The sequence below is a fragment of the Streptomyces sp. NPDC034670 genome (assembly GCF_055574875.1).
In genome coordinates this window covers 106,493-150,934 of record NZ_JBVITR010000005.1, presented here as the reverse complement: position 1 = coordinate 150,934, position 44,442 = coordinate 106,493, and the positions used below count along the sequence as shown (strand labels likewise).

Genomic DNA, 44,442 nt, shown 5'->3' with positions numbered 1-44,442 from the left:
GTGTTATTGCGTTTGCTGCGCCTCCTAAATCGGCGCGTTGCCCCTGCCCCGCCCCACACACCAACAACCCCCGGGGCGCCTGTCCCCCTACGAGGGCCCCCCCGCCTTCGGGCGTTCCCGGGACAGCACCCCTAGCGCGACGGCGGCGACGGCAGCCGGGCGCCGTCCTTCCGCAACGGCACCGGCTCGCCGTCCGTGCCGACGACCTCGCGGTCGCCGAGGGGCCGGTCGAGCCGCACCGTCAGCCGGTACTCCTTGGCGATCAGGATGCACACCTTGTCCCGCCAGGGCGTCTCCGTGACGGCGACCGTCACCCGGCCGTCCTTCTCGCTCGCCCTCGCCTCGTAGTCGGCGCACACCCCGCCCGTGAAGGTCACGGTCAGCTCCCTGCCCTCGGCGGTGTAGCCCTGCACCTCGACGTCCCGGGCGGACGGCGCCGACGTCGGCTCGTCCCCCGGTCCGGTCGGCCGCGGGCCGGTCTGCCCGGACCGCGGGGCCAGGTACTCCGGGTCCACCGCCGGGTGGGTCACCGTCAGGGTGTCCTCCGCGCCCGCCGGCCGCACCTCGAACAGCCAGGACGGCACGAGGGCCTGCTGTCCGTCCACGGCGTGCGCGGCCAGCCCGAACACCGCCCCCTCCACGGTCAGCGTGTCCTTCTCCGGCGGGGTGGCCGCGTCACCGCACGGCTCCTGCCCGTCCCCCTCCTCCAGCGGGACGGGGGTGGCGCAGCCGCCGACGCCCGCGCGGTGGCCGGCGCCCGGGGCCGCGTTCATCAGCTCCAGCGCCTTCTCGGCGTCCACCACCGGGTAGGTGTCGCCCTTCACCGGCGCCGCGAGCCGGCCGCTGCCGCCGACGACCTCGCCCCCGGCGCCGACGACCACCCCGGTCGTCCAGCCGTGCGTCGGCAGCCCGCCGATCCCGGGATCGGCGTTGACCACCCGGGAGCCGCCCAGGACCTGGCGCGCGTCGAGCTTCGCGTCGTCCTGGCCCACCGCCTTCAGCACCGGCGCGGCGGCCTTCCGCGCGGCCTCCTCGCTGACCACCGGGGCGTCGCCGGAGGGCGCCCCGCACACCTCGCCCTTGCAGTCGTCGGTGCCCGGGGCGTACCGGTGGAAGGTCCAGGAGCCGGGGGCGGCCCGGTCCACCCGCAGGGCGGGCCCGGAACCGTCCTTCCCGCCGATCCGCCAGCTCTCCCCCTCCGCCACCGGCTTCCCGTCGACCCCGAGCGCCCTCGCCAGCCCGGCGACCTGCTCCCGCGTGACCTCGCCGCGGGCGCGGTACACCGGCGCCGAGCCGGGTCCGTCCGGGAGGGCGCCGCCGGCGCGGTAGGTGACGCCGTAGGGGTTGGGCTCGCCGGGGGCGATCCCCGCGCCGTCGCCCTCGGGGAGGCGGTCGAGCGCGAGGGGCGGGGGAGTGGCGTCCCCGTCGGCCCCCGGCGCCGTACCGCCGCCGGAACCGCCGAAGGCGCCCGAGGCGAGGTAGGCCCCGCCCCCGCCGACGAGCAGGACGGCGGCGACGGCGGCGACCAGCGCGGGCGACCTCCGCCGGCGCGACGGCGGGGCGTCCCGGTCCCCGGCGCCGCCGGTCCCGGCGTCCCGGTCCCCGCCGGCGCCGGTGGCCGCCTCGGCGTCCGAGTCCCCCGCGGTACCGGTGCCGGTCGGGGTCTTCCGGTCCCCGCCGGCGCCGGTGGCCGCCTCGGCGTCCGGGTCTCCCGCGGTGCCGGTGCCGGTCGGGGTGTCCCGGTCCTCGGCGGCGCCGGTGCTCGTCCCGGTGCCCGGGGCGCCCGTGGCCGCTGCGGCGTCCCCGGCGTCCTCGGCGTTCCCGGCGTCCTCCGGGCCGGCGGTGTTCCCGGCGTCCCCGGGGCCGGCGGCGTCACCGCCGGTCCCGGTGTCCGGGGCCTCGTCGTCCGCGGCCCCGGTGTCCGGGGTCCCCTCCGCCGAGGTCTCCGCGGACTCCGCGTCCGATGGCTCCCCGGTGTCCGATGGCTCCCCGGTGCCGGCGCCGGAGGACGCGGGGGTCCGCCGTTCCGGGCGGGGCCGCTGCCGGGGAGTGCTCCTCGCCTCGTCGCCGCCCGGAGCGCCCCCGGTGTCGCGCGCGCTGCCAGGGGCGGTCCGCGCCTCGGCGTCGTCGTCGTGGTCGGGTCGCTCGGTGTCCACCGCATCGCTCCTTCGGCTGCACAGCGGTCCCGCAAGACCCTGCCCGGTCGGACCGGGACCGCTGGTGGGTCGTATCCCGCATCCCCCTCATGGGGGACAGCGATGGGACGCAGCGGGGGAGCGCACGGTTCCCCGGGACCACCGTCGCGGTCGCGGCGGTTCCGGGGCGGCCCGGCCCCGTGTGCCTCAGTCGCCGTACTCCGACATCGCGTCCAGGAGCCGGGCCGACGCCGGCGGCACGGTCACGCCGTGGATCAGGGACGGGGGGACGGGCCGGGCGGCGCCCCGGTCCGGGACCGTCCAGTGGGGAGCCATCCGGGCGCAGTCGCCGCGCAGCGACGCCAGGTCGCCTTCGAGGTCGGCCGGGGAGGGGGCGTGGCCCCTGAGGTTCGTCATGCCGGCACCGTACGCACGCCCGGAGTCGTGAAGAAAGATCTACTATCGGGTAGTTTTCCCCGCTTCTGCGGGTGGCCCCCACCCGGTAGCGTGAAGTGTCAGTCCGCCTCCCCCAGGAGAATCCACGCCGTGCGCATCGCAGTCACCGGCTCCATCGCCACCGACCACCTCATGACCTTCCCCGGGCGCTTCGCCGACCAGTTCGTCGCGGACCAGCTGCACACGGTCTCGCTGTCCTTCCTGGTCGACAACCTCGACGTGCGCCGGGGAGGGGTCGGCGCGAACATCGCCTTCGGGATGGGCCAGCTCGGCACCCGGCCGATCCTGGTCGGCGCCGCCGGCTTCGACTTCGACGAGTACCGGGCCTGGCTGGACCGGCACGGCGTCGACACCGAGTCCGTCCGCATCTCCGAGACCCTGCACACCGCCCGCTTCGTGTGCACCACGGACGCCGACCACAACCAGATCGGCTCCTTCTACACGGGCGCGATGAGCGAGGCCCGCCTGATCGAGCTGAAGACCGTCGCCGACCGCGTGGGCGGCCTCGACCTGGTCTCCATCGGGGCCGACGACCCGGAGGCGATGCTCCGGCACACCGAGGAGTGCCGCGCCCGGAACATCCCGTTCGCCGCCGACTTCTCCCAGCAGATCGCCCGGATGGACGGCGAGGAGATCCGGATCCTGCTGGACGGGTCGACCTACCTCTTCTCCAACGAGTACGAGAAGGGGCTCATCGAGACCAAGACCGGCTGGACCGACGCCGAGATCCTCGCCCGGGTCGGCCACCGCGTCACCACCCTCGGCTCGCGCGGCGTGCGCATCGAGCGCGCCGGCGAGGACCCGATCGAGGTCGGCTGCCCCGAGGAGGAGCTCAAGGCCGACCCGACCGGCGTCGGCGACGCCTTCCGGGCCGGCTTCCTGTCGGGCCTCGCCTGGGGCGTCTGCCTGGAGCGCGCCGCACAGGTCGGCTGCATGCTCGCCACGCTGGTCATCGAGACCGTCGGCACCCAGGAGTACCGGCTGCGCCGCGCCCACTTCATGGAGCGCTTCACCAAGGCCTACGGCGACGAGGCCGCGGCCGAGGTGCAGGAGCACCTGGCCTGACCGGAGGGTTCAGGAGACCCGGCGGACCACGTAGGCCGAGCCGCGGTCCGCCGGCTCCTCACCCACGTACTCCTGCCCGCGCATCTCGCACCACGCCGGGATGTCCAGCCGGGCCGCCTCGTCGTCCGCGAGGACCCGCACCGTGCCGCCCACCGGCACCTCCCCGATCACCTTGGCCAGCTCGATCACCGGGATCGGGCAGCGCCGCCCCACCGCGTCCACGACCAGGGCGCCGCCCCGGTCGTCCACCGCGGCGGCCCCGGCGGCGGGCGGCGGCGCGCCCAGCTTCTCCCGCACCCCCGCCACCACCCCGGGCAGGACGGACAGGAACCGCTCGACGTCCTCCTCCGCCGCCCCCGGCGGCAGCGAGACGCGGACGTTGCCCTCGCTCAGCACCCCCATCGCCCGCAGCACGTGGCTGGGCGTCAGCGTGCTGCTGGTGCAGGACGAGCCGGAGGAGACGGAGAAGCCGGCGCGGTCCAGCTCGTGCAGCAGCGTCTCCCCGTCGACGTAGAGGCAGGAGAAGGTGACGACCCCCGGCAGCCGCCGCTGCGGATCGCCGACCACCTCCGCGTCCGGCACCAGCCGGGGCACCCGCGCGCGGACCCGCTCCGTCAGTTCCCGCAGCCGCGCCGCCTCCTCGGCCGCTTCGGCCCGCACCGCCCGCAGCGACGCCGCCGCGGCCACGATCGCCGGGAGGTTCTCGAACCCGGCCGCCCGTCCCGACTCCCGTTCGTCCACCGGCCCCTGGGGCGCGAACCGCACCCCCTTGCGCACGACGAGCAGCCCGACCCCCGACGGCCCGCCCCACTTGTGGGCGCTCGCCGTCAGCAGCGACCAGTCGCCCTCCACCGGTCCCCAGCCCAGCGACTGGGCCGCGTCCACCAGCAGCGGCACCCCCGCCGCCCGGCAGACCCCGGCCACCTCGGCCACCGGCTGCGCGGTCCCCACCTCGTGGTTGGCCGACTGCAGACAGGCGAGCGCGGTGTCCGGCCGCAGGGCCTCGGCGTAGGAGGAGGGGGACGCGGCTCCCGTGCGGTCCACCGCCACCTCGGTGACCGATCCGCCGTCGGCCCGGTGAACTTCCGCCGAATGGAGCACCGAAGAGTGTTCGACCGCCGACACGATCAGGTGACGCCCGACGCGCCGCCGCCCGGCCAGCGCCCCCGCGATGCCGGAGTGCACCGCCCGGGTGCCGGAGGAGGTGAACACCAGCTCGTCCGGACGGCACCCCACCGCCTCCGCCGCCGCCTCGCGCGCCGCGTCCAGCAGCATCCGGGCGCGCCGCCCCTCCCGGTACAGGCGCGCGGGGTCGGCCCACCCCTCGTCCAGCGAAGCCAACAGGGCCTGCCGGGCGACGGGGTGGAGGGGAGCGGCGGAGGCGGCGTCGAAGTAGGCCATGCGGCAACGTTAAGGCGTGCCCCGGCGGACCGGGGGCGCGGGGAACCGCCCGGCGGGCGCCGGGCCGTCCGCCGCGTCACGCGGTGGACGCCGCCGGGCTCTTGGGCGCCCCCTCCCACCTCGCACGAGTGACCCGCGGCGCGTATGCCACCCTCCCCGCGACCCCCCGAAGGGCGTCGGCTAGGGTTTGGTCCGCATAAACATCCAAACCCCTGCCCGACGCAGGGCGGCGACCGACCAGCGAGAAGGCCAGGCCGCAGCCGTACAGCGCGGGCGAGACTCTCGGGAAGGCGCTACGTGAGTCCCAACGGCTCCGACCGCTCGCCGCGGCGCCCGATGCGGCGGAAGCTGCTGCAGGCACTGACCGCGGGCCTGGTCCTGGCAACCGCCACCGGTTGCACATGGGAGGACTTCCCCCGCCTTGGCATGCCCACCCCCATCACGGAAGAGGCTCCGCGGATCCTCTCCCTGTGGCAGGGGTCCTGGGCCGCCGCGCTCGCCGTGGGCGCGCTGGTGTGGGGTCTGATCCTGTGGAGTGCTTTCTTCCACCGGCGCAGCCGCACCAAGGTCGAGGTTCCTCCGCAGACCCGGTACAACATGCCCATCGAGGCGCTGTACACGATCGTCCCCCTCCTCATCGTCTCGGTGTTCTTCTACTTCACCGCCCGCGACGAATCCGAGCTGCTGAAGCTCGAGAAGCAGCCCGACGTCACGGTCAACGTGGTCGGGTTCCAGTGGAGCTGGTGCTTCAACTACGTCGAGAACGTCGACGGTTCCACGGGCGACGCCAAGACGTCCAAGGAGCTCGACGCGATCCCGACCCGTTACAAGGACGCCTTCCCGGCCGACGCCGGCGGTGTCCACGACTGCGGTGTCCCCGGCACCCGGAACCCGCAGACCAACAACCCGGGCCCCACCCTGTGGCTGCCCGAGGGCAAGCGGGTCCGCTTCGTGCTGACCTCGCGCGACGTCATCCACTCCTTCTGGGTGGTGCCGTTCCTGATGAAGCAGGACGTCATCCCGGGCCACACCAACGCCTTCGAGGTCACTCCCGACCGGGAGGGCACCTACCTCGGCAAGTGCGCCGAGCTGTGCGGCGTGGACCACGCCCGAATGCTGTTCAACGTCAAGATCGTCTCCCCCGAGCGTTACGAGCAGCACCTGAAGGACCTCGTGAAGAAGGGGCAGACCGGTTACGTGCCCGCGGGCATCTCGCAGGGCGAGCACGAGAAGAACCGGGAGTCGAACATCCTGTGAGCATCCTCAACCAACCCCAGGGTGCCGCGGCAGCAGGGTCCCACTACGAGGACGAGCTGCCGGTCCGGCGCCAGAACCGTGGCAGCGTCGTGGTCAAGTGGCTGACGACCACGGACCACAAGACGATCGGCACGCTGTACCTGGCCAGCTCGTTCGTGTTCTTCTGCATCGGCGGCGTGATGGCGCTGGTGATGCGCGCCGAGCTGGCCCGGCCGGGCCTGCAGATCATGTCGAACGAGCAGTTCAACCAGGCGTTCACGATGCACGGCACCGTGATGCTGCTGATGTTCGCGACGCCGCTGTTCGCCGGTTTCGCCAACTGGCTCATGCCGCTGCAGATCGGCGCGCCCGACGTGGCGTTCCCCCGGCTGAACATGTTCGCCTACTGGCTCTACCTGTTCGGCTCGCTGATCGCGCTCGCCGGCTTCCTCACCCCGGACGGCGCCGCCAGCTTCGGCTGGACCGGTTACGCCCCGCTGTCGGACGCGATCCGCTCGCCGGGCGCCGGCTCCGACATGTGGATCATGGGTCTGGCCTTCCAGGGCTTCGGCACCATCCTGGGCTCGGTCAACTTCATCACCACGATCATCTGCATGCGCGCGCCCGGCATGACGATGTTCCGCATGCCGATCTTCACCTGGAACGTGCTGCTGACCGGTGTGCTGGTCCTGCTGGCCTTCCCGGTGCTGGCGGCGGCGCTGTTCGCGCTGGAGTACGACCGCAAGTTCGGTGCCCACATCTTCGACCCCACCAACGGCGGGGCGCTGCTGTGGCAGCACCTGTTCTGGTTCTTCGGCCACCCCGAGGTCTACATCATCGCGCTGCCGTTCTTCGGCATCATCAGCGAGATCGTCCCGGTCTTCTCCCGCAAGCCGATGTTCGGCTACATGGGCCTGATCGGCGCGACGATCGCGATCGCGGGCCTGTCGGTGACGGTGTGGGCGCACCACATGTACGCCACCGGCGGGGTGCTGCTGCCGTTCTTCTCCTTCATGACCTTCCTCATCGCGGTCCCGACCGGTGTGAAGTTCTTCAACTGGATCGGCACCATGTGGAAGGGCAGCCTCTCCTTCGAGACGCCGATGCTGTGGGCGCTGGGCTTCCTGATCACCTTCACCTTCGGTGGTCTGACCGGTGTCATCCTGGCCTCGCCGCCGCTGGACTTCCACGTCACCGACTCGTACTTCGTGGTGGCGCACTTCCACTACGTGGTGTTCGGCACCGTGGTGTTCGCGATGTTCGCCGGCTTCCACTTCTGGTGGCCGAAGTTCACCGGCAAGATGCTCGACGAGCGCCTGGGCAAGATCACCTTCTGGACGCTGTTCATCGGCTTCCACGGCACGTTCCTGGTGCAGCACTGGCTGGGCGCCGAGGGCATGCCGCGCCGGTACTCGGACTACCTGGCGGCCGACGGCTTCACCGCCCTGAACACGGTCTCCACGATCGCCTCGTTCCTGCTCGGCCTGTCGCTGCTGCCGTTCTTCTACAACGTCTGGAAGACGGCCAAGTACGGCAAGAAGGTCGAGGTCGACGACCCCTGGGGCTACGGCCGCTCGCTGGAGTGGGCGACCTCCTGCCCGCCCCCGCGGCACAACTTCCTCACCCTGCCGCGGATCCGCAGCGAATCCCCGGCGTTCGACCTGCACCACCCGGAGATCACCGCGCTCGACCAGCTCGAGAACGCCGATCAGGGTGAGAAGGCCCTCGCCGGTGGCAAGGAGGCGGGCAAGTGAAGATCCAGGGCAAGATGTTCATGTGGCTGAGCCTCTTCCTGCTCATCATGGCCGTGGTCTACGGCCTGTGGGCGAAGGAGCCGGTCGGTGCCACCGCTCTCTTCCTGGCCTTCGGCCTGGCCATCATGGTCGGCTTCTACCTGGGCTTCACGGCCAAGCGGGTGGACGTGGGCGCGCAGGACAACAAGGAGGCGGACGTCGCGGACGACGCCGGCGAGGTCGGGTTCTTCAGCCCGCACAGCTGGCAGCCGCTCTTCCTGGGCATCGGCGGTGCGCTCGTCTTCCTGTCCGTCGCCGTCGGCTGGTGGCTGATGTACTTCGCGATGCCGGTGATCCTGGCCAGCATCTGGGGCTGGGTCTTCGAGTACTACCGCGGTGAGAACCGCACCCAGTAACACGCCGCACGGCACTCAGGGGCCCGGACACTCCGCGAGGAGCGTCCGGGCCCCTCTGCTGCCGCACCGGACATCACCCGTTCGGGCCGTCCGGTGCGCCGGAGCCGACGCGGTTTCCTAGCGTGAGGACATGAGACAGACAGAGTCCTTCCGCGGCGGGGGAGCCGGCCGGAGCCGCGCCGTCGCCGGCTGTACGCTGCTGGCGCTCGTCCTCGGCGCGGGCCTCACCGGGTGCGGCGCCGACGGCGACCCGCTGTCCGCCGAGCCGTACGACGCGGCGGAGCAGATCTCCTTCAGCGGATCCGTCGAGGAGGGAAAGGCCGCCGACCCCGACCAGCCCCTGGAGATCGTCGCCGAGGACTCCGGCGGACGCATCACGGACGTCGTCGCCGTGGACGCGGCGGGCCGCCACGTGGTCGGCGAACTCGCCGCCGACGGCAGCCGCTGGCACAGCACCTCGCAGCTCGCCGCCGACACCTCCTACACGGTCCGCGTGAGCACCGAGGACGAGGACGGCAGGCCGGGCCGCAGGGTCCTGTCCTTCACCACCAAAAAGCCCGCCACCGCCCAGAACCTGACCGTCGCCTTCGGACCGGCGACCGGCACCTACGGCGTCGGGCAGCCCGTCACCGCCGAGCTGAGCGCGCCGGTCGCGGACCGGGCCCAGCGCGCCGTCGTGGAACGCGCCCTGAAGGTGGACTCCACCCCCGCGGTGACCGGCTCCTGGCACTGGGTGGACGACAGGAAGCTGCACTACCGCCCGACGGACTACTGGCCGGCCCACGCCACCGTCCTGGTGCGCAGCGCCCTGGAGGGCGTCAAGGTCAACGAGCGGCTCCGGGGAGCCCCGTCCGCGCCCCTGACGATCCGCACCGGCGACCGGCTCATAGCCGTCGCCGACGCCGCGACGCACCGGATGACGGTCCACAGGAACGGTGAGGAGATCAAGCAGATCCCCATCACCACCGGCAAGCCCGGCTTCGAGACCCGCAACGGCGTCAAGGTCGTGCTCGGCAAGGAACGCTTCGTACGCATGCGCAGCAGCACCGTCGGCATAGCCGAGGGGTCGGCCGAGTCGTACGACCTGGACGTCGAGTTCGCCACCCGGGTGACCTGGAGCGGCGAGTACGTGCACGCCGCCCCGTGGTCCGTCGGCTCCCAGGGCCACGCCAACGTCAGCCACGGCTGCGTCGGCATGAGCACCGAGAACGCCCGGTGGTTCTTCGACACCGTCCGCGAGGGCGACCTCGTCGAGGTGGTGAACTCGCAGGGCGACGCCATGGAGTCCTTCGGCAACGGCTTCGGCGACTGGAACGTCACCTGGCAGAAGTGGCGCGAGGGCAGCGCGCTGACGGACGACGCCCGGACCGACCCCCGCACCGGGGAGAGGGCGCGGCTGCGCCCCCAGCCGGCGTGAGGACGCGGCCCGGGCGTGCCGGACCGGGTTCCCCGCGGGGCGGGGCCTCAGACGCCCAGGGCGCTCCTGCGCCGCAGCAGGGAGGCGAGGGCCGAGGCGAACTCCACCGGCTCCACCGGCAGCGTCACAGCCGCCTCCGCACGGCTCCAGGTGGCCAGCCAGGCGTCCTGGGGCCGCCCGATCAGCAGCAGCACCGGCGGGCAGTCGAAGACCTCGTCCTTGATCTGGCGGCACACCCCCATGCCGCCCATGGGCACGGCCTCGCCGTCCAGGACGCAGACGTCGATGCCGCCCTTGTCCAGCTCCTTGAGCACGGCCGGGACGGTCGCGCACTCCACGAGTTCCACGGGGGGCACGTCCGGGGCCGGCCGCCGGCCGGTGGCGAGCCGCACCTGCTCCCGGGTGTGGGCGTCGTCGCTGTAGACCAGCACCGTGGCGGTCGCCTGCATTGTTCCTCCACGCGTCGAGAGAGGGCACGGCATCGTCGGGGACTGCGGGCCCCGATGGCGCGGATGCTACCCCTTCCGGCCGCCTGTCAACACCGGATCGGACGCGTCTTCGACCGGCCGTCCGATGGGCCATCCGGGCAGTACAGGAGGGGCGAACACACCGAACGGCACCCCCCGGAGTGAGGGCGGGATAAGCGACCGACATAATGTCGGCGTGGCGACAGCAACGACAGTAGATACCGGGCACGCGCACCCCTCGGTCAACCGACCGAACCTCACCAGCGTCGGAACCATCATCTGGCTGAGTTCCGAGCTGATGTTCTTCGCGGCCCTCTTCGCGATGTACTTCACCCTGCGATCGGTGACCGGACCCGACTTCTGGTCGGAGAAGGCCGACGCCCTGAACTTCCCGTTCGCGGCGACGAACACCACGATCCTGGTGCTCTCCTCCCTCACCTGCCAGCTCGGCGTGTTCGCCGCCGAGCGCGGTGACGTGAAGAAGCTCCGGATGTGGTTCGTCGTCACCTTCATCATGGGCTCGGTCTTCATCGGCGGTCAGGTCCTCGAGTACACCGAGCTGGTCAAGCACGAGGGGCTCTCCATCTCCTCCGACCCGTACGGCTCGGTGTTCTACCTGACCACCGGCTTCCACGGCCTGCACGTGCTGGGCGGTCTCATCGCCTTCCTGCTGGTCCTGGGCCGGACCTACGCAGCCCGGAGGTTCACCCACGAACAGGCGACCGCGGCCATCGTCGTGTCCTACTACTGGCATTTCGTCGATGTCGTCTGGATCGGCCTCTTCGCCACGATCTACATGATCAAGTAGCCGGGCCCACATCCGCGCGCGCCGAAGCGGCGCACCAACCAGAAGCATCGACGCAGAAGATCCTGACACCGGGGTAATCCGTGAAAAAGCTCTCCGCACGACGACGCCACCCGCTGGCGGCGCTCGTCGTCCTACTCCTCGCGCTGGCATGCACCGGGGGGCTGTACGCCGTGTTCGCACCCGCGGACAAGGCGCAGGCCGACGCAACCGCCCAGTCCCTCACCATCGAGGAGGGCAAGAAGCTCTACACCGTCGGCTGCGCCAGCTGCCACGGCACCGGCGGTCAGGGCACCTCCGACGGTCCGAGCCTGGTGGGCGTCGGCGCCGCAGCCGTGGACTTCCAGGTGGGCACCGGCCGCATGCCGGCCCACACCTCGCAGGCGGCGCAGCTCCCGGACAAGAAGGCGGTCTACACCCAGGCCGAGATCGACCAGCTGGCGGCCTACGTCGCCTCGCTGGGCGCCGGCCCCGCCATCCCGACCGAGGAGCAGTACGGCCCCGAGGGCGCCGACATCGCCAAGGGCGGTGAGCTGTTCCGCAACAACTGCGCCCAGTGCCACAACTTCACCGGCCGGGGTGGCGCGCTGACGCACGGCAAGTACGCGCCGAGCCTCGACGACGTGGAACCGAAGCACATCTACGAGGCCATGCTCACCGGCCCGCAGAACATGCCCTCCTTCCCCGACAGCGTGCTGACGGAGCAGAACAAGAAGGACATCATCGCGTACCTGGGCGAGGTCAGCACCGACGAGACCGAGAGCCCGGGCGGCCTGTCGCTGGGCGGGCTGGGCCCGGTCAGCGAGGGCCTGTTCGGCTGGATCTTCGGTCTCGGCGGAATGATCCTCGTCGCTGTGTGGGTCGCCGCCCGGACCGCAAAGGCCAAGAAGTCATGAGTAGCCAGGACATTCCCGAAGAGAAGCTGCCCGCGGGGCAGGAAACCGCCCACGGCGCGCTGGGCGTCGCGGACGAGAAGCACCCGTTCGCCGACCCGGGGCTGCCGCCCCACGAGCACCGCATCCAGGACATCGACGAGCGGGCCGCCAAGCGCTCCGAGCGCACGGTCGCCCTGCTGTTCACGGTGTCGATGCTGGCCACCATCGGCTTCATCGTCGCGTTCGTGGCGATCCCGGTCGAGAAGATCGTCTACATCTTCCCGCTGGGCCACATCAGCGCCCTGAACCTGGCGCTCGGCGTGACGCTCGGCGTCGCGCTGTTCACCATCGGCGCGGGTGCGGTCCACTGGGCCCGCACCCTGATGTCCGACGAGGAACTGACCGACGAGCGGCACCCGATCGAGGCGCCGCCGGAGGTCCGCTCCAAGGTCATGGACGACTTCCGGCAGGGTGCCAAGGAGTCGGCGATCGGCCGTCGCAAGCTGATCCGCAACACCATGTTCGGCGCGCTCACCCTGGTGCCGCTGTCCGGCGTCGTGCTGCTGCGCGACCTCGGCCCGCTGCCCGAGGAGAAGCTGCGCCACACCGCCTGGGAGAGGGGCAAGCTCCTCATCAACCAGAACACCAACGAGCCGATGCGTCCCTCCGACATCGTCACCGGCTCGCTCACGTTCGCCAAGCCCGAGGGCCTGGACGAGCACGATCACGGCTTCAACAACGAGATCGCCAAGGCAGCCCTGATGATCGTCCGTATCCAGCCGGACGACATCAAGGACAAGCGCGCGCTCGAGTGGTCGCACGAGGGCATCCTCGCGTACTCGAAGATCTGCACCCACGTCGGTTGCCCGGTCTCCCTGTACGAGCAGCAGACGCACCACGCCCTGTGCCCCTGTCACCAGTCCACCTTCGACCTCTCCGACGGTGCCAAGGTCATCTTCGGTCCCGCCGGTCACCCGCTGCCGCAGCTGCGCATCGGCGTGAACGACGAGGGCTACCTCGAAGCGCTCGGCGACTTCCCCGAGCCCGTCGGTCCTGCTTTCTGGGAGCGCGGATGAGTACCAACACCAGCGCCGAGTCCCGCTCTCGCGGGAAGGCCCCGGCCGGCGAACGCGTCGCCGACTGGGCCGACGGCCGGCTCGGGATCTACTCCCTGGCCAAGGCCAACATGCGCAAGATCTTCCCGGACCACTGGTCCTTCATGCTGGGTGAGATCTGCCTCTACAGCTTCATCATCATCATCCTCACGGGTGTGTACCTGACGCTGTTCTTCCACCCGTCGATGAACGAGGTGGTGTACCACGGCAGCTACGTCCCGATGCAGGGGCAGCTGATGTCGGAGGCGTACGCCTCCACCCTGGACATCAGCTTCGACGTGCGCGGTGGTCTGCTCATCCGGCAGATCCACCACTGGGCCGCGGTCATCTTCCTGGCCGGCATGTTCGTGCACATGATGCGCGTCTTCTTCACCGGCGCGTTCCGCAAGCCGCGCGAGATCAACTGGCTGTTCGGCTTCCTGCTGTTCGTCCTCGGCATGTTCACCGGTTTCACCGGCTACTCGCTCCCGGACGACCTGCTCTCCGGCACCGGTGTCCGCTTCACCCAGGGCGCGATCCTGTCCGTGCCGATCGTCGGCACGTACATCTCGATGTTCCTGTTCGGCGGGGAGTTCCCCGGCACCGACTTCGTGGCGCGGTTCTACTCGATCCACATCCTGCTGCTGCCGGGCATCATGCTGGGTCTGGTGGTCGCCCACCTGATCCTGGTCTTCTACCACAAGCACACGCAGTTCGCGGGTGCCGGACGGACCAACAAGAACGTCGTCGGCATGCCGCTGCTGCCGGTCTACATGGCCAAGGCGGGAGGCTTCTTCTTCCTGGTCTTCGGCTTCATCACGCTGATCGCCGGCACGGTGACCATCAACGCGATCTGGAACCTGGGGCCGTACCGTCCGGACATGGTCTCCACGGGCGCCCAGCCCGACTGGTACATGGGCTTCGCCGAGGGCCTGGTCCGCGCCATGCCCGGCTGGGAGATCAACTTCTGGGGCCACACCCTGGTCCTGGGCGTCTTCATCCCGCTGGTGCTGTTCGGCCTCTTCCTCGCGATCATCGCGGTCTACCCGTTCATCGAGTCCTGGATCACCGGGGACAAGCGCGAGCACCACATCCTGGACCGCCCGCGCAACGCCCCGACCCGCACGGCCTTCGGTGTCGCCTGGATCACGGCCTACATGATCATGCTGGTCGGCGGTGGCAACGACATCGTCGCCACGCACTTCAACCTCTCGATCAACGCGGTCACCTGGTTCGTCCGCATCGGCTTCTTCGCCGGACCGGTCGTCGCGTTCATCATCACCAAGCGGATCTGCCTCGGCCTGCAGCGCCGGGACAAGGAGAAGGTGCTGCACGGCCGCGAGGCGGGCATCATCAAGCGCCTGCCGCACGGTGAGTTCGTCGAGGTGCACGAGCCGCTCAGCCAGGAGCAGATGTACACCCTCACGGCGCACGAGCAGTACAAGCCGGTCGAGCTCGGCCCGGAGGTCGACGAGAACGGCGTCAAGCGCAAGGTGAAGGGCTCCGAGAAGCTGCGCGCCAAGCTCAGCGAGGCGTACTACGGCGAGGGGTCCCAGATCCAGAAGCCCACCGTCGAGGAGTACAAGGAGATCACGAGCGGCCACGGCCACCACTGATCGCTGCACTCGCCACGCCACGGTCGAAGGGCCCCGTCCGGTGTTCGGACGGGGCCCTTCGACCTGCCCGGGGCTGGATAGGGTGGTTGCGGAGAAGTCCCTTACGACGATCAGGAGCGGCTGATGAGCGCTGTGACCCCCGCTGGAGGCGACACCGCGGCGGGCCGCTCCTGGCCCGCCCTGCTGAACGGCCTGCTGGACGGCCGGGACCTGTCCGCCGACGACACCGCCTGGGCGATGGACCTCATCATGCGCGGCGAGGCGACCGACGCGCAGATCGCCGGCTTCGCGGTGTCCCTGCGGGCCAAGGGCGAGACGGTGGAGGAGATCACCGGCTGCGTGCGGGCGATGTACGACCACGCCAAGGTGATCGAGGTGCCCGGGGCGACGGTCGACATCGTCGGCACCGGCGGGGACGGCGCCAAGACGGTGAACATCTCCACGATGTCCTCGATCGTCGTGGCCGGCACCGGAGCGAAGGTCGTCAAGCACGGCAACCGGGCCGCATCCTCCGCGTCCGGCGCCTCCGACGTCCTGGAGAAGCTGGGCGTCAATCTGGAGCTGTCCCCGCAGCGGGTGGCCGAGGTCGCCGAGGAGGCCGGGATCACCTTCTGCTTCGCGGTGAAGTTCCATCCGGCGCTGCGCCACGTGGCCGCCGCCCGCGGGCAGCTCGGCGTCCGCACGGTGTTCAACTTCCTCGGCCCGCTGGCCAACCCGGCGCGGGTCAGGGCCCAGGCGGTCGGGGTCGCCGACCCCCGGATGGCCCCGATCATGGCGGGTGTCTTCGCCGGACGCGGGCACTCCTCGCTGGTGTTCCGCGGGGACGACGGCCTGGACGAGCTGACCACCACCGGCACCTCCCGGGTGTGGGTGGTCCGGGACGGCGAGGTGACCGAGGAGGCCTTCGACCCGCGGGACGTCGGCATCGAACCGGTGCCGGTCGAGGCGCTGCGGGGCGCCGACGCCTCGTACAACGCCGAGGTCGCCCGCAGGGTGCTGGACGGCGAGCGGGGCCCGGTGCGGGACGCGGTGCTGCTGAACTCCGCGGCGGCGCTGGTGGCGCTGGAACCGGGCGGCGGCACCCTCACGGAGCAGATCCGGGCCGGCATGGACCGGGCCGCCGAGTCCCTCGACTCCGGGGCCGCCAAGCGGGTCCTGGAGCGCTGGGTCGCCGCCAGCAACGCGTAGCGCCCGCCCGGCCGGCGTCCCGCGATCCGGAACCGGGTTGCGGGACGCCGGCCGCTTCCCGTACTTTCCCCTCCAGGTCACGAGCGACAGCCATGAGGCCCCGGCCGGCTGTCCGGCAACCCTCCGTCCGTGGCGGGGTGCCCCGGGTGAGGACCGGGCCGTGAGCAGCAGGGCTCACGGCAAGCGCGGGCCCCTCGCACACCAGGGGTCCTGGTCGTCGAGGAGCCTTCCGTGAGCAAGCGAATGCGCTAGGGCCCTTCGTCCGGATCGGGCCGGGCTCGCGGGGTGCGGCACCGGATCCCGCTCCCTGATCCGGCCCGATCCGGACGAAGGGCCCCAGGGCCGCCGGGCCCCGCCTCCGCACACCCCTTCCCCCTCTCCTCCCGCGCTCGAGCGCCGTCCGCTCGCGCGGGGATTCCGCCTGCCCCACGGGAGCTTCGCCGTGTCCGTCCCCACCGCCGCCGCCGACCGGTCCGTCCGTGCCCCGCTGCCCGTCCTGGGCCGGGACGTCACCGTCCCCCTCGTCACCGGGGGCGAGGTCACCTACGCCGCCCTCGACTACGCCGCCAGCGCGCCCGTCCTCCAGCGCGTGTGGGACGACGTGGCGGCCTACGCGCCCTACTACGGCAGCGTCCACCGCGGCGCCGGGCACCTCTCCCGGCTCTCCACCGACCTGTTCGAGGCGGCCCGCCGGACCGTCGCCGGGTTCCTCGGCTGCCGCACCGGGGACCAGGTCGTCTTCACCCGCTCCACCACCGACTCCCTCAACCTGCTCGCCGCCGCCCTCCCGGACGGCTGCGAGGTCCTCGTCTTCGAGACCGAGCACCACGCCGCCCTGCTGCCCTGGGGGAGGAACGCGCGCGTCACCTGCCTCGCCGCCCCGGGCAGCCCGCGGCAGGCCGTCGAGACCCTGGAGCGCGCCCTGGCCGGCCGCCGCACCCGCGGCCCCGCCCTGGTCTGCGTCACCGGCGCCTCCAACGTCACCGGCGAGCTGTGGCCGGTGCGCGAGCTGGCCGCTGCCGCCCACGCGCACGGCGCCCGGATCGTCCTGGACGCCGCCCAGCTGGCCCCGCACCGCCCGGTGAGCGTGCGCGAGCTGGACGTCGACTGGGTCGCCTTCTCCGGGCACAAGCTGTACGCGCCCTTCGGCTCCGGGGTCCTGGCCGGCCGCGCCGACTGGCTGCGGGAGGCCGAGCCCTACCTCGCGGGCGGCGGCGCCAGCCGCCGGGTCGTCCGGCGCGAGGACGGGACCGTGGACGTGGAGTGGCACGACGGCGCCGCCCGGCACGAGGCCGGCTCGCCCAACGTCATCGGCGCCCACGCCGTCGCCTCGGCCTGCAGGGCCCTCACCGAGGCGGGGTTCGAGACGCTGGTGGAACGCGAGGAGCACCTCGTCCGCACGGTGCGCGACGGGCTCGCGGACGTGCCCGGGGCGCGGCTGCTGTCCCTGTTCGGGGACGACGCGCCGCGGGTCGGCGTGCTCTCCTTCGTCGTCGAGGGCTGGAGCGGTTCCCGCCTCGCCGCCGCGCTGTCCGCCGAGTACGGCATCGGCGTGCGCGACGGGCTGTTCTGCGCCCACCCGCTGGTGCGCGGGCTGCTCGGCGGCGACCCGCGGGACCGGGGCGCGTGCGGCGCCCCGCAGGCGGCGCCCGGGGAGGGGGCTCCCGGCGCCGTCCGGGTCAGCTTCGGCGCCGGCACGCCGGACGAGCACGTGGAACGGTTCGTGCGCGCGGTCCGGGAACTCGTGCGGGACGGCGCGCGGTGGGACTACCGCACGGTGGACGGGCGGTGCGTGCCCGACGCGCCCGCCCCCTTTGCCTGAGCCGCCGCGGGCGTCGGCAGCCGGGCGCCGAGCACGATCATCCGCAGGGCGCGCTCCGTGGCGTCGGCGTGGCGGCCACGCCCAGGGGGATCAGCACGACGGCCGCCGGGGCCGCCATCCGGCGAGAGAAGACCATGGCCCCGATCCTGCGGGGGGAACCGGGCGGCGCGGATGAGCCGAAGACGAAGAACCCTTCATGACGGCCGCGCCCCGCGGGACCCGGCGGCCCGTTCGCCGCCCGGCTGTCCGGGCCGGCTCAGCTGTCCAGGCCGATGGCGAACGCCGCCTCCAGGTCGTGCTGGGAGTACGTGCGGAACGCCACGTGCGTGTCGGTCCCCTCCACGCCGGGGATCTTGCTGATCCGGCCCGGGATGACCTCCGCCAGGTCCTCGTGCTGCCTGACCCGGACCATGGCGATCAGGTCGTAGGTGCCGGTGACGGAGAAGACCTCGCTGACACTGTCCAGCGCGGCGATCTGCTCCGCGATCTCGGGGATCCGGTCCACGCTGGTCTTGATGAGGACGATCGCGGTGATCACGGCTTTTTCTCTCCCTCGGGGGCCGCTGCTGGGGCTCTCACCCTACTCGCGGTCCGCCGGAGGCGTCCGCGCCGCCGGGGACCCGGGGGCGGCCGCCCGGCGGGACCCGGCGGCCGTGCGCCCGAAACGCAGCCACGCGTAGCCGAAGCCCAGCCCGAACCCCACCAGGTGCGCCAGGTACGCCACCCCCGGCCCGCCGGAGGCCCGCCCGGCCGCCGCCCACTGCAGCGCCGCCCAGAACGGCAGCACCACCCACGCCGGGAGGCGCACCGGAAGGAAGAACAGGAACGGCAGGAGACTGGTCACCCGGGCCCGGGGGAACAGGAACAGGAACGCGCCGAGGACCGCCGAGACCGCCCCGGAGGCCCCGACCAGGGGCTGCCCGGAGTCCGGGTGGGCGGCGGCGTACCCCAGCAGGGCGAGGCAGCCGCAGCCCGCGTAGCACGCGGTGAACCGCACGCGGCCCATCCGCGCCTCGGTCATCGCCCCGAAGACGTGGAGGAAGAGCATGTTGCCGAGCAGATGCACCCAGCCGCCGTGGACGAACAGCGCCGTGGCCGGGGTGAGGGCGGCTCCCGGCCATCCGTCGGACAGCTCCGCGGGGATCACTCCCCAGCGCCGGAAATAGGCCCGCTGCGCCGCGAGCAGTTCCTCCCCCGAGCCGTGGACCGGGTTCAGGCCCGAGGCGGGCCCGATCAGGAAGACCAGGCAGCACAGGACGACGAGGGCGCGGGTCACCGGGGCCGGCGAGCCCCGCGCCGCCCCGGCGGCCGGCGTGCTCCGGTCGCGGCTCCTGGACCTCATGGACACAGAGCATGACGTAACCGGACACAACCACCCGGTCCGCCTCGCCGCCCCGTGAACGGGCGGGACGACCGGCGCCCGCCAGGCCGTAGGGTTACGAGCCACACGCACCGGGGGGCCCGGTGCGTCACGGACACTGGAAGGAAGGCGGACAGCCACGATGACGGTTCCCCTGCCGACCGCCTCGACGCGGTGGCGCTGCACCCTCTGCGGCAACCTCACGCGGTTCGACGTGACCCGCTCGTCGAAGGTCGTCGAGTACGTGCACCTCGACCTGGCGGGAGAGCCCAGGGTCGAGGAGCGCGAGGTGCTCGATGAGACGATCGAATCGGTGCGGTGCCGCTGGTGCAACGCCGTCGACCGGGTGGAACTCGTGGACAGGCCGGGTGCCGGCTCCTGAACGGGGGCGGGCCCCGCTGACGACGACCCCGCACGAGGGGCCGCACACAGGCATGGGGGTGTGACGGATGGTGGAGACCACGGGCGGGGGGCCGCGGGACGGCGCCGCCGAGGTGCTCGACCGCCCGCTGCCCGACGGGGTGCGCCGCCGGGTCGTCCAGATCGCCGCCGACGGTTTCGGCGGACTGACGGTCACCGAGCTGCCCGCCCAGCTGCGGCAGTACGCCCGGTTCACCCCCAGCCGCCGCGCCAAGTTCGCGGGCAACGCCATGGCCGCGGCGCTGGAGGGCGACCCGCTGTTCCGCCAGCGCATCGGGGAACGGCTCAGAGAGGCCCAGCCGGAACTGGCCGGCGCCCTCGACTCCGGCACCCCGCCCCCGGCCGCGGACCCGCTCGACGTGGCGGCCGCGGCCTACGTGCTCCGCCCGCCCGGCTGGGTGAAGCTGGTGACCGCCGCCGGCGAGGAGGCGCAGCGCGCCGACGCCGAACGCGCCGACGAGGAGACCCGGGCCGAGCTGGAGCGGCTGCGCGCCGAACTCGCCCGGGCCCGCGAGCACACCCGGTCCGAGACCGAGCGGCTGCGCGCCGAGCTGGAGGCGGCGAGGAAGGAGTCCGAGTCCCTGCACCGCAAGCTGCGCTCCGCGCTCAGCGACGTCAAGCGCGGCGAGGCCGCCCTGCGCAAGCTGCGGGCCGAGACGGAGGCGGTCCGCGCCGAGGGGCAGGCCCAGGTGTCGGCCGCCGAGAGCGAGAGCCGGCGGCTCAGGGCGCGGCTGGGGGAGACCGAGGCCGCGCTGGAGGCGGCGCGCCGGGCGGCCCGGGAGGGCCGCAGCGCCGAGGACATGCGGGTGCGGCTGCTGCTGGACACCGTGCTGGACGCCGCCCAGGGGCTGCGGCGCGAGCTCGCGCTGCCCCCGGTGTCGGTGCGGCCCGCCGAGACCGTGGACGCCGTCGAGCCCGGCCGCATGACCCCGAAGGACATCGCCGCCCGCGCGCTGTCCGAGGACGACCCCGCCGTCCTCGACCAGCTGCTGGCGCTGCCGCAGGCGCACCTCGTCGTCGACGGCTACAACGTCACCAAGACCGGCTATCCCCAGATGCCGCTGGAGAAGCAGCGGCTCCGGCTCCTGGGCCAGCTCGCCCAGCTCGCCGCCCAGACCGGCGCCGAGGTGACGTGCGTCTTCGACGGCGCCGAACTGGCCGCGCCGGTGCTGCTGGCGCCGCCGCGCGGGGTGCGGGTGCTGTTCTCCAAGCCGGGCGTCACCGCCGACGAGCTGATCCGCCAGCTGGTGCGCGCCGAGCCGCCGGGCCGGCCCGTCATCGTCGTCTCCACCGACCGCGAGGTGGCCGACGGAGTGGCCCGCGCGGGCGCCCGCCCGGTCGCGTCGGCGGTGCTCCTGAAGCGCTTCTCCCGGGCGTAGGCGTAAAACGCCGTACGTCCCAACAGGTGCGTAAGCCCCAAGCGCAACGTACCCGCCGATTGCCCGAATTGACGCGGTATTCACGCAACGTAGCGTCAACCGGGCATCACCGCACGTGAGTTCAGGGCGGGGGAAACGCATTGTGACGGGAATTTCAGGTCCGAGGATTTGAACTGATCACGAGGGAATCACTAGGGTCGGGCCTCGAACCTCCGCTCGGGTGATCGTTCACATGGGGTGGCGACGGCGGAGGCCCCGCCCACCGGCGTGTCGGTAGGCGGCTGGAGGAAGAAGGAGCTCGCCTTCGTGGCGTCCCACCGTCGTCCCAAGCAGCCGAGCCGCGCACGTGTGACCGTGCTCACCACCGCTGCCGCAGCTGCCGTCGCCCTGAGCTCGCAGGCCGCCAACGCCGCTCCCAGTGAGAAGCCGAGCAAGGACGAGGTCAAGGCCAAGGTCGACAAGCTCTACCAGGAGGCGGAGCAGGCCACCGAGAAGTACAACGGGGCCAAGGAGAAGCAGGAGAAGCTCCAGAAGGAGATCTCCACCATCCAGGACAACGTCGCCCGCGGTCAGAAGGAGCTCAACGACCTGCGCGACGGCCTCGGCTCGATGGCCAGCGCCCAGTACCGCAGCGGCGGCATCGACCCCTCGCTCCAGCTGTTCCTCTCCGCCGACCCGGACGACTACCTCGACAAGGCCTCCACCCTCGACCAGTTGAGCGCCCAGCAGGTCGACGGACTGAGGAAGATCCAGGAGAAGCAGCGCGAACTCGCCCAGCAGCGCTCCGAGGCGTCCGAGAAGCTCAAGGACCTCTCCTCCACGCGCACCGAACTGGGCAAGAAGAAGAAGGAAGTCCAGGGCAAGCTCGCCGCCGCGCAGAAGCTGCTCAACAGCCTGACCGCCGAGGAGAAGGCCCAGCTCGCCGAGGAGGATGAGCGCGCCTCCCGCAACAGCGAGCGCCAGGCCCTCTCCGCCGGTGACGCCTCGACCGGCACCAGGGCCGGCACCGGCACCGGAAGCGGCCGTGCCGCCGCCGCCTTCGCCGCCGCCCAGAGCAAGCTCGGCACCCCCTACGTCTACGGCGCCACCGGCCCGTCCTCCTTCGACTGCTCGGGCCTGACCTCCTGGGCGTACGCCCAGGCCGGCGTCGCCCTCCCGCGCACCTCCGAGGCGCAGACCGGCGCGGGCACCAAGATCTACTCGCAGAGCCAGCTCCAGGTCGGCGACCTGGTGTTCTTCTTCAACGACCTGCACCACGTGGGCCTCTACGCGGGCAACGGCCAGGTGCTGCACGCCCCGCGCACCGGCACCGTCGTGCGCTACGAGTCGATGAACACCATCGGCGGCCCGTTCATGTTCGGCGTCCGCGTCTAGGATCCGTCCGCTCCTTCGGGAGACCGGCCCGCGGTGCCCCCGAACGGGGGAATCGCACCGGCGCCCGCCGGACCCCCGCCCCGCCCGTGACCTGCGTCGAAGGCGGGGCGTCGCCGTGCGCGGCGGGCGCGGGCGCTGGTCCGTCCGCCGCCGCCGGGTCTACTGTCTGCCGCGTTTCCCTGTCCGCCAGTGGAAGGAGCGCGGCTTCCCGTGGGGTCCCATCGCCGTTCTGCACCGTCCTTCGGATCCGAGCGGGGCGCCGTCGCCGCCGTCGGTCTGCTGTCCGTCACGGCCGCCGCCCTGGGCGCGGCACCGGTCGCGGCCACGCCGCACGACGACACCCGGGCCGAGGTGGACCGCCTCTACGCGGCGGCCGAGAGGGCCACCGAGGCGTACAACGAGGCCGACGAGCGCGCCGACGGCCTGCGCCGGCAGGTCCGCACCGCGCAGGACGGGATCGCCCGGCAGCAGCAGCGGATCAACACCCTGCGGGAGTCGCTCGGCTCGCTCGCCGGTGCCCAGTACCGCTCCGGAGGCCTCGACCCCTCCTTCGCCCTGCTGTTCTCCGACGACCCGGAGGACTACCTGGAACGGGCCTCCGTCCTCGACCGGATCACCGCCCGCCAGGCCGGTGAGCTGAGGAGACTGCGGGGCGCCCTGCGCTCCCTCGCCCGGGACCGCGCGCAGGCGGCCCGCACGCTGGAGGCGCTGGAGGAGAGCCGCGAGGACGCCGCCGCCCACAAGAAGACCGTCGAGGGCAGACTCGCCGAGGCCCGCCGGCTGCTCGCCTCCCTCCCGGCCGGCGAGCGCGCCGCCCGCTCCGGCCGCGGCCGCCCGCCCGGTCCGGACGCGGCCGGTGCGGCCTCGGCGCGCGCGGCCGCCGCCGTCGCCGCCGCCCGCTCCGCCCTCGGCAGGCCCTACGTCTGGGGCGCCAACGGGCCGGGCGGCTTCGACTGCTCGGGCCTGATGCAGTGGTCGTACGCGCAGGCCGGGGTGGCCCTGCCGCGCACCTCGCAGGCCCAGCGGCACGCCGGCCGGCAGGTCCCGCTCTCCGAGGCGCGCCCCGGCGACCTGGTGCTCTACCGGTCCGACGCCAGCCACGTCGGGATGTACGTGGGCGACGGCCAGGTGATCCACGCGCCCTACCCCGGCGCCCCCGTGCGCTACGACCCGGTCGGCATGATGCCCGTCTCGGCGGTCACCCGGGTGTGACCCGGGGCCTGACCGGAGCGGTCCGGCGCCCGTACCCTCACAGGGATGGCTGGGCGGGGGCGGGTTCCGGGGGCGCCGGTGGCGGCGCTGTGTCTGCTGCTCGTCGCCCTGGTCGCGTGCGGCGGGGGACCGGTCGCCGACGGCGTCCGCGCCGAGGTGCAGGCGCTCCTCGACCGGCGGGCACGGGCGGTCCTCGCCCACGATCCCGCCGGGTACGCCCGCACCGGCGCCCGGGCCGGGTACGACCGCCTGCGCGCCGTACCGCTGGCGGCCTGGTCCTACCGGGTGACCGCCCTGGAGCGCACCGGTGACGCCGCCACCGTCCTCGCCGACCTGAGCTACCGCGTCGAGGGCCACGACCGCTCCCCGGTCACCACCGCCCGCGCCCTGCGCCTGGACCGGGGCGCGGACGGCCGCTGGTCCGTGGCGTCGGACCGGCCCGCGCGGGAGTCCGGCCAGCAGCTGTGGGACCAGGGCCCGGTACGGGTCGTCCGGGGCGAACGGGGCCTGGTGCTCGGCGTCGGGCAGTCCGACGCGAGGCTGCGCGACTACGCCGGGATGGCCGACCGCGCGGTGCCCGCGGTCTCGGACGCGTGGGGCACCGACTGGCCCCGCCGCGTCGTCGTCCTGGTGCCGGGGTCCCTGGAGGGCATGGCGGGGCTGCTGGGTTCGCCCGCCTCCTCCTACCGGGGGATCGCGGCGGTCACCACCGGCCGGACCGGCACCGGTCCGCGGGCGCCCGCGGACCGGATCATCGTCAACCCGGACGCCTTCGGGCTGCTCGGCGACGCGGGCCGGCAGGTCGTGCTCACCCACGAGACCGCCCACGTCGCCACCCGCGCCCACACCTCCGCCGCGACCCCGCTGTGGCTGTCCGAGGGCTTCGCCGACTGGGTCGCCCAGCGCGGCGACGGGCGCGCTCCGGCCGAGACCGCGCCGGAACTCGCCCGCGCGGTCAGCCGGGGCGAGGCGCCCGCGGCCCTGCCCGCGGACGAGGACTTCGGCTTCTCGGGCGACCCGGGCCGGCTGGCCCGGGCCTACGAGAGCGGCTGGATGGCCTGCCGCCTCGTCGCCGAGCGGTGGGGCGAGGAGCGCCTGGGCGCGTTCTACCGGGCCGTGGGAGCGCACCGGCAGCGGGAGGGCGCGGTCGAGGATGCGATGGACCGGGTCCTCGGCACCACCGTGGAGGAGTTCACGGCCCGGTGGCGGGGCCACGTACGGGACCGGCTCGGCTGACCCGGGCCCGCGGGGCGGGGGCGGGGCCGGTCCGCCCGGCCGCCCCGGCTCCGGCGGCCGGGATCAGGGGGAGACCGGCGCCCCGGCGGGACGGGCCTGCCGGGGGACCGCGGGGAGCGGGCGCCGGCGGGGGACGGTGGCGCGCCACAGGGCACGGGCCGCGAGCAGGGTCGCGGCGACCAGCAGGCCGTTGCGGACGACCAGCAGGCCGATCCCGAGCGGGTCGCTGGCCACGACGTGGGCGAACCACAGCGGGAACTCCAGCACCGTCACGGCGGACGCGGCCAGCACCAGGGCGGCCGGCAGCCGCATCCGGCTCCCCCGGAAGCACAGGCACACCGCGGCGAGCCCGACCAGCCACACCATGTACTGCGGGCTGATCACCCGGCTGGTGGTGGTGAACATCAGCACCGCCGTGAACGCCGCGTCGGCGGCGGTGTGCGCCTCCGAGCGGGTGGCCAGCAGCCGCCACAGCACCAGCCAGGCGAAGGCCGCCCCGGTCAGCAGCAGCGCGCCCGTGCTCACCCAGGTCACGTACGGGCCGAGGAACTCCACCGAGCCGTAGTTGAGCCGCACCTCGCCGTCCCAGCCGTGGTGCCGGGCGACGTGGAAGACCAGCGCGCCCAGCGACTCGACCTCCGTGCCCCGGTCGCGCTGGAAGGTCAGGAAGGCGAACGCGCCGGGCACGAGGAGGGCGAACAGGGCGGCGGTCGCGGCGGCGGTCACGGCGGCCGACACCCAGGCGGCACGCCGGCGGACGGCGAGCAGCAGCAGCGCCGGCCACACCTTCAGCAGCGCCCCGAAGGCGGCCAGCGCCCCCATCAGCCGGGGGCGGCGGGCGCCGGCCAGCAGCGCGGCGACCGCCACCGCGGTCACCATCACGTCGTAGCGGGCGTACACCGTCGGCCCGAGCAGCGGCACGCCCGCCACCCACACCCAGGCGCCGTGCGGCGCCCGGCCGGGACGCCGGCCCGCGTGCAGCAGCAGGGCCAGGACGGACAGGTCGGCGAGGAACGCCAGGACGAAGAACGCGGTGGCGTACTCCAGGAAGGGCAGCAGACCGGGGGAGAGGACCGCCAGGGCCGCGGCGGGCGGGTACTGCCAGGTGACGTCGTCCAGCGGAAACGTGCCGGTGCGCAGGACCTCGTACCAGCCCCGGTAGATCACCGACACGTCGCTGGTGACGTCGGGGCCGGGGAAGACGACCACCTTCAGGACGCACAGCAGCAGGGCGGCCCGCGTCAGCCCCCACAGGAGCAGCAGGCCTGCGAGGGACCCTCGTACGGCCGTCGTCTTCATCTGCTCCCTGCCCGTGTGGTGCGCGGTCCGAAGGGGCCATCATGTACCGGGCACCCGTGCACGGGCCACCGGCACCGCCGCGACCGGCGGTGAGGAGGCGTTCGGTAGGGTCGGCCGCGATGCACAAGACCCTGATCGTGACCAACGACTTCCCGCCCCGGCCCGGCGGCATCCAGGCGTTCCTGCACAACATGGCGCTGCGGCTCGACCCCGAGCGCCTCGTCGTCTACGCCTCCACCTGGAAGCGCACCCGGGAGGGCGTCGAGGCGACGGCCGCCTTCGACGCCGAGCAGCCCTTCACCGTCGTGCGCGACCGCACGACGATGCTGCTGCCCACCCCGCGGGCCACCCGGCGGGCCGTCGGGCTGCTGCGCGAGCACGGGTGCACCTCGGTGTGGTTCGGGGCGGCGGCGCCGCTCGGGCTGATGGCGCCGGCGCTGCGCCGGGCCGGCGCCGAGCGGATCGTGGCCACCACCCACGGCCACGAGGCCGGGTGGGCCCAGCTGCCCGCCGCCCGGCGACTGCTGCGCCGGATCGGCGAGTCCACGGACACGATCACCTACCTCGGCGAGTACACGCGCTCCCGGATCGCCGGCGCGCTGACCCCCGAAGCGGCCTCCCGGATGGTGCGGCTGCCGCCCGGGGTGGACGAGAAGACCTTCCACCCCGGCTCGGGCGGCGACGAGGTCCGGGCGCGGCTCGGACTGGCCGGCCGCCCGGTGGTGGTGTGCGTCTCGCGGCTGGTGCCGCGCAAGGGGCAGGACACGCTGATCGAGGCGATGCCCGCGGTCCTGGCGGCCGAGCCGGAGGCCGTGCTGCTGCTCGTCGGCGGCGGCCCGTACGAGGAGGACCTGCGCGCGCTCGCGCGGCGGACCGGGGTCGAGGGCTCCGTCCGCTTCACCGGCTCCGTCCCCTGGGAGCAACTGCCCGCCCACTACGGCGCCGGGGACGTCTTCGCGATGCCCTGCCGGACCCGGCGCGGCGGGCTGGACGTCGAGGGGCTCGGGATCGTCTACCTGGAGGCCTCCGCGACCGGGCTGCCCGTCGTCGCCGGCGACTCCGGCGGCGCCCCCGACGCGGTGCTCGACGGCGAGACCGGCTGGGTCGTCCCCGGCGGCTCCCCCGAGCAGGCCGCCGACCGCATCGTCACCCTCCTCGGCGACGCGGAGCTGCGCCGCCGGATGGGCGAGCGGGGCCGCCGGTGGGTCGAGGAGAAGTGGCGCTGGGACCTGCTGGCGGAGGAGCTGAGGAAGCTGCTGTAGGGGCCTGCCCGCCTCCCGTGCGGCGCGGCGCGCTCGATCCGGTACGGCAGCCCCGCCCGGTAGGGCGCGGCGCCCGGACCCGGACACCGCGCCGCACGCGCGCCCCGCGCGTCCTACTTCGCGTAGATCGCCTCGATCTCGTGGGCGTAGTCCTTCGCCACCACGCTCCGCTTCAGCTTCAGGGACGGGGTCAGATGCCCCGACTCCTCCGTGAACTGGGCGGGCAGGATGCGGAACTTGCGGACCGACTCCGCCTTGGAGACCGCCGCGTTGCCGTCGTCGACGGCCGCCTGGACCGCCGCGACCAGGTCCGGGTCCTCGATCAGGGACGCCGCGGTGGAGCCCTCCGGCTTGCCGTTCTCGGCGCACCAGCGGCCGAGGAACTCCTCGTCGATGGTGACCAGCGCGCCCACGAACGGCCGCCCGTCGCCCACCACCATGCACTCCGCGACCAGCGCGTGCGCGCGGATCCGGTCCTCGATCACCGCCGGGGCGACGTTCTTGCCGCCCGCGGTGACCAGGATCTCCTTCTTGCGGCCGGTGATCCGCAGGTAGCCGTCCTCGTCCAGGGTGCCGACGTCCCCGGTGTGGAACCAGCCGTCGGCCAGCGCCTCGGCCGTCGCGCCCGGGTTGTTCCAGTACTCCTTGAACAGGTGCTCGCCGTGCAGCAGCACCTCGCCGTCGTCCGCGATGCGGATCACCGAGCCGGGCAGCGGCTGGCCGACCGTGCCGATCTTCTGCCGGTCCCACGGGTTGAACGCGGTGGCCGCGCAGGACTCCGTCAGGCCGTAGCCCTCCAGGACGGTGAAGCCGATGCCGCGGAAGAAGTGGCCCAGGCGCTCGCCCAGCGGGGCGCCGCCGGAGATGGCGTACTCGCCGCGCCCGCCGAGCACCGCGCGCAGCTTGCCGTAGACGAGCCGGTCGAACACCTTGTGCTTGATCCTCAGGCCGAGCGACGGCCCGGACGGCGTGTCCAGCGCCCGGCTGTACGCGATCGCGGTGTCGGCGGCCTTGTCGAAGATCCCGCCCTTGCCGTCGGCCTGCGCCTTGGCGCGCGCCGAGTTGTAGACCTTCTCGAACACCCGCGGCACCCCCAGGATGAGGGTCGGGCGGAACGCGGCCAGCTCGTCGGTGAGGTTCCTGATGTCCGGTACGCAGCCCAGCTTGATCGGCGCGATCATCGGCGCGATCTGCACCAGCCGTCCGAAGACGTGCGCGAGCGGCAGGAAGAGCAGCACGGAGCACTCGCCGGTGCGGAACAGCGGCCGCAGCCGCTCCACGATGTTGCCGCACTCGGCGAAGAAGCTGCGGTGGGTGAGCACACAGCCCTTGGGACGGCCGGTCGTGCCGGAGGTGTAGACGATCGTCGCCGGGTCGTCGGCCTTCGCGATCGAGCTGCGCTCCTCGACCGTCTCGTCGGTGACGTCCCGGCCGAGGCGGCCCAGCTCCTCGACGCCGCCGGCGTCGATCTGCCACACGTTCCCCAGCCCGGGCAGCCGGTCGCGCACCGACTCCACGGCCGCCGCGTGCGCGTCGAGCTCCACGACGCAGGCGGTGGCGCCGGAGTCGCCGAGGATCCACGCCACCTGCTCGGGCGAGCTGGTCTCGTACACCGGCACGGTGACCGCGCCGGCGCTCCAGATCGCGAAGTCCAGCAGCGTCCACTCGTAACGGGTGCGGGACATCAGGCCGACCCGGTCGCCCGGCCGGACCCCGGAGGCGATCAGCCCTTTGGCGGCCGCCCGCACCTCGGCGAGGAAGGCGGTGGCCGTCACGTCCTGCCAGGCACCGTCCACCTTGCGGGCGATGACGGCGACGTCGGGGTGCTGCGCGGCGTTTCTGCGCACGATGTCGGCCAGGTTGCCGTCCGCGGGGACCTCGTACAGAGCCGGAAGGCTGAACTCGCGCAAGACTGCTGCTCCTCTTAGGGCGCCGACGCCACGGCGTTGTGCGATGCGACGGTGCGGTCCAAGGCTGGGGCGGGTACTCGCGAATTCACATGTCGAAATCCCGAGCACGACTGGACTGCCCGGACGTTACCCGCCGGTATGGCCTCCACGACAGGGGGTCCCGGCGAGATGTTCGCTGCGTCACACAGATGGGTGTTTCATTGCGCACAGTAGTGCACCCCGCCACCGACCAGCCAGTATCCACAGGTCCGGCCGCCATTGTCCGGACCGTCGCACGCGCCTACCCTTGATCGCCATGGCATCCGTACCGGGCGGCGTCCGCCGCACGCGCGTCCACGTGGTCAGCGACGTCCACGGCAACGCCCGTGACCTGGCCCGGGCCGGCGAGGGCGCCGACGCCCTGGTCTGCCTGGGCGACCTGGTGCTCTTCCTCGACTACGCCGACCACTCGCGCGGCATCTTCCCCGACCTGTTCGGCACCGAGAACGCCGACCGCATCGTGGAGCTGCGCACCGCCCGCCGCTTCGAGGAGGCGCGCGCGTTCGGCGCCCGGCTGTGGGCGGGCCTCGAGGAGGACCGGGACACGGCGATCGAACGGGCGGTGCGCAGGCAGTACGCCGAACTGTTCGCCGCCTTCCCCGCCCCCACCTACGCCACCTACGGCAACGTCGACGTGCCGCCCCTGTGGCGGGAGTACGTCCGGCCCGGCACCACCGTCCTCGACGGGGAGCGGGTGGAGATCGGCGGCCGGACCTTCGGGTTCGTCGGCGGCGGCCTGCGCACCCCGATGCGCACGCCCTACGAGATCGACGACGAGGAGTACGCGGCGAAGATCGAGGCCGTCGGCGAGGTCGACGTGCTGTGCACCCACATCCCGCCGGAGGTCCCGGAGCTGGTCTACGACACCGTCGCACGCCGCTTCGAGCGCGGCAGCCGGGCGCTGCTGGAGGCCATTCGCCGCACCCGGCCCCGCTACGCCCTGTTCGGGCACGTGCACCAGCCCCTGGTGCGGCGGATGCGGATCGGCGCCACCGAGTGCGTGAACGTGGGGCACTTCGCGGGCACCGGGCGCCCCTGGGTGCTCGAGTGGTGACGTCCGGTGATCCCGATGACTCGTGGCGGCTCGTGGTGACGCGAACGCCGAGGGGGCGCCCCGGGCGGGGTGAGCTGCGCCGGCCGGGTGCGCGGTAGCCTTCCGCTGCACAGACGTGCGCTGCACCCGCGCACGGCGATCCGACGACCGGCGCGCATCCGGAGGAGCCACGGCGATGGCGGAACACACCAGCTCGAGCATCACGATCGAGGCCGCACCGGCCGATGTCATGGGGGTGATCGCCGACTTCGCCCGCTACCCGGACTGGACCGGTGAGGTGAAGGAGGCGGAGGTCCTCAAGACCGACGGGCAGGGCCGCGCCGAGCAGGTGCGCCTCGTCATGGACGCCGGCGCGATCAAGGACGACCAGACCCTCGCCTACACCTGGAACGGCGAGCACGAGGTCTCCTGGAGCCTGGTGAAGTCCCAGATGCTCCGCTCCCTGGACGGCTCCTACCTCCTGGAGCCGGCCGGCCCGGGCACGACCGAGGTCACCTACCGGCTGACCGTCGACGTCAAGATCCCGATGCTCGGCATGATCAAGCGCAAGGCCGAGAAGGTCATCATCGACCGGGCCCTGGCGGGGCTGAAGAAGCGCGTGGAGTCGGGGGCGCGGTAACGCGCCGCGGGGCCCGCCCGGCCCGGGTGCGAACAGGGCGACGAGCCCTCCCCGCCGGTCCCCCGGGTACCGTCACCCTCATGCGTACCCTCCTGATCACGGGCCCCGGCGGCAGCGGGCGCACCACCGTCGCGGCCGCCACCGCGCACGCCGCCGCCCGTGAGGGCGTCCGCACCCTCCTCCTCGGCACCGACCGGACGGACACTCTGGGCGCGGTCCTGGGCGTGCCCGTCGGGCCCGACCCGGTCGAGGCCGCCCCCCGGCTCACCGTGCGGCGGCCCGACGCCGACGCGGACCTCGGCGCCGACCTGGCCGCCCTGCAGGACCGCGCCTCCTCCGCGCTGGACCTGCTCGGCGCCTCCCGGCTCGATCCCGAGGAGTTCACCCCGCTGCCCGGCGCCGAGGAGCTCGCCCTGCTGCGCGCCCTGCGGGACGCGGCCCTGCCGGGGGCGCACGACCTCCTCGTGGTCGACCTGCCGCCCGTCCCGCGGGCCCTCGCCCTGCTCGCCCTGCCCGAGGAGCTCCGCCGCTACCTGCGCCGCCTGCTCCCGCCCGAGCGGCAGGCCGCCCGCGCCCTGCGCCCCGTGCTCGGCCGCCTCGCCGGCGTCCCGCTGCCCGCCGCGTGGCTGTACGAGACCGCCGCCCGGCTGGACCGCCGGCTGGCCGCCGTCGAGGCCGTGCTCGCCGACCGCGGCACCGCCGTGCGCCTGGTCGCCGAGCCGGGACCCGCGGGCGCCGACGCCGTGCGCACCGCGACCCTCGGCCTGGCGCTGCGCGGCCTGCGCACCGACCTGCTGGTCGCGACCCGCGTCCTGCCGGAGGGCGTGCAGGACAGCTGGCTCGCCGGCCCGGTCGCCCAGCAGCGCAAGACCCTGGAGGAGTGGCGGGAGACCCACGACGTCCGCCCCGTCGCCCACCTCGGGCGCGACCCGCGCGGCACCGACGACCTCGCCGCGCTCGCCGTGCCCGGCGCCGGCGCGGGCCCCGCCGCGACGGGACCCGCCGCGACGGGCGCCGCCGTCGAGTGGCCCGTCACCGACTCCCTCGCCGACGACGGCGTGCTGGTCTGGCACATCCCGCTGCCCGGCGCCCGGCGCGAGGAGCTGGACCTGATCCGGCGCGGCGACGAACTCGTCGTGACCGCGGGACCGTTCCGCCGGATCGTCCCGCTGCCCTCGGCGCTGCGCCGCTGCACCGTCGACGGCGCCGCCCTGCGCGAGGGCCGGCTGCGCATCCGGTTCCGGCCGGATCCGCGGCTGTGGCCGCGCACCCGCTGAAGCCGGTGGGGCGTTCGGGTAACGTCGAAGGGGCCACCCGTAGTCAGGAGTCCCTCATGAGCGAACAGCTCCCCCCGTCCGGCGACGCCGGGGACGAGACCGTGGAGGAGGCGCGGACCGCGAAGGACGCGCGGACCGCGGGCGACGCGCGGGCCGCCGACGCCGACGCCTGGGCGACCGCCTGCGCCGAGGACCTCGAGGCGGAGAAGGCCCGCCGCCGCGCCCGGTACGGACAGCCCCCGGGCTCCGCCGCCGAGGAGCTGAAGAAGCTCGTCGACGCGGTCGCCGACCGGCTCTCCGGCCTGGGCTCCCCGCTGTTCGGCGCGGTCGCCGGGCCCGCCGCGCAGCAGATGGTGCGGCAGGCCGTGCAGCAGGCCAAGGCCGCCGTGGAACCCGTCATCGAGCGCAACCCGGACGTCTTCGACCACCTCGCCGCCGCCGGCAACGAACTCCTCGCCGCCTACCGCTCCGCGGTGCGGGACCAGGAGCGCCGCTGGACGGCCCGCGCCACCGACCTGCGCGACACCGACCCCCGCGACCTGGACGAACGCGACAACCGGGACGGCCGGGACGACCGGGGTGACGACTCCGGCCCCGGCGAGCACATCGACCTGGACTGACGGCCGGCGGCCGACGCCCGGTCCGGCGGGTGCCCATGATCCCGCCGGACCCGCCCACCGTACGGATGGCGGAAACCCGGGGGCAGGGCCTCGGGTACCGTGGGCGGTAGCGGGGCTCGACCGAAACTGAGGGATTCATGGGACTCACCATCGGCGTCGACATCGGCGGCACGAAGATCGCGGCCGGCGTGGTCGACGAGGAAGGCAACATCCTCTCGACCCACAAGGTGCCGACCCCGGGCACGCCCGAGGGCATCGTGGACGCCATCGCCTCCGCGGTGGAGGGCGCGCGCGCCGGGCACGAGATCGTCGGCGTGGGCATCGGTGCGGCCGGGTACGTCAACCGCCAGCGCTCCACGGTGTACTTCGCGCCCAACATCCACTGGCGCAACGAGCCGCTCAAGGAGAAGGTCCAGGACCGCACGGGCCTCCCGGTCGTCGTGGAGAACGACGCCAACGCCGCGGCCTGGGGCGAGTACAAGTTCGGCGCGGGCGCGGGCCACCGCAACGTCATCTGCATCACGCTCGGCACCGGTCTCGGCGGCGGCGTCATCATCGGCAACAAGCTGCGCCGCGGTCACTTCGGCGTGGCCGCCGAGTTCGGGCACATCCGCATGGTGCCGGACGGCCTGCTGTGCGGCTGCGGCTCCCAGGGCTGCTGGGAGCAGTACGCCTCCGGCCGCGCGCTCGTCCGGTACGCCAAGCAGCGCGCCAACGCCACCCCCGAGAACGCCGAGACGCTGCTCGGCCTCGGCGACGGCACCCCCGAGGGCATCGAGGGCAAGCACGTCTCCATGGCCGCCCGCCAGGGCGACCGGGTGGCCGTCGACTCCTACCGGGAGCTGGCCCGCTGGGTCGGCGCCGGCCTCGCCGACCTGGCCTCCCTGTTCGATCCCTCCGCGTTCATCGTCGGCGGGGGTCTCTCCGAGGAGGGCGAACTGGTCCTCGGTCCGATCCGCAAGTCCTACAAGCGCTGGCTGGTGGGCGGCAACTGGCGTCCGGTCGCCGAGGTCCTCGGCGCCCAGCTCGGCAACAAGGCCGGCCTGGTCGGCGCGGCCGACCTGGCCCGCCAGCCCGACCCGATCATGTGATCCCCCCTTCCCACGCGCACGGCGGCGCCCGCCCGACCCCCGAGGGGACGGCGGGCGCCGCCGTCTCCGCCCGGCGCGCACCGCGGCCTTCCCCCTCCCGGGACTTCCAGGACGGCGACGGACCTGCTTCCCGCCCACCGTCGTCGCCGGCCGCCGGTCCCAGCGAAGGGACCGCGATGCCGGAGCGGACCAGCGCCGCACCGAAGGGCCGCACCACCGTCGCCCCCCAGTGCGTCACCGACGGCACGGGGGCCTTCCCCGACTTCGTCGCCCGGGCGTTCGCAGGTGAGGAGATCGGGCGGGTGCGGACCGAGGACGGTGCGATCGGACACGGTGAGACCCGGGCCGGCGACACCGTCGTGCCGGCCTTCGACCGGCGCCCGGACCGGCCCGCCCTGCCGAGCCCGCTGACCGTGTTCGTCGCCGACGCGGACCGGGCGTGCGCGCGGGCCGTCGAGGCCGGCGGCCGGGTGATCCGCCGTGAACGCAACCCCGCCCGGCCGCCGGGGCGTCGTACGGCTGCGCTGGCCCGGTTCTTCCCGTGCCGACGCCGGCCCGCGTGACCCCTCCGGCCGGGCGGGTCGGCGTATCTTGGCCGGCATGGCGACGACTTGGCTGCTGCCCGACTCCCGTACCGAGCCGGACGGGTCGGCCGTGATCCGCGTCCTGAGCTACAACATCCGGTCGATGCAGGACGACACGGACGCCCTCGCCCGGGTGATCACCGCCTGCGTCCCCGACCTGGTCCTGCTCCAGGAGGCGCCGCGCTTCTTCCGCTGGCGCAAGAAACTGGCCCGGCTGGCCTCCGCGTCCGGGCTGGTGGTCCTCTCCGGGGGCGCCACGGCCGCGGGCCCGGCGCTCCTGTGCTCGCTGCGGGCGACCGTCGAGCGCACCGAGGACGTGCTGCTGCCGCTCACCCCGGGACTGCACCGGCGCGGTTTCGCCACCGCCGTCGTGCGGTTCGGCGGCGCCCGGCTGGGCGTGCTGAGCTGCCACCTGTCGTTGCGGCAGGACGAGCGGTACGAGCAGGGCGGCATGCTCCTGGACCGGCTCGCCGGGATGGGTGTGGAGCACGCGGTCGCCGGCGGCGACCTGAACGACCCCCCGGACGGCCGCACCTTCCGGCGCCTGGCCGGGAACCTGACGGACTGCTGGGCCGCGGCCCCGTGGGGCGGCGAGCACACCTGGTCCCCCGGCGACCCGCGCAAGCGCATCGACGCCCTGTTCGTCACGGGCGGCGTCGAGGTGCTGGGCTGCGGGGTGCCGTACGAGCAGCCCGGGGTGTCCGGGGCCGACCTGAGGGCGGCCACGGACCACCTCCCGGTCCTGGCCGCCCTCAGGGTCCCCGCCGCGTAGGGGAGGTCCTCAGACCACCGCGCCGCGGCCCGGGTCGTCGTCGTCCTCGTCGTCCGTGCGCATGCGCAGCACCAGCGTGGCGAAGCCGCCCAGGAAGCCGCCGACGCAGAGCGTGGTCAGCCACCAGGACATGTACCAGTCGAACATCACCGCCAGCAGGAGCAGCAGCGGACCGCCCACCACCCCGAGCCAGGCGAACTTGACGGCGACGTCGGCCTCCGGCAGCGGCGGCGGCTCCGGCGGCACGAAGTGGCCCTCGTCGCTCTCCCCGAGGTCCTCCCCGGAGGGCTCGGACAGGCTGTAGTCGCGAGGGCCGACACCGGGGGCGAAGGAGACGGAACCGCCCAGCGGCCTGGCCGGTGCGGCCGGATCGGCCGGGTGCTCGCCGGCCTTGCGCGGCGTCCCGGCCTCCGTCTCCTCGTCGTTGGTCCCGGCCTCCAGCAGCGCCAGGTCCTCGACCGACTTGAACGGCTTGGCCCCCGGCGGGTCCGGCGGCTCCTCGCCGTACCCGGCGACGATCGCCGCCCACGCGGCGTCCTCGTCGAAGGGGACGTCCTTCCCGGCGCCCTGCCCGGGGCTCCGCCCGGCGCCCTGCCCGGCGCCCCTCTCCTCCGGCTCGCGGCTCTCGCGGCCTTCGCGGTCCTCGCGGTCCGAGTCGTGCTCAGCCACCTGCGGTCGTCCCTTCCTTGCCGAGCCCGGGCTCCTTGACGGCGCCGGGCGCGAGCCGGCCGATGAACGCGGTGCTCTCCCGGAAGACCCGCTCCGCGTCGTGGTCCAACGTCGCCACGTGGTAGCTCCGTTCCAGCAGGACCTCCGTCACGTCCACCGACGAGACCCGGCCGAGGACGCGGGCCGAGTCCGCGGGCGGCACCACGTGGTCCTGCGGGCTGCGCAGCAGCAGCAGCGGCTGGGTGACCCGGGGCAGCTCGCCGTCGAGGAGGCGCAGGAACGTCCGCAGGGAGTGCGCGGCGTGCAGCGGCACCCGGTCGTACCCCAGCTCCGTCACCGACGGCTTCGCGATGTCGCTCGCGATGCCCTTCGTCGCCGGGACGAGGTGCCGCAGCACCGGAAGGGCGTGCGCGGTCACCCCGTGCACCTTGTTCGCGGGGTTGACGACCATGACCCCGCTCACCGCGTCGCCGTGGAGCGCGGCCAGCCGCAGGGCGAGCGCGCCGCCCATCGACAGACCGGCCACGAACACCCGGGAACAGCGGTCCCGCAGCAGCCGCAGCTCGCGGTCCACCTCCGCGTACCAGTCCTGCCACCCGGTGACCCGGAGGTCCTTCCAGTGCGTGCCGTGTCCGGGCAGCAGCGGCAGCGAGACGGTCAGGCCGTCTCCGGCGAGGTGCTCCGCCCAGGGGCGCAGCGACTGCGGTGAACCGGTGAAGCCGTGGCAGAGGAGGACGGCGGTCTCCCCGCCCTCGTGACGGAACGGCTCGGCTCCGGTCAGGAGCGGCACCTTCGGCCTCCTGTTCGTGGGGGTTCGTGAGAAGGGTGCGGGCACGTCATGACGGTCGGGGCAGGGGTCGCGCACGGATCGCAGGACCTTCACCGTACGCGACCGCGCTGACACCGACCAGGGCCGTCGGGTCCTTCCGCGGCACTCCGGGATATTGTCTGATCCACACACACGGGAGGCACTCGGTTGTTGTACGGCGCGATGAAGGTCACCATCGGGGGGCCGCTGAAGCTCGCCTTCAGGCCCTGGGTGGAGGGCCTGGAGAACGTTCCCGCCGAGGGTCCCGCCATCCTGGCCAGCAATCACCTGTCGTTCTCCGACTCCTTCTTCCTGCCGGCGGTGCTGGACCGCAAGGTCACCTTCATCGCCAAGGCCGAGTACTTCACCACGCCGGGGGTGAAGGGCCGGCTGACGGCCGCCTTCTTCAAGGGCGTGGGCCAGCTCCCGGTGGACCGCTCCGGCGCGCGCGGCGCCGGCGAGGCCGCGATCCGCAGCGGCATAGAGGTGCTGGAGCGCGGTGAGCTGTTCGGCATCTACCCGGAGGGCACCCGCTCGCCCGACGGCCGTCTCTACCGGGGCAAGCCCGGCGGCCTGGCGCGCGTGGCGCTGGCCACCGGCGCGCCGGTGATCCCGGTCGCCATGATCGACACGGAGAAGATCCAGCCGCCCGGGAAGATCGTGCCGAAGCTGATGCGGCCGGGGATCCGGATCGGGAAGCCGCTGGACTTCCGCCGCTACCAGGGCATGGACCACGACCGTTTCGTCCTGCGCGCGGTGACCGACGAGGTCATCTACGAGATCATGAAGCTCTCCGGCCAGGAGTACGTCGACGTGTACGCGACCGCCATGAAGCGGCAGCTCGCGGAGGCGGCCAAGGCCGAGAAGGAGGCCGAGAAGGCCGAGCGGGAGGCCGAGAAGGAGGCCGGGAGGGCGGCGCGGGCCGCCCTCGCGCGCGAGGAGAGGGAGCACGCCGGGAAACTGAGGGCCGCCATGGAGCGGGCCGACCGGGAGCAGACCGGACGGGACCGGAACGAGCAGCGACGTTCCGACCCCTAGGCCCGGTCGGAGCCGGGGGCGGAAGTGGGGGGACACATGCCGGGGCACGAGAAGGCCATGAGGATGTCGGTCGAGCTGCCGCTGTGGCGCGCGCTCGCCGGCTACCGGGTGCTCACCGTGGTGTACGCGGTCGGGCTGTTCGCCTCCGCCCACGAGGAGTTCACCCGGCCCTGGCTCGCCGTCGGCTACTTCGCCCTCCTGCTGGTGTGGACCCTGGCCACCCTGCCCAGGGTCGCGAGCGCCGCCGCCTGCACCAGGGGCTTCCTCGCCGCCGACCTGACCATCGCGCTCACCGGCATCCTGCTCACCCCCCTCGCCGACGCGCCCGAACGCATCCACGCGGGCGGCCCGACCCTGCCGTCCATCTGGACCGCCGGCTCGGTGCTGGCGTTCGCGATCAAGGGCGGCTGGCGCTGGGCGGCCCTCGCCTCCACCCTCGTCGCCGTGGCCAACCTGGTCGAACGCGGCAGTCCCGCCCGCGACACCGTGCACAACGTGATCCTCGTCTGGGTCGCCTCCATCGCCATCGGCTACGTCGTCGAGGTCGCCCGCGCCTCCGAGCGCACCCTCGCCCGCGCCCTGGAGATCGAGGCGGCGACCCGGGAACGGGAGCGGCTCGCGCGGGACATCCACGACGGCGTGCTCCAGGTGCTCGCGATGGTGCAGCGGCGCGGCGCCGTGATCGGCGGCGAGGCGGCCGAGCTGGGCCGGCTGGCCGGGGAGCAGGAGGTCGCCCTGCGCACGCTGGTCTCCGGCGGACTGGTCCCCGTCCCCCGCGCGTCGCGGGACGCCGCCGGCGCCGCCGTGCGGGCCGCCGGCGAGGACGGGGCGCCGAACGGCGGCGGGGGACCGGTGGACCTGCGCGCGCTGCTCGCCCCCTGCGCGGGCGCCCGGGTCGCCCTCGCCGAGCCCGGGGCGCCGGTGCGGCTCGCGCCGGCCGCCGCGCGGGAGGTGGCCGCGGCCGTCGGCGCCGCCCTGGACAACGTCCGCCGGCACGCCGGGGAGCGGGCCCGCGCGTGGATCCTGGTCGAGGACGAACCGGACGAGGTGATCGTCACCGTCCGCGACGACGGACCCGGCATCCCCGAGGGCCGGCTCGCCCAGGCCGAGGGCGAGGGCCGGCTCGGCGTGGCCCTGTCCATCCGGGGCCGGCTGCGCGACCTCGGCGGCAGCGCCGAGCTGATCTCGGTGCCGGGCCAGGGCACGGAGGTCGAACTGAGGGTGCCGAAGGCGGGCAACGACGGGACGGACGGCCGGGGGGACACCCGGGGGAAGGCGGAGCAGCGATGACGGACACCGCAACCGGACGGGAGGCCGGCCGGGACCCGGTCAGGGTGATGGTGGTCGACGACCACCCCATGTGGCGCGACGCCGTCGCCCGCGACCTGTCCGAGTCCGGCTTCGAGGTGGTCGCCACCGCCGGGGACGGCGACCAGGCGGTGCGCCGCGCCAGGGCCGCCGCCCCGGACGTGCTCGTCCTCGACCTGAACCTGCCGGGCAAGCCCGGCGTCCAGGTCTGCAAGGAGGTCGTCGCCGCGAACCCCGCCCTGCGCGTCCTGGTGCTCTCCGCCAGCGGGGAGCACGCCGACGTGCTGGAGGCGGTGAAGTCGGGCGCGACCGGTTACCTGCTCAAGTCGGCCTCCACCGAGGAGCTCCAGGACGCGGTGCGCCGCACCGCCGCGGGCGACGCGGTGTTCACCCCGGGACTGGCCGGCCTGGTCCTCGGCGAGTACCGCCGCCTCGCCTCCGAGCCCGCCGGCCCCGACCGGGGCGACGACGGGTCCAAGGCGCCCCGGCTGACCGAGCGCGAGACCGAGGTGCTGCGCCTGGTCGCCAAGGGCCTGAGCTACAAGCAGATCGCCGAACGGCTCGTCATCTCGCACCGCACGGTGCAGAACCACGTGCAGAACACCCTCGGCAAACTCCAGCTCCACAACCGCGTCGAGCTCGTCCGCTACGCCATCGAACGCGGCCTCGACGAGGAGTAGCGCCGGCCACCCGGGTCCACGAGGCCCCGCCCCCGCCCCGTGCGGCCCCGGCACGCCCCCCCGGCGGGCCCGTATATTCGCGCGTACGACGACTGCCCGCGCGCACGACGACGACCCCGACCCGGAGGGAACCCGTGGAGATCCTGGCGTTCGGAGTACAGGCCGACGAGAAGCCCCTGATCGAGCGGGCCTTCGAGGGCCACCACCAGGTGCGCGCACTGGACGTCTTCCTCAACGCGGACACCGCGCCCATCGCGGCCGGCCACGAGGCGATCTCCACCAGCGTCAACTGCGACCTCGGCGCCGAGGTCCTGTCGACCCTCGCGGTCGGCGGCACCCGGATGGTCGCCCAGCGCTCCACCGGCTTCAACAACGTCGACCTGGAGGTCGCCGAACGGCTCGGCCTGACGGTCGCCCGCGTCTCGTCCTACTCGCCGTACTCCGTCGCCGAGTTCGCCTGGACCCTCGCCATGGCGGTCAACCGCCGCGTGGTGCGCGCCTCCACCCGCACCCGCGACTTCGACTTCCGCCTCGACGGGCTGATGGGCCGCGACATGCACGGCCGCACCGCCGGGATCCTCGGCACCGGCAAGATCGGCGAGGCGTTCGCCCGGATCGCCCACGGCTTCGGCATGCGGCTGCTGGGCTGGGACGTCGCCGAGAACCCCGCCTGCCGGGAACTCGGCATGACCTACGTCCCCAAGGAGCAGCTGCTCGCCGAGTCCGACCTGGTCACCCTGCACGTCCCGCTGCTGCCCGAGACCCGGCACCTCATCGACGCCGGCGCCCTGAAGACGATGCGGGACGACGCGATCCTGGTGAACTCCAGCCGGGGCGGCCTCGTCGACACCGCGGCCCTCGTCGCCGAGCTGCGCGCGGGCCGCTTCACCGGCGTCGGCCTGGACGTGTACGAGGCGGAGGCGGGGCTGTTCTTCCTCGACAAGTCCCTGGAGGCCGTCGACGACGACACCCTGGCCCGCCTCGTCACGTTCCCGAACGTCCTGGTGACGTCCCATCAGGCCTACTACACCGTGGACGCCGTCGGGCAGATCGTCGAGACCACGGCGGACAACGTCCTCGACTACACCGCCGGCCGCCGCTCGGAGAACGTGCTGGTGCCGCGCGGCTGACCCGTCAGCTCCCGGACGATCGCCGCGCCGTTCAGCGTCAGCACCGACTCCGGGTGGAACTGCACCCCGGCGAAGCCCGGCCCGCGCAGCGCGTGCACCTCGCCGTTCGCCGCACGGCTCACCTCCACGCCGTGCGCGGCCAGCTCGGCCGCCGCCTCGTCGTCGCAGTGCGCCGCGAAGCTGTTGTAGAAGCCGACGGTCTCCGGCCGCCCGAACAGGTCGATCTCCGTCTGCGCCCCCTGGTACGGCACCTCCTTGCGCACGATCCCCAGCCCCAGCTCGGCCGCGATCAGCTCGTGGCCGAGGCAGACCCCGAGGACGCCGTGCCGGTGCCCCGCGAGGACCTCGGCGGTGAGCCCGCGCAGGAACCGCATCTTCGGGTCGGCGGTGTCGGAGGGGTCGCCCGGGCCGGGTCCCAGCACCAGCGGACCCTCGTGGCCGAGCGCCGCCTCCCGCAGCCCCGGCTCGTCGTACCGCCGGACGGTCACCTCCAGCCCGCCGGCGCGCAGCACGTGCGCCAGCATCGCGGTGAAGGTGTCCTCCGCGTCGACCACCAGGGCACGGCCCCCCAGGGGGTCCGGCAGCTCCTGCATCCGCAGCCAGAACGGCGCCAGCGAGGCCCGGCGCCCGTCCAGCGCCGCCCGCACCCGGGGGTCGTCGGCCAGCCCCGGCCGCACCGACTCCGCCCGCGGCCGCCCGGGGCGCACCCCCAGCGCGGCCAGCACACCGGCCGCCTTGGCGTGGGTCTCGGCGACCTCGCCCGCCGGGTCGGAGCCGCGCACCAGCGTGGCGCCGACCGCCACCCGCAGCCGTCCGTCCGCGCCGATGTCCGCGGTGCGGATGAGGATGGGGGAGTCCAGGGTCTGGGCGCCCCCCGCGTCCCGGCCGAGCAGCGCCAGCGCGCCCGCGTAGTAGCCGCGCCCGCCGGTCTCGTGCCGCTCGATCACCCGGCAGGCGTTCTGCACCGGGGACCCGGTGACGGTGGCGGCGAACATGGTCTCCCTGAGCACCTCCCGCACGTCCAGCGAGGACCGGCCGCGCAGCTCGTACTCGGTGTGCGCGAGGTGCGCCATCTCCTTCAGCCGGGGGCCGACCACGACCCCGCCCCGGTCGCCGACGGTGCACATCATCTTGAGCTCCTCGTCGACGACCATCGACAGCTCCTCGATCTCCTTGCCGTCGGCGAGGAACTCCAGCAGGTGCTCGGGCGTGGGCCCCTGGGCCGGATAGCGGTGGGTTCCGCTGATCGGGTTCATCACGACCGTCCCGCCGGACGCCCGCACGTGCACCTCGGGACTCGCCCCGACCAGCGTCCTGTCCCCGGTGTGCACGACGAACGTCCAGTAGGCGCCCCGCTCCTCCTCGAGGAGGCGCCGGAAGAGGCTGAGGGCGTCGGCCCGCCCGAACCCCGGGATCCGGCCCCGGTAGGTCCGCCGGATCACGAAGTTGGCGCCCTCGCCCCGTCCGATCTCCTCCCGCAGCACGCGGCCGACGATCTCGCCGTACTCCTCGTCGGACACGTCGAAGCCGCCGTCCTCCACCCGCACGGCGTGCGACGGCAGCCGGGACAGGGCGTCCCCGAGCGGGATCTCGTACCGCTCCTCGGGGGTCAGCACCAGCAGCGGGGTGCCGTCGTCGCGGACGTCGAAACCGCGCTCGCGGATCTGCCGGAACGGCACGAGCGCGAGTCCCTCGTCGGGGAGGTCGGCCAGGCGGTCACGCGTTTCCACGGGACCCACCAGCAGTTCGACCACGGCGTGGTCGTGGCCGGGCGTGCGGCGGCGCAGCAGGGCGAACGGACGGGGATCGTCCAGGAGGTCCGGCAGGTTCATCGGTCGTGCTCCCTCGGTGAAGGAGGGCCGGTCCCCGGACGCCGTGAACGCCGAAGGCCGCCCCTCGGGCGGCCTTCGCGGAGTGTGCGTGCGTACGCGCAGTCAGTGGGCCGCCGGAGAAGCGGTCCACCACCAGTTCGTGGTCTGGGTCGAGTGCGCGGGCATGGGACGCACCCTACCCCATGTCCACGATGTCCACGGGACGTATCCCGTGTCTCACTTCCTGGGCATGGCCCGGAACGGAGGGCGGCACCCCGTAATGTGGAGAACGTGACCGTGAACGCTAAGACCAGCGCGAGCGCTGGCAACACCTGGCGAAACCTGCCCGCGGCGCAGCAGCCCGAGTACCCCGACGCCGAGGCTCTGCGCGCAGTGATCGCGGACCTCGAGTCGTATCCGCCGCTCGTCTTCGCGGGCGAGTGCGACCAGCTGCGCGCCCGGATGGCGGCCGTCGCCAAGGGAGAGGCGTTCCTCCTCCAGGGCGGCGACTGCGCCGAGGCCTTCGACGCGGTGTCCGCCGACCACATCCGCAACAAGCTCAAAACGTTGCTCCAGATGGGCGCCGTACTGACGTACGCCGCCTCCGTGCCCGTGGTGAAGGTGGGCCGGATCGCCGGCCAGTACTCCAAGCCGCGCTCCAAGCCGACCGAGACCCGTGACGGCGTGACGCTGCCCACCTACCGCGGCGACTCCGTCAACGGCTTCGAGTTCACCGAGGAGGCCCGCGTCCCGGACCCCGAGCGGCTGAAGCGGATGTACCAGGCCTCGGCCTCCACGCTGAACCTGGTGCGCGCCTTCACCACCGGCGGCTACGCCGACCTGCGCCAGGTGCACGCCTGGAACCAGGACTTCGTGAAGTCGTCGCCGTCCGGCCAGCGCTACGAGCAGCTCGCCCGCGAGATCGACCAGGCGCTGAACTTCATGCAGGCGTGCGGCGCGGACCCGGAGGAGTTCAAGACGGTCGAGTTCTACTCCTCGCACGAGGCGCTGCTGCTCGACTACGAGTCGGCGCTCACCCGCGTGGACTCGCGCACCGGCCGGCTGTACGACGTCTCCGCGCACATGGTCTGGATCGGTGAGCGCACCCGTCAGCTGGACCACGCGCACATCGAGTTCGCCTCGAGGATCCGCAACCCGATCGGCATCAAGCTCGGTCCGACGACGACGGCCGAGGAGGCGCTGCAGTACATCGAGCGCCTCGACCCCGAGCGCGAGCCGGGCCGGCTGACCTTCATCGTCCGCATGGGCGCGGACAAGATCCGAGACCGGCTCCCCGAGCTGGTGGAGAAGGTCACCGCGTCCGGTGCCACCGTCGCCTGGGTGACCGACCCGATGCACGGCAACACCTTCGAGGCGGCCTCGGGCCACAAGACCCGCCGCTTCGACGACGTGCTCGACGAGGTGAAGGGCTTCTTCGAGGTCCACAAGGAGCTCGGCACCCACCCGGGCGGCATCCACGTGGAACTCACCGGCGACGACGTCACCGAGTGCGTGGGCGGCGGCGACGAGATCTTCGTCGACGACCTGCACCAGCGCTACGAGACGGCCTGCGACCCGCGGCTCAACCGCAGCCAGTCGCTGGACCTGGCGTTCCTCGTCGCCGAGATGTACCGGGACCAGTAACCGGCGGCGCCGGCGGTACCCGGGAGGGGGGGGGGGGGGGGGGGGGGGGGGGGGGGGGGGGGGCGGCTGGCCGCTTGCTTCTTCCTTCTCCCCGGAGGGGGGAGTTGTCTTTGTATCTCC

The 44,442-nt window shown here is 73.5% G+C and carries 40 protein-coding genes, 1 pseudogene and 1 riboswitch; of the genes and pseudogenes, 29 read left to right on the top strand and 12 right to left on the bottom strand.

The genetic code is table 11. The features are described 5' to 3' along the window. Window positions 1-131: 131 nt before the first annotated feature. The gene (locus ACZ56B_RS05725; RefSeq protein WP_468786615.1) at window positions 132-2,156 is read right to left on the bottom strand and encodes a hypothetical protein; all 2,025 of its coding nucleotides are present in this window, start codon (window positions 2,154-2,156) and stop codon (window positions 132-134) included. Between the two features lie 186 nt (window positions 2,157-2,342). Next, window positions 2,343-2,552, bottom strand: a complete 210-nt coding sequence (locus ACZ56B_RS05720) for a hypothetical protein (protein ID WP_468786613.1) — start codon at window positions 2,550-2,552, stop codon at window positions 2,343-2,345. Window positions 2,553-2,681: 129 nt separating this feature from the next. Between ACZ56B_RS05720 and ACZ56B_RS05715 the strand changes: the two genes are divergently transcribed. After that, the gene (locus ACZ56B_RS05715) at window positions 2,682-3,656 is read left to right on the top strand and encodes a carbohydrate kinase family protein (protein ID WP_468786611.1); all 975 of its coding nucleotides are present in this window, start codon (window positions 2,682-2,684) and stop codon (window positions 3,654-3,656) included. A 9-nt stretch (window positions 3,657-3,665) separates the two neighbouring features. Here the strand turns inward: ACZ56B_RS05715 and ACZ56B_RS05710 are convergent, their stop codons facing one another. Continuing rightward, complete coding sequence (locus tag ACZ56B_RS05710) at window positions 3,666-5,057, bottom strand: aminotransferase class V-fold PLP-dependent enzyme (protein ID WP_468786609.1); 1,392 nt, start codon at window positions 5,055-5,057, stop codon at window positions 3,666-3,668. 297 nt (window positions 5,058-5,354) lie between these two features. Between ACZ56B_RS05710 and ctaC the strand changes: the two genes are divergently transcribed. The 4 genes from ctaC (at window position 5,355) to ACZ56B_RS05690 (ending at window position 9,859) form a co-directional block, all read left to right on the top strand. Then, window positions 5,355-6,314 carry an aa3-type cytochrome oxidase subunit II gene (gene ctaC, locus ACZ56B_RS05705; RefSeq protein ID WP_468786607.1) on the top strand — a complete coding sequence of 320 codons (960 nt, stop codon included), beginning with the start codon at window positions 5,355-5,357 and terminating at the stop codon, window positions 6,312-6,314. Next, on the top strand, window positions 6,311-8,047 hold the full coding sequence (ctaD, locus tag ACZ56B_RS05700) for an aa3-type cytochrome oxidase subunit I (RefSeq protein ID WP_468786605.1): 1,737 nt from the start codon (window positions 6,311-6,313) through the stop codon (window positions 8,045-8,047). The genes ctaC and ctaD overlap by 4 nt, the downstream gene beginning before the upstream one ends. Beyond that, on the top strand, window positions 8,044-8,442 hold the full coding sequence (locus ACZ56B_RS05695) for a cytochrome c oxidase subunit 4 (protein ID WP_468786603.1): 399 nt from the start codon (window positions 8,044-8,046) through the stop codon (window positions 8,440-8,442). The genes ctaD and ACZ56B_RS05695 overlap by 4 nt, the downstream gene beginning before the upstream one ends. Window positions 8,443-8,572: 130 nt before the next feature. After that, window positions 8,573-9,859, top strand: coding sequence for a L,D-transpeptidase (locus ACZ56B_RS05690; protein WP_468786601.1), 1,287 nt, complete (start codon window positions 8,573-8,575; stop codon window positions 9,857-9,859). A 47-nt stretch (window positions 9,860-9,906) separates the two neighbouring features. Here the strand turns inward: ACZ56B_RS05690 and ACZ56B_RS05685 are convergent, their stop codons facing one another. Then, window positions 9,907-10,308, bottom strand: coding sequence for a response regulator (locus ACZ56B_RS05685; protein WP_468786599.1), 402 nt, complete (start codon window positions 10,306-10,308; stop codon window positions 9,907-9,909). A gap of 214 nt (window positions 10,309-10,522) precedes the next feature. On the opposite strand from ACZ56B_RS05685, the gene ctaE reads away from it, so the two are divergent. The 6 genes from ctaE to ACZ56B_RS05655 all read left to right on the top strand — a co-directional run bounded on the left by ctaE (window position 10,523) and on the right by ACZ56B_RS05655 (window position 17,726). Then, the gene (gene ctaE, locus ACZ56B_RS05680; protein WP_468786597.1) at window positions 10,523-11,134 is read left to right on the top strand and encodes an aa3-type cytochrome oxidase subunit III; all 612 of its coding nucleotides are present in this window, start codon (window positions 10,523-10,525) and stop codon (window positions 11,132-11,134) included. An 80-nt stretch (window positions 11,135-11,214) separates the two neighbouring features. Next, window positions 11,215-12,027 (top strand): cytochrome bc1 complex diheme cytochrome c subunit, encoded by an 813-nt coding sequence (gene qcrC, locus ACZ56B_RS05675; protein WP_468786595.1) that lies wholly within the window; start codon window positions 11,215-11,217, stop codon window positions 12,025-12,027. Then, window positions 12,024-13,082 carry a cytochrome bc1 complex Rieske iron-sulfur subunit gene (gene qcrA, locus ACZ56B_RS05670; protein ID WP_468786593.1) on the top strand — a complete coding sequence of 353 codons (1,059 nt, stop codon included), beginning with the start codon at window positions 12,024-12,026 and terminating at the stop codon, window positions 13,080-13,082. The genes qcrC and qcrA overlap by 4 nt, the downstream gene beginning before the upstream one ends. After that, window positions 13,079-14,716 carry a cytochrome bc1 complex cytochrome b subunit gene (gene qcrB / locus ACZ56B_RS05665; protein ID WP_468786591.1) on the top strand — a complete coding sequence of 546 codons (1,638 nt, stop codon included), beginning with the start codon at window positions 13,079-13,081 and terminating at the stop codon, window positions 14,714-14,716. Before qcrA ends, qcrB begins: the two co-directional genes overlap by 4 nt. A 123-nt stretch (window positions 14,717-14,839) precedes the next feature. Further along, the gene (gene trpD / locus ACZ56B_RS05660; RefSeq protein ID WP_468786589.1) at window positions 14,840-15,904 is read left to right on the top strand and encodes an anthranilate phosphoribosyltransferase; all 1,065 of its coding nucleotides are present in this window, start codon (window positions 14,840-14,842) and stop codon (window positions 15,902-15,904) included. 75 nt (window positions 15,905-15,979) lie between these two features. Then, window positions 15,980-16,096, top strand: a riboswitch (SAM riboswitch). Window positions 16,097-16,346: 250 nt separating this feature from the next. Continuing rightward, window positions 16,347-17,726 carry an aminotransferase class V-fold PLP-dependent enzyme gene (locus ACZ56B_RS05655; RefSeq protein ID WP_468786587.1) on the top strand — a complete coding sequence of 460 codons (1,380 nt, stop codon included), beginning with the start codon at window positions 16,347-16,349 and terminating at the stop codon, window positions 17,724-17,726. A gap of 256 nt (window positions 17,727-17,982) precedes the next feature. Here ACZ56B_RS05655 and ACZ56B_RS05650 read toward each other — a convergent pair whose 3' ends face one another. Together ACZ56B_RS05650 and ACZ56B_RS05645 are read right to left on the bottom strand one after the other, a co-directional pair. Further along, window positions 17,983-18,264 carry an Lrp/AsnC family transcriptional regulator gene (locus ACZ56B_RS05650; RefSeq protein WP_159531942.1) on the bottom strand — a complete coding sequence of 94 codons (282 nt, stop codon included), beginning with the start codon at window positions 18,262-18,264 and terminating at the stop codon, window positions 17,983-17,985. A gap of 42 nt (window positions 18,265-18,306) precedes the next feature. Next, a complete protein-coding gene (locus ACZ56B_RS05645) occupies window positions 18,307-19,068 on the bottom strand; it encodes a rhomboid family intramembrane serine protease (protein WP_468786585.1) in 762 nt (253 codons plus the stop codon). 160 nt (window positions 19,069-19,228) lie between these two features. Here ACZ56B_RS05645 and ACZ56B_RS05640 point away from each other — a divergent pair, with 160 nt between their 5' ends. From ACZ56B_RS05640 to ACZ56B_RS05620, 5 genes are all read left to right on the top strand, one after another. Continuing rightward, window positions 19,229-19,468 carry a hypothetical protein gene (locus ACZ56B_RS05640; protein ID WP_468786583.1) on the top strand — a complete coding sequence of 80 codons (240 nt, stop codon included), beginning with the start codon at window positions 19,229-19,231 and terminating at the stop codon, window positions 19,466-19,468. Between the two features lie 67 nt (window positions 19,469-19,535). Next, window positions 19,536-20,885, top strand: coding sequence for an NYN domain-containing protein (locus tag ACZ56B_RS05635; RefSeq protein ID WP_468786581.1), 1,350 nt, complete (start codon window positions 19,536-19,538; stop codon window positions 20,883-20,885). Between the two features lie 306 nt (window positions 20,886-21,191). Beyond that, entirely contained in the window at window positions 21,192-22,259 is a 1,068-nt protein-coding gene (locus ACZ56B_RS05630; protein ID WP_468786766.1) for a C40 family peptidase, read from the top strand. 210 nt (window positions 22,260-22,469) lie between these two features. After that, window positions 22,470-23,471, top strand: a complete 1,002-nt coding sequence (locus ACZ56B_RS05625) for a C40 family peptidase (RefSeq protein ID WP_468786579.1) — start codon at window positions 22,470-22,472, stop codon at window positions 23,469-23,471. A gap of 45 nt (window positions 23,472-23,516) precedes the next feature. Next, a complete protein-coding gene (locus ACZ56B_RS05620; protein ID WP_468786577.1) occupies window positions 23,517-24,707 on the top strand; it encodes a hypothetical protein in 1,191 nt (396 codons plus the stop codon). Between the two features lie 63 nt (window positions 24,708-24,770). Here the strand turns inward: ACZ56B_RS05620 and ACZ56B_RS05615 are convergent, their stop codons facing one another. After that, window positions 24,771-26,006, bottom strand: coding sequence for a glycosyltransferase 87 family protein (locus ACZ56B_RS05615; protein ID WP_468786575.1), 1,236 nt, complete (start codon window positions 26,004-26,006; stop codon window positions 24,771-24,773). Between the two features lie 119 nt (window positions 26,007-26,125). On the opposite strand from ACZ56B_RS05615, the gene ACZ56B_RS05610 reads away from it, so the two are divergent. Continuing rightward, window positions 26,126-27,268 carry a glycosyltransferase family 4 protein gene (locus tag ACZ56B_RS05610; RefSeq protein ID WP_468786573.1) on the top strand — a complete coding sequence of 381 codons (1,143 nt, stop codon included), beginning with the start codon at window positions 26,126-26,128 and terminating at the stop codon, window positions 27,266-27,268. A 113-nt stretch (window positions 27,269-27,381) separates the two neighbouring features. Here ACZ56B_RS05610 and ACZ56B_RS05605 read toward each other — a convergent pair whose 3' ends face one another. Continuing rightward, window positions 27,382-29,178: an AMP-dependent synthetase/ligase gene (locus tag ACZ56B_RS05605; protein WP_468786571.1), complete on the bottom strand. Its 1,797-nt coding sequence runs from the start codon at window positions 29,176-29,178 to the stop codon at window positions 27,382-27,384. A gap of 295 nt (window positions 29,179-29,473) precedes the next feature. On the opposite strand from ACZ56B_RS05605, the gene ACZ56B_RS05600 reads away from it, so the two are divergent. The 7 genes and pseudogenes from ACZ56B_RS05600 to ACZ56B_RS05570 all read left to right on the top strand — a co-directional run bounded on the left by ACZ56B_RS05600 (window position 29,474) and on the right by ACZ56B_RS05570 (window position 35,234). Further along, the gene (locus ACZ56B_RS05600; protein ID WP_468786569.1) at window positions 29,474-30,271 is read left to right on the top strand and encodes a metallophosphoesterase family protein; all 798 of its coding nucleotides are present in this window, start codon (window positions 29,474-29,476) and stop codon (window positions 30,269-30,271) included. Window positions 30,272-30,446: 175 nt separating this feature from the next. Beyond that, the gene (locus tag ACZ56B_RS05595) at window positions 30,447-30,890 is read left to right on the top strand and encodes an SRPBCC family protein (protein WP_468786567.1); all 444 of its coding nucleotides are present in this window, start codon (window positions 30,447-30,449) and stop codon (window positions 30,888-30,890) included. Between the two features lie 80 nt (window positions 30,891-30,970). Beyond that, window positions 30,971-32,167 carry an ArsA family ATPase gene (locus ACZ56B_RS05590; protein WP_468786565.1) on the top strand — a complete coding sequence of 399 codons (1,197 nt, stop codon included), beginning with the start codon at window positions 30,971-30,973 and terminating at the stop codon, window positions 32,165-32,167. Between the two features lie 56 nt (window positions 32,168-32,223). Continuing rightward, window positions 32,224-32,787, top strand: coding sequence for a DUF5304 domain-containing protein (locus tag ACZ56B_RS05585; RefSeq protein ID WP_468786563.1), 564 nt, complete (start codon window positions 32,224-32,226; stop codon window positions 32,785-32,787). 137 nt (window positions 32,788-32,924) lie between these two features. Continuing rightward, entirely contained in the window at window positions 32,925-33,878 is a 954-nt protein-coding gene (locus tag ACZ56B_RS05580; RefSeq protein ID WP_468786561.1) for an ROK family glucokinase, read from the top strand. Window positions 33,879-34,054: 176 nt separating this feature from the next. After that, window positions 34,055-34,354 (top strand): annotated as a pseudogene (locus ACZ56B_RS05575) (VOC family protein); the annotation flags it as partial. Between the two features lie 124 nt (window positions 34,355-34,478). Further along, window positions 34,479-35,234 (top strand): endonuclease/exonuclease/phosphatase family protein, encoded by a 756-nt coding sequence (locus tag ACZ56B_RS05570; protein WP_468786559.1) that lies wholly within the window; start codon window positions 34,479-34,481, stop codon window positions 35,232-35,234. A 9-nt stretch (window positions 35,235-35,243) separates the two neighbouring features. Here the strand turns inward: ACZ56B_RS05570 and ACZ56B_RS05565 are convergent, their stop codons facing one another. After that, window positions 35,244-35,903, bottom strand: a complete 660-nt coding sequence (locus ACZ56B_RS05565; protein WP_468786557.1) for a hypothetical protein — start codon at window positions 35,901-35,903, stop codon at window positions 35,244-35,246. Further along, a complete protein-coding gene (locus ACZ56B_RS05560) occupies window positions 35,896-36,693 on the bottom strand; it encodes an alpha/beta hydrolase (RefSeq protein WP_468786555.1) in 798 nt (265 codons plus the stop codon). Before ACZ56B_RS05560 ends, ACZ56B_RS05565 begins: the two co-directional genes overlap by 8 nt. 201 nt (window positions 36,694-36,894) lie before the next feature. Here ACZ56B_RS05560 and ACZ56B_RS05555 point away from each other — a divergent pair, with 201 nt between their 5' ends. From ACZ56B_RS05555 to ACZ56B_RS05540, 4 genes are all read left to right on the top strand, one after another. After that, the gene (locus ACZ56B_RS05555; RefSeq protein WP_468786553.1) at window positions 36,895-37,749 is read left to right on the top strand and encodes a lysophospholipid acyltransferase family protein; all 855 of its coding nucleotides are present in this window, start codon (window positions 36,895-36,897) and stop codon (window positions 37,747-37,749) included. Between the two features lie 36 nt (window positions 37,750-37,785). After that, window positions 37,786-39,039, top strand: coding sequence for a MacS family sensor histidine kinase (macS, locus tag ACZ56B_RS05550; RefSeq protein ID WP_468786551.1), 1,254 nt, complete (start codon window positions 37,786-37,788; stop codon window positions 39,037-39,039). Further along, window positions 39,036-39,737 carry a response regulator gene (locus ACZ56B_RS05545; protein ID WP_468786549.1) on the top strand — a complete coding sequence of 234 codons (702 nt, stop codon included), beginning with the start codon at window positions 39,036-39,038 and terminating at the stop codon, window positions 39,735-39,737. Before macS ends, ACZ56B_RS05545 begins: the two co-directional genes overlap by 4 nt. A 134-nt stretch (window positions 39,738-39,871) precedes the next feature. Next, window positions 39,872-40,867, top strand: coding sequence for a 2-hydroxyacid dehydrogenase (locus ACZ56B_RS05540; RefSeq protein ID WP_468786547.1), 996 nt, complete (start codon window positions 39,872-39,874; stop codon window positions 40,865-40,867). Here the strand turns inward: ACZ56B_RS05540 and ACZ56B_RS05535 are convergent. Together ACZ56B_RS05535 and ACZ56B_RS05530 are read right to left on the bottom strand one after the other, a co-directional pair. Continuing rightward, window positions 40,819-42,699, bottom strand: a complete 1,881-nt coding sequence (locus ACZ56B_RS05535; protein ID WP_468786545.1) for an anthranilate synthase family protein — start codon at window positions 42,697-42,699, stop codon at window positions 40,819-40,821. The genes ACZ56B_RS05540 and ACZ56B_RS05535 overlap by 49 nt on opposite strands. 102 nt (window positions 42,700-42,801) lie before the next feature. Next, window positions 42,802-42,864 carry a trp operon leader peptide gene (locus ACZ56B_RS05530; protein WP_468786764.1) on the bottom strand — a complete coding sequence of 21 codons (63 nt, stop codon included), beginning with the start codon at window positions 42,862-42,864 and terminating at the stop codon, window positions 42,802-42,804. Window positions 42,865-42,969: 105 nt separating this feature from the next. Here ACZ56B_RS05530 and ACZ56B_RS05525 point away from each other — a divergent pair, with 105 nt between their 5' ends. Further along, complete coding sequence (locus tag ACZ56B_RS05525) at window positions 42,970-44,322, top strand: class II 3-deoxy-7-phosphoheptulonate synthase (RefSeq protein ID WP_468786543.1); 1,353 nt, start codon at window positions 42,970-42,972, stop codon at window positions 44,320-44,322. Window positions 44,323-44,442: the final 120 nt, after the last annotated feature.

Bases quoted from the DNA above. Each gene is read 5' to 3' on its own strand.
- ACZ56B_RS05585 (WP_468786563.1), top strand. From the start codon at position 32,224: ATGAGCGAACAGCTCCCCCCGTCCGGCGACGCCGGGGACGAGACCGTG.
- ACZ56B_RS05545 (WP_468786549.1), top strand. From the start codon at position 39,036: ATGACGGACACCGCAACCGGACGGGAGGCCGGCCGGGACCCGGTCAGG.
- qcrA (WP_468786593.1), top strand. From the start codon at position 12,024: ATGAGTAGCCAGGACATTCCCGAAGAGAAGCTGCCCGCGGGGCAGGAA.
- ACZ56B_RS05620 (WP_468786577.1), top strand. From the start codon at position 23,517: ATGGCTGGGCGGGGGCGGGTTCCGGGGGCGCCGGTGGCGGCGCTGTGT.
- trpD (WP_468786589.1), top strand. From the start codon at position 14,840: ATGAGCGCTGTGACCCCCGCTGGAGGCGACACCGCGGCGGGCCGCTCC.
- ACZ56B_RS05610 (WP_468786573.1), top strand. From the start codon at position 26,126: ATGCACAAGACCCTGATCGTGACCAACGACTTCCCGCCCCGGCCCGGC.
- ACZ56B_RS05685 (WP_468786599.1), bottom strand. From the start codon at position 10,308: ATGCAGGCGACCGCCACGGTGCTGGTCTACAGCGACGACGCCCACACC.
- ACZ56B_RS05635 (WP_468786581.1), top strand. From the start codon at position 19,536: ATGGTGGAGACCACGGGCGGGGGGCCGCGGGACGGCGCCGCCGAGGTG.
- ACZ56B_RS05690 (WP_468786601.1), top strand. From the start codon at position 8,573: ATGAGACAGACAGAGTCCTTCCGCGGCGGGGGAGCCGGCCGGAGCCGC.
- ACZ56B_RS05710 (WP_468786609.1), bottom strand. From the start codon at position 5,057: ATGGCCTACTTCGACGCCGCCTCCGCCGCTCCCCTCCACCCCGTCGCC.
- ACZ56B_RS05595 (WP_468786567.1), top strand. From the start codon at position 30,447: ATGGCGGAACACACCAGCTCGAGCATCACGATCGAGGCCGCACCGGCC.
- macS (WP_468786551.1), top strand. From the start codon at position 37,786: ATGCCGGGGCACGAGAAGGCCATGAGGATGTCGGTCGAGCTGCCGCTG.
- ACZ56B_RS05570 (WP_468786559.1), top strand. From the start codon at position 34,479: ATGGCGACGACTTGGCTGCTGCCCGACTCCCGTACCGAGCCGGACGGG.
- ACZ56B_RS05535 (WP_468786545.1), bottom strand. From the start codon at position 42,699: ATGAACCTGCCGGACCTCCTGGACGATCCCCGTCCGTTCGCCCTGCTG.
- ACZ56B_RS05645 (WP_468786585.1), bottom strand. From the start codon at position 19,068: ATGAGGTCCAGGAGCCGCGACCGGAGCACGCCGGCCGCCGGGGCGGCG.
- ACZ56B_RS05615 (WP_468786575.1), bottom strand. From the start codon at position 26,006: ATGAAGACGACGGCCGTACGAGGGTCCCTCGCAGGCCTGCTGCTCCTG.
- ACZ56B_RS05640 (WP_468786583.1), top strand. From the start codon at position 19,229: ATGACGGTTCCCCTGCCGACCGCCTCGACGCGGTGGCGCTGCACCCTC.
- qcrB (WP_468786591.1), top strand. From the start codon at position 13,079: ATGAGTACCAACACCAGCGCCGAGTCCCGCTCTCGCGGGAAGGCCCCG.
- ACZ56B_RS05720 (WP_468786613.1), bottom strand. From the start codon at position 2,552: ATGACGAACCTCAGGGGCCACGCCCCCTCCCCGGCCGACCTCGAAGGC.
- ACZ56B_RS05580 (WP_468786561.1), top strand. From the start codon at position 32,925: ATGGGACTCACCATCGGCGTCGACATCGGCGGCACGAAGATCGCGGCC.
- ACZ56B_RS05600 (WP_468786569.1), top strand. From the start codon at position 29,474: ATGGCATCCGTACCGGGCGGCGTCCGCCGCACGCGCGTCCACGTGGTC.
- ACZ56B_RS05590 (WP_468786565.1), top strand. From the start codon at position 30,971: ATGCGTACCCTCCTGATCACGGGCCCCGGCGGCAGCGGGCGCACCACC.
- ACZ56B_RS05555 (WP_468786553.1), top strand. From the start codon at position 36,895: ATGAAGGTCACCATCGGGGGGCCGCTGAAGCTCGCCTTCAGGCCCTGG.